This window comes from Phyllobacterium sp. RCAM01083 (genome assembly GCF_055685835.1).
On sequence record NZ_JBVFZN010000004.1, the window covers coordinates 481904 to 538840 of the forward strand.

Here is a 56937-nt window from a genome sequence, read left to right on the forward strand (position 1 = left end):
CGCGGCGAGCCGGTGGGATATGAACTCTGTGAAAAGCCGCACGCGCTTCGTCTTGCGTGTCTCCCCTTGCGTGAGAAGCCAGATCGTCGCAGGTGATTTCAGATCGATGCCCGGAACTCTCGCCAGCAGGCGATCGGCATCTCCGACGAAACAGGGCAGTTTGGTCATGCCGATCCCTTGCCTTGCCGCAGCGATCTGCGCGTCGGCGTCCGGCGTCCTGAACGGAACCCCTGTGGCGCGAAACTCCCCTTTGTCGATCCAGTCCGGAACAGCCTGACCGCCGATGACGATGGGCCGGATAGGAGCCGGCGCACCCGCACGCCACGCGGCCAGTCTATCGCGGGACATATAAACACCCGCGAGCAGATCCGGACCTTTCAGGCCATGAAGATTGAGCGGCAGGGTCTTGCGATCGGAGACCATCCGGATCGCCACATCCGCCTCCCGGTTGGTCAGATTCACGACCGCGCCGGTCGATACAATCTCCATCTCGATGTCCGGATGCAGACGCGTAAAATCTGCGATATCCGGCATGAGCAGGTGTGTCGCAAGGAACGGGGGCAGCGTCACCCGCAGAAGCCCGCGTACGCTCTGATCGCGCCCGAAGACGCGCGTCTCCAATTGGTGCGACGAGGCTTCCATCTGGTTCGCGAACTCGAGTACCTCCTCGCCAGCGGTCGTCAGGCGATAGCCCGAAGGCAGCTTTTCGAACATCTGCGCCCCGAGGTGCTCCTCGAGCTGAGCAATGCGTCGCAGCACGGTCGAGTGATTGACTCCCAGGCTCTTGGCGGCAGCCCGCACCGAGCCGCCACGCGCGGCGGCAAGAAAGTAGCGAACGTCATCCCAGTCAATCATGGTGTAATTCGGCACCGCGCGGTGCGCCTTGCAAGCCCCGTGTCGCCTATACGATACAGCAGTACGGGCAGCGAGTACAGCTATGTCAACGAGCGTAGCTCAATTCCGAACGGCGAGCACCGATCGTCGCGGCCGATGTCAGGCTGGATCGTTTTTACACCACCGATGTGCGCGCTTGCGCACTGATACGCGCCCAACTTTGCACCTACTTCAACGATGCACAGGGTTTCCGTGCAACTTCAACAAAGGATGCACAACATGAATAGATTGAATGGAAAGACCGCCGTGATCACGGGCGGCGCTACTGGTATCGGCCTCGCCGCTGCAAGGCGCTTCATCGAGGAGGGTGCCTTTGTCTTCATCTATGGCCGTCGGCAGCAAGCACTCGATGCGGCTGTGGCCGAGCTTGGACCCAACGCCCGCGCGGTGAAGGGCTCGGTCTCGGATGAGGCCGATCTGGATCGGCTCTACGCGGCGGTGAAAGCCGAGCGCGGAAGCCTCGACATCGTCTTCGCCAATGCCGGGGCCGGAAGTCCGCTTGCTCTCGGCCAGATCACCGCCAAGCACATCGATGACACTTTCGACACCAACGTGAAGGGCACGATCTTCACGGTCCAGAAGGCGCTACCACTGATGGGCCCGGGCGGTTCGATCATCCTGACGGGATCGAGCGCCGGGACCACCGGCGCCCCGGCATTCACTGCCTACAGCGCCAGCAAGGCAGCCGTGCGCAATCTCGCACGGACGTGGGCGGAGGATCTGAAGGGTACCGGTATCCGGGTCAACGTGCTGTCGCCCGGCGCGACGGCGACCGAACTCGCGAAGGAAGCGCTCGGAGAGGAGGGCCAAAAGGCCTACGGCGCGATGACCCCGCTCCAGCGCATGGCCGCTCCGGCGGAGATCGCGGCTGCGGCCGCCTTCCTCGCGTCGGACGACAGCAGCTTCATGACCGCCAGCGAAGTTGCCGTCGACGGCGGCCTTGCTCAACTCTGACCCCGGCGCGGTTCCGTGTCTAACTCACTCACAACGTAGGACAAAAGATTATGAAAGCACTTGAAGGTAAAATCGCAGTCATCACGGGTGGAAGTAGCGGGATCGGCTTGGCCACAGCCAAGCGTTTCGTGGAAGAAGGTGCGAAGGTCGTGATCATTGGGCGACGTGAGAAAGCCTTACAAGAGGCCGCGGCGCTTATCGGGAAAAACGTGACAACAGTCGTGGGTGACGTCTCGCGCTTGGAAGATCTGGATCGGCTCTATGCCACCGTGAAGGAGAAACATGGTCACATCGACATTCTCTTCGCAAACGCGGGCGCAGGTACAGTCGCGCCGCTCACGGCAGCGACTGAGGCCCATTTTGACCAGACCTTCGACGTGAACGTGAAGGGCCTGTTCTTTACCGTGCAGAAGGCCCTTCCCATCTTCAAAGACGGCGGATCGATCATTCTGAACTCTTCGGTCTCGAATGTGATGGGGCTGCCAGCGTTCAGCGCGTACGCAGCAAGCAAGGCGGCTGTTCGCAGCTTCTCGCGGTCTTGGACCCAAGAGCTGAAGGGCCGCAATATCCGTGTCAATACGATGAGCCCCGGCGCAATCGAGACTCCCGCCTTGGCAACAACGACCGGCCTCACCGTTGAGCAGGCCGAGGAGGCGGTCGCCCAGTTTGCTGCGCGGATCCCAATGGGTCGCAGGGGAAAGCCAGAGGAAATCGCGGCTGCGCTCACGTTCCTTGCCTCCGATGAAAGCTCCTACATCACCGGCATAGATCTCGCCGTCGATGGTGGTTGGGCGCAGGTCTGACCCAGCCTTAACAACAGGATCGGAGAAGCATTATGAGCTACTCAATCATCGGCTTCGGCAATATCGGCCGAGCTCTGGCCAAGGCCTTTTCCCGCAAGGGCATTGAAGTATCTGTTGCAACCACGCGGGACCCGGAAAGCTTTGCAGCAGATGCGGCCGCGATCGGGCCCAAGGTCATTGCTAAAACACTGGCGGAAGCCGTCAAGGCGGACATCATCTTCTTGGCATTCCGTTTCGAGTCGCATCCAGATGTCGCGAAGGCGCTCCCCACCTGGCAGGGGAAGACCATCGTCGATGTGACCAATGCCTACGGCGTGCCTCCTGAGCAACTGGGAGGGCAGCCGTCTTCCCAGGCCGTCGCGCAGGCTTTCTCTGACGCAAGGCTGGTCAAGGGCTTCAACCATTTGCTCGCTGCCACCCTTGGCCAAGATCCGGCGGTGCGGGGCGGCAGGAGAGCCGTGTTCCTGGCGAGTGACGATGACGACGCTGCGGCGGAGATTGCTACGCTCGCGGAAAATCTGGGCTTCGCGCCGATCAAGCTTGGCGGGCTGTCGGAAGGCGGGCTGCTGGTCCAGGCGCGCGGAAAGAGCTGGGGTCATCTGATCTTCACGGATCTGGTCAAGTTCGACGGATAAAACGAGGCCTCCACCGACAGGACTACGATGTACGGATCAGATCGAGCGCGATCCGATCACAGCGAAATGGAGATATTCCCATGAGTATTGAAAGAAACATCCAGACCGTGAAGGACTTCTTCGCCGCGATAGGCCGCGGCGACAGACAGGCTCTGTTGGCGCTGGTTGCCGAGGACATCAAGTGGATCATTCCGGGCGAGGACTGGCCGCTGGCCGGCACCTACCGGGGGCACGCGGGACTGGCAGATTTGCTGGATACGGCATCCAGGTCGATGGAAACCTCCACGGAACCCCGGGAATTTGTCGCACAAGGAGACCGGGTTCTCGTCATCGGCTTCGCCAGCGGGAAGGTCAAAGCCACGAACAAGCCGTTCGAGGACGACTGGATCTTCGCCATCACGGTCCGGGACGGCAGACTGACCAGCATCCAGGAATACATCGACACGCAAGCGTTGGCACGCGCCGCGCAGATGGACGCGTCCGGGCCCGTATAGCGCAGGCCTACTGCAACCATCGGCCTTCGCCGAAGGTGAACGAGCGGATCGCCGTCTCGCGTGCCGCGCGCTCGTCGAATACCCAACCGTAGAGGAGATTCCGATGTACGACCAATCCAAACTATCCGAATTGATCCGGTTCGCACGCATTGATGCGGGTGCCACCGTCATCGACGTTTATCCAGGCGCCGGCGACTGGACGCGCCTGTTCTCCGACGTCGTTGGATCCGAAGGTCGAGTCATTAGCTTCGTGCCGGCCGAAGTCGCGCACTTCAAGAACGATCCGGTCGGCCTCATGCGAACTATCGCGCAAGAGCCAGGCCGGGAAAACGTCGAAGCCGTCTCAGCGGACCTCGTGGCAATGCCGGAGATCACGCAGCCAGCGGATGTCCTGTGGCTGCATCTGTTCTACCACGATCTCCACACCGCACTGATGCAGGCCAGAGGCGCGACGGCGGCTAACTTCAATCGAGCTGTCTACGAGCGGCTGAAGCCCGGTGGGTTCTACGTCATTGTCGATCACGCCGCCGCCGCCGGAGCCGGCACAGGTGATGCCCAGTCATTGCATCGCATCGACCCTGCCTCCGTGCGCGAGGAGGTGGAGGCCGCCGGCTTCGTGCTGGATGCGGAAAGTACTCTGCTCGCGAACAGGAACGATCCACACGCGATCAAGGTCTTCGATCCCTTGATCAAGGGCGAGACCGATCGCTTCGCATATCGGTTCGTGAAGCCCTGACAGAGGTCGGCGCCAACCTCAAGTCGAACCTCCCAAGGATGCCAGTATACTGCTCAACTGTGCCAGTCTGCAGCAACTTCAGCTTTCGGAACTCGCTGGAGAGCTGCAAAGGTCAAGCTTGGGGCGCGCGAAGCAACCGTTGTTGTTTGGCTCCGTTCACTCTCGTTTTGCCAGAGAGACAGGATGGTGGCATTACAACCATGAGAAGTGAATGGCCCTGCCAAATGGGCCTTGACATGGATTGTAGACAGTTAAGCTACAATCGAAAGTGTTCGAAAATCGCGTGTTATCGGCATTTCCAAAGGAAGATTTGCGAGTCTTTCGCAATGCGATCAACGGATCGTTTTCCGATCACCAGCGATTTTATGCAGCTGGCTTCCGATCATTGGGCTTCAGACATGACAACGCCCACCGCAAGTTCTGCAATAAAGCTGCTGTGATTGTTGCATCCGTGAATTTACGGGTTGTAAAAACTGGCGCGATTTCATCCGGCTGTCATCCGGGATTTATAAAGGAGGGGGGAAGCTAACCAAGTTGGGGGTATGAAATGCGTAAACTTTTTCTTGCGGCGTCGTCGGTGGCACTCTTGTCCGGAGCGGCCCAAGCGACAACGATCTATCCACTGGACCGGGCCACGGTCCTTGCAGGCTCGCCATTCGATTTCAAGGTTGAATTCAGCAAGGTCGTGAAGCCGGAAGATGTGAAGGTCACGATCAACGGCGAGAGCTACGACGCCGTTTTCGGCAAGGCCGCCCAATTCGTCGCCGAGGAGAAGGGCGCTGAAGACAAGGTGCTCGGATCCGCGCTCATCCTGCGCGACATCAAGCTTGCGAAGCCCGGCCGGTACAAGGTTGAGGTATCGGCTGGCGACGAGAAGAAATCGGTCGGCTGGGATGTATACACAACATCAGACACGCCCAAGGTCAAGAACATCATTTTCCTCTTGGGTGACGGTCTTTCCGTTGCGCACCGCACCGGCGCTCGCCTCATGTCCAAGGGCATGACTGAGGGGAAGGCCAATGGCCGTCTTGCCATGGATGACATTCCGCCCGTCGCCTTCATCGGCACCTCCTCGACCTCGGCGATCGCTACCGACAGCGCCAACACGATGTCGGCCTATATGACCGGCCACAAGTCCGCGGTAAATGCGCTCGGCGTCTATGCTGACCGCACGCCGGCCAGCCAGGACGACCCCAAGGTTGAGACGATCGGTGAGGCCCTGCGCCGCACCGGCAAGAAGTCGCTCGGCATCGTGACGACATCCGAAGTCCAGGACGCGACACCTGCCGCGCTCGTTTCCCATACGCGCAAGCGCGCCGACAAGGCCGACGTCGTCGGCATGATGTACAACGTCAAGCCGGACGTGCTGCTCGGTGGTGGCTCGGCCTACTTCCTGGCCAAGGACGTGCCCGGTTCGAAGCGCAAGGACGACAAGGACTATATCGCGCTCTTCAAGGAGGCCGGTTACGCCCTCGCCACCGACAAGAATGAACTGGCCGCCGCGGCTGGCTCGAACCAGGGCAAGCTGCTCGGCCTCTTCCACACCGGCAACCTCGACGTCACGCTCGATCGCGAATTCCTCAAAAAGGGAACCGTCGACAAGTTTCCCAACCAGCCGGGCCTGGTCGATATGACCAAGGTGGCGCTCGATAGGCTGTCGAAGAATCCGGATGGCTTCTTCCTGATGGTGGAGGCTGCGTCCATCGACAAGATGAGCCATCCGCTCGATTGGGATCGCGCTTTGGTCGACACGATCGAATTCGACAAGGCCATCGCGGCTGCACGCGAATTCCAGGCGAAGAATCCGGATACGCTGATCGTCGTCACCGGTGACCATACGCACGGCGTCTCGATCATCGGCACTGTCGATGACGATAAGCCGGGCACGGAAATGCGCGACAAGGTTGGCACCTATGCCGCCGCAGGCTTCCCGAACTACGAAGACAAGGACGGCGATGGCTATCCGGACCGCGTCGATGTTTCCCGTCGTCTGTTCATCGCAGCCAACAACGGTCCTGACCATTACGAGACCTTCCGTCCGAAGCTCGATGGTCCTTTCGTTCCGGCGATCCAGAACGAGAAGAAGGAATACGTCGCCAACGAAGCTTACAAGGACGTGCCGGGCGCCGTCTTCGTCCAGGGCAACATCCCGCGCGATGAGGATAGCGGCGTTCACGCGGTGGACGATGTCGTGCTGCAGGCCGTTGGCCCGGGTGCGGAAGGCTTCCGTGGTTACATGGAACAGAGCGACGTCTATCGTGTCCTCGCCGACGCTTTCGCACTCGGCGCGTCAAAGATGTAAATCTGTCCGGCTGACGAACAGGACAGGCGGCCGAAAGCCGCCTGTCTTCCCGTTTAAGGAGATTGCGATGACGGAGAAGAAGACCTTTGCTATTGGTCGTCGGGCACTGCTCACGGCGGCTGCGGTCTTGCCTTTCATGGGCATTGCCGCACGCGCAAGCGCTGCCGAAAAACTGGGCTTCGGCGAGCTCTACAAAAGCTTTGGTCCGCTCGGTCTCGAATTTTCCGACAAGGTGAAGCAGTTGAGCGGTCAGGAGATTGCCATCAGCGGCTTCATGGCGCCGCCACTGAAGGCGGAGGCCGCATTTTTCGTCCTGACGGAGATCCCGATGTCGCTCTGCCCGTTCTGTTCCTCAGACGCCGACTGGCCAGACAATATCATGGTCGTCTATCTCTCGGCCAAGCAGACCTTCGTGCAGTTCAATGCGCCGATCGTCGCGCGTGGGGTGCTGGAATTCGGGTCCTGGACCGATCCGGAAACCGGCTTCATCAGCCAGTTGCGCCTCAGGAACGCGGCCTTCAGGACCATCTGACACCATGCTCGCGCTCGACGTTTCCGATCTTCAAATGCATTTTCCGGGGCTGGCTGCGCCGGTCCTCGCCATCGAGCGATTTCATCTGCCGGCCGGCGGCCAGCTGGCGATCACTGGTGCTTCCGGCTCGGGAAAAAGCACATTCGTCAACGCCATTACCGGCCTGGAAAACGTAACGCACGGCAAGATTTCCTGGAACGGCATGGATATCACCCGTCTTTCCTCAGGCCGGCGCGATGCTTTTCGTGCACGCAACATCGGCCTTGTCATGCAGGACTTCCATCTTTTCCCCGGGCTTTCCGCTTTCGACAACGTTGTGCTCCCGGTCAGGCTTGCGCGCCGGCTGACCGTCGAGGAGCGGGAGCGTGCGCTGGCGCTGCTTTCAGCCACCGGGATCAACCGCGTCGGGCAGAAAATCGAGACATTGTCGCGTGGTGAAATGCAGCGTGTCGCCGTCGCCCGCGCGCTGCTGCAGCGTCCCGGCGTCATCGTCGCCGACGAGCCGACAGCCAGTCTTGACCGCCATGCGGGCAACGAGGTTGCCGAGCTTCTGCTGCGGCTTTCCGCAGAGCAGGGCACGACACTGGTGGTGGTCACGCATGATGCCTTCCTGGCGGAGCGTCTTGGCCGCCGCATCTGCCTGGCGAGCGGGCGCGTTGACGAGGATAGTGGAGAGAGTGCCGCGCAATGATGAAGTTCATTTTTGCCGACCTGCGGCGTTTCTGGAGCGGCGCGCTGGCCGTTGTGGTGCTCATTGCATTGTCCGTCGCTTTAAGCGTGACCGTGACGCTGCAGGAGCGGGCCGTCCGGCTCGGCAGCGCGCGTGCGGCCGAGAAATTCGATCTGCTGGTGGGAGCCGCCGGCAGTGAAACCCAGCTTGCGCTTTCGGCCGTTTTCCTGCAGCCGGCGCCGCTGCCGCTGATGGATGGTGCCGTTCTCGACCGCCTTGCCAACGATCCGCGCGTCGAACTGGCGGCGCCGGTCGGCTTTGGCGACTCGGCTGACGGTTTTCCGATCGTCGGCACCACGACAAGCCTGATTTCGGCGTTGTCTCCGAACCTTTCGCAAGGGGCGCATTTCGCGCGCCTCGGCGAGGCGGTGGTTGGCTCCGATGTGGCGCTGTCGCCGGGCGCCCAGATCAAGCCGATGCACGGCACGGCGGAAACGGGCGGTGAAACCCATACGGCCATTGCCTACAAGGTGACTGGCCGCATGGCGCCGACGGGAACCGCTTGGGACCGCGCCATCCTGGTGCCGATCCGGGCCGTATGGCAGCTTCACGGCATGCATGGTGAGGAACATCATGACCATGAAAGCGGGGAAGCCGAGTCGCACGGTGCCGAGCCGAAAGATCACAGCCATGAACACGAGCACGGCTATGTCGATGCGGATGCGCCCCTGGACGAGCATTTCGATGCCCAATCCCCCGGCGTTCCTGCCATTCTCGTCAAGCCGAAGACCGTTGCCGACGCTTACCGCCTGCGGCAGGAATACCGGACAGGCGCAACGCTCGGCGTTTTTCCGGCGGAGGTACTGACGCGGCTCTACGCGACATTGGGGGACGCCCGCAGCCTGCTTCTGGCAATTGCCCTGGGTACGCAGGCGATCGTCATCGCCGCCATCGCGCTGGTGACGGTCATGCATGTCGGATCGAGATGGCGGCAGATCGGCGCCTTGCGCGCGCTCGGCACGCCGGTTCGCTCGATCATCGCGCTCGTGTGGGGAGAGCTTTTCCTGCTGTTCGTCGCCGGGATCGCATTGGGGATTGCCCTCGGCTACGCCGCGGCATCGGCAATTTCCGCGCGGCTGACCGCATCGACGGCCGTCCGGCTACCGGTTGATTTCGCGCCGGACGATCTGTGGCTGGTGATCGGCTTTCTGGCTGTTGCCGCGTTTGTTTCCATTGTTCCCGCGCTTGCCGCTTTGCGTTCCAGCCCGGCTGCCGCTTTGCGTGCGTAGCCGCTACCGGCAATGCTGACGCCATGTTTAGGTGACAAGATCGCTTGGCTTCCTCAAAAGCCGGCTCAGCAACAGCGTGGAAATTGGGAAACGCCCCTTTTTCACTCTTGATCACGACGTCCTGCAAAGATCCAAAGAAAGTGACCTTCAAATCATGCAGCACTGACGGCACGCTGGTAACGCCAAACTTGCGACGGTCATTGAAACCTTTTGAGCTTACAGCTTCCGCAAATGCCTTGCTGACAGGAACTGTCGATCCAGACGCCTGTGTTCAACGCCGCTTCGAGCAAGGTCTCGCCGGCCGCGCATTTGCGATGTTTCCCGACAGTGAGAAATAGACTTCACCGCCGAGACCATCCGTTTCTTCGACAATGATTTTCTCGCCGAAGCTTTCTTTGTACTGAGCCACGATGGCCGTTTCGCTGGCCATGGCTCGGGCGGCCTTCATGAAGCCCTCAGGTCCGCACATGAATATTTCCCGCTCCGCAAGATCGGGCGCAAGCGACCGCTTCTAAGATTGGAATACTACGGCTCTTCTGTTCAGATGGGTCTCACGGGAAAGACCGAAACTGAGATGGCAAAATGATGCCTGTGCCCTAAGGGCTGTCGGTTGCGACTCTGAACGGTTTCGGTTCTCGACACGGTCCGGTCAACCCTTGAGACGCAACTTTCCAGCGGCGCGGCAGAGCAAACGAGTATTAACGCTCATAAATGGACAGATGGAAATCATTCGTGTGGCGAGTCGTGCCGCGCCCGCAACCTTATTCCATTTTGGAATAAGCAGTCTAAAATTGCATTAGCCAACGCTCAAATTTACCGACTATAAAATTTGCGACCGCGGAAAAAACAATAAATCGCGGCAAAGGGACATGATGGTGTTTGAGGGGGACGGATGGATACGGAAATCCTGCCGAACAGGGAATTTCGTCTGGTTGTCAGCGCGACGCATGAACTTTCCGTTTTAGAATATGGTAATCCCGAGGGCATTCCGGCGGTCTTTCTGCATGGGGGCCCAGGCGCTGGTGTGTCTGCAAAGCAGATTGCAAGTTTCGATCTTGATACGTTTCGCGTCGTCACCTTCGATCAGCGTGGCGCGGGGCGTTCGACGCCACTCGCGGAGCTAGTCGAAAATACCACACAACACCTGATTGCCGACATGGAACAGATACGCGAGTTTCTTGGCATCGAGCGCTGGCTGGTTGCCGGCGGTTCCTGGGGATCGTGTCTGGCGCTCGCCTATGGAATCGCTTTTCCACGGCGATGCCTTGGATTTCGGCTGCATGGCATTTTCCTGGCGGACCAGGATGACATCGACTGGTGGTTTCACGGCTGCCGGGCTATTTTTCCCGATCATTGGCAGGAATTCGCTGAATTCATACCTCTCGAGGAACGCGGCAATCTTCTGCAAGCCTATTATGCACGGCTGACCTGTGGTGATCAGGCTGTTGAACTCGCTGCCGCGAAGGCCCTGCGTGGTTTTTCAGCTCGCACGCAAACATTCGAACCAAGCCTTGATCATGTAAGGCAGCTGCTGCATCCGGATGCGGCCTTGGCTGTTTCGCGGATTTTCACCCATTACTGCGTGAATCGGGCGTTTTTACCGGATGGCCATCTGCTGGAAAACATCGATCTCATCCGGCATCTGCCAGCAGAAATCGTGCAAGCGCGGTACGATACCGTAACGCCGATGGTGACGGCGTGGAAGCTCAGGAATGCCTGGCCGGAAGCCGCCTTCACGATTGTCACCCTTTCCAATCATCAATCGACGGTTGGGCCCATGGCGAAAGAACTCGAAGCAGCCTCCTGCCGGTTGGCAACTGCGATCAAGTTTGCCGCACCGGCCGCAGCTGCTGGTTAATCCCATTGACGAAAGACAGATATGACGACGCTCGACGCACTGCAAACTGACCCCGCGCTTTCGATGTCACACTACATTGATATCAGCAAAGCGGTAAAACCCGCCGTTTCGCCCGATGGCGAGCTGCTGGCTTATCTGAGTGACGAAAGCGGTACGCTGCAGGTCTGGGTGCGTCCACTGGCGGGCGGGCCAGCCCGTCAGTTGACCACCCTGTCAGAACCGGTTGGTAATCTTGCCTTCAACCCAAAGAGCCGCGACCTCCTGATCACAACTGATTGGGGAGGAGACGAGCGTCATCAGCTCTGGCTGATCGAAAATGCCAAGGAAGAGCCGCGCCTCCTGACGACCGACACGACCGTTGTTCATGGCTGGGGGTGCTGGTCACCCGATGGCTTGCAGATTGCCTATTCGGCCAATTATCGCGACCGCGCGCATATGGATCTCTACGTGATGACGATCGCAACGGGCCAGGTGAAATGCGTCCATCAAGGCCAGGGTTGGCGCACGCCTTTTGCCTTTTCACCCGATGGGGCGTTCCTGCTCGTCAATGACTGCCAGAGAGCGATGATGGATCAAGATTTCTGCAGACTTGATCTTGCCACCGGCGCCTATGAAAATATCTTGCCCCATGTGGGGCGAGCGCGTTACCTCGCGCCCAAATTCTTCAAGGATAATTCCGGTATCCTGATCATCTCCGATCAGGAGAGAGAATATCTCTCGCTCATGGTGAAGCTGCACGAGGCTGGTACCCTCTTGGAACTTGCAGCCTTTGCAGAGCAGGATATCGAGGCGCTGGCGATAGCGCCCGATCAAGCCAGGATCGCGCTCGTGGTAAATCGCCAGGGTTGGAATGATCTTGTCATCATCGACCGTACCGGAAACATTCTGAAGCAGTTCGCAACACCCATGCCTTGCGTGATTGGCTCCGTTGCTTGGACACCCGATGGCACAGCGCTCGTCATGCCAATCGAGGGTGGGGCCACGTCAGGTGATATATGGCGCTGCGATGCTGAGACGGGCATGTTCACGCGGCTGACGGATGCGTCCACAGCCGCTGCCGGATTGCCGGACTTTATCGAGCCGACCGTGACCAGTGTTGCGGGCTTCGATGGGCTCGACATTCCTTATTTCGTCTATCGGCCGAAAGTCCCGGCAAAATCGGATGGCTATCCGGTCATGATCATCGTTCATGGCGGGCCCGAGGCACAGTGGAAGCCGGATTTTCGCGCCGACATTCAGTATATGCTGGCCAAGGGAATCATGGTGGTGGCGCCGAATGTTCGTGGAAGCACCGGCTATGGCCGTCGCTACCAGCATCTCGATGACCGGGAGCTGCGGATGGACAGCGTTGCGGATCTCAAGGCCGTACGTATCGCCGTGGGTGCAAGGCAGGACGTGGATGAAAGCCGCATCGGGGTATTCGGCCGTTCCTATGGCGGGTTTATGGTGCTGTCGGCCATGACCGAATATCCGGATCTGTGGCGTCTGGGTGTAGAATATTACGGAATCGCTAACTTTTTGACCCTGTTGCAGACCACTGGTCCGTGGCGCAAGCAATTGCGTGCTGCCGAATATGGTGATGTGGAAACCATGCGCGGCGCGCTGGAGCGTTATTCGCCCATCAATCAGATTGATGCCATCGATGCGCCGTTGATGATCGCTCACGGCATGGAAGACCCACGCGTGACGCCATGCGAGAGCGAGATGGTTTACTCCTGCCTGCGCGGCCTGGGCAAACCGGTGGAATATCTGCGCGTTCCACATGAAGGGCATGGCTTTGCCCGTATCGAAAACCGTCGTCGTGTCTTTGGCGCTCTGGCCCGCTTCATCGCCGAAAATCTTTAAATTGAACAATCTGGGAGTAGCACCATGAAAAATGGTGATGTGATATGGGATCTGGTCGACTCCAAGAGGAGCGCTTTTGAGGCTCTGAGTGACCGTGTTTGGGCAATGCCTGAGATAGCCTATACGGAGTACAAGTCCTGCGCCGAACATACATCCATGCTGCGCGCGCAAGGATTCAACGTTACCGAATGCGTTGCCGGTATTCCGACGGCAGTGATGGGCGAAGCGGGCGAGGGCGGGCCGGTCATCGCCATTCTGGGCGAATATGATGCGCTGCCAGGGCTCAGCCAGGAGGCTGGCATTGCCGAGCCGCGCCCGATCCCAGGCACTGGGCATGGTCATGGCTGCGGTCACAATATGCTTGGTTCTGCCGCACTTCTTGCAGCTACTGCCGTCAAGGATTGGCTGGCGACAACAGGTTCACGAGGTCGCGTGCGCTATTATGGCTGTCCAGCGGAGGAAGGGGGCGCCGCCAAGGCGTTCATGGTGCGCGCAGGCGCTTTTGACGACGTGGATATTGCCATTTCGTGGCATCCGGCATCGTTCACCCAAGTGGACGACGCGCAATCGCTTGCCAATACGCGCATGGATTTTGAGTTTACCGGCCGGGCCTCCCACGCCGCCACCGCACCGCATCTGGGGCGTTCCGCCCTCGATGCGGTGGAGCTGATGAATGTCGGTGTCAACTACCTGCGAGAGCATGTGCCCGCCGATTGCCGGATGCACTATGCCTATCTCAATGCCGGTGGCATCGCTCCCAACGTCGTGCAGGCCAAAACCAAGATCCGCTATGCAATTCGTGCCACCGATTTGCCGGGCATGTTCGCGCTCAATGAACGCGTGAAGAAGGTAGCGCAGGGTGCGGCCATGATGACCGAAACCACTGTCGATATTTCGATCATGAGTGCGGTGTCGAATCTGCTGGGCAATACACCGCTTGAAACCATCATGCAGTCCAACATGGACCGGCTGGGCGGTGTGCCGTTCGATGATGCGGACCGGGCGTTCGCTGTAAAAATCCAGACTACGCTGTCGCGGGAAGACATCGAAACAGACTATCAGCGTGTTGGCCAGCCGCTCGCGGACAATGCGCCGCTTTGCGATTATGTGCTGCCGCGCGAACAGAAAGGTGTGCCGATGATCGGCTCGACCGATCTGGGCGATGTCAGCTGGGCAGTGCCAACCGTCCAGGCGCGTGTGGCCACCCATGCCATCGGTTCGCCTGGTCACTCCTGGCAGATCACGGCGCAGGGAAAAATGCCTGCCGCGCATAAGGGGATGGTCTACGCCGCCAAGGTCATGGCTGGAACAGCTTTGGATGTTTTGCGAAACGAAGCCCTGTTGAAAGACGCCAAGGCTGATCATCAGGCACGTATCGCGAAAACACCCTATACCTGTCCAATTCCACCGGAGGTGAACCCGCCACTCCAGCCGCGCCCAGCGGAGTAATCCGGTCTGGCACTGCGTCTGTGCGGATGCGGTGCCCTCCAAGCTACATGAAAATCATAAAAGGGGACGAACATGAGCGATTTGAAAACCAGAACCATTTTGCGCCGCAGCACGGCGCTTATCCTTGTTGCGGGCCTTGCAGGTATCAGTTTTACGGCAGAAGCGGCATCGCCACCCAATACGCTGGCAATGGCCTGGAATATCGATGCCATCAGCACGTTTGATCCGGCGCAAATCGGTGAAGCGGCCACCAACGAGATCATCCAGAATATCTGCGATCCGCTCGTCGATTTCGATCCCGCCGATGAAACGAAGCTTGTGCCCAAGCTGGCAAAGAGCTGGGATGTTTCCCAGGATGGACTGCAGATCACTTTCCACATGCGTGACGATCTGGCGTTTCCGTCCGGCGAAAAGGCAACCGCAGGTGACATGGCGTGGTCGTTGCGCCGTGTTGTGAAACTTGGCTTTGGCAACGCCGCGACGCTGACTGAATATGGTTTCACCAAGGACAATGCAGACCAGAGCATAACTGCCCCGGACGACAATACGCTGGTGTTCAGGCTTGATAAGCCCTATCCGGCAAATCTCATTCTGGCTGCCATTGCCGCCAATCGCGTTGCCGCACTTCTCAATCAGAAAGTGCTCATGGCAAATCAGGTTGATGGCGATATGGGCAATAAATATCTTGCCACACGTTCGGATTGTATCGGACCTTACAAGCTCATGCGCTGGAACCCGGCGGAAGTTGTCATTCTTCAGGCCAACGCCAATTATTGGGGCGAAGCGCCGAAGCTGAAGCAGGTGTTGATCCGCCACGTCTCAGAAGCTGGAACGCAGCGTCTGCTGCTGGAAAAGGGCGATATCGACATTGCCCGCGATCTGACGCCGGAAGATTTGCGCGATCTTGAAACCCAGAACAAGGCAACAGCCTCGCGTGCTTTGAAGCCGTCGCTGTTCTACTGGAATTTCAACAATGCCGATCCGGTTTTCGCCAATGAGAAAGTGCGCCTGGCGATGCGCTATCTCATCGACTATGAAGGTCTTGGCAAAACGGTCATCCATAATGTGGGTGTTCCGCGCGCAAGCTTCGTTCAACTCGGCGCGTTTGGTGCGCTCGATGAAAGAGATGGTCAGCCGTTCAAGCTCGACGTGGAAAAGGCCAGGGAACTTCTGAAAGAAGCTGGCTATCCCAATGGCTTCGAAACAACGATGTTCATCAGCACCGCGCCTTATGCGGCTCCGATTGCACAAAGCATTCAGGATGCTGCTGCCAAGGCGGGCGTGAAGATCAAGATCGAGCGTATGGCGAATGCGCAATTGTTCAGCCGTATCCGCGGCCGTGAATTCCAGACGTCTTTGATGGGCTGGCAGACAACAGTGCCGGATGCGCATGGCAACGCCTCACGTCAGATTTTCAATCCGGACAACCGCGCCGAGGCCAAGCAGACCATGTATCCGAGCTGGCGCGCCAGCTATTTCGACGAGACGGTCAACAAACAGGTGGACGACGCTTTGTTTGAAAAAGATGAATCCACGCGCAGGCAGAAGTATGTCGATCTGCAAAAGCAGATGATGGAGAAAGGTCCGCACGCCTTCATCTTCCAGATCTACAACGTTGCCGGCGTCAGCAAGGCCATGAAGAACTGGAGCTGGAACGGTTTCCGCGTCTATTACGATCTGGCTGCGAAATAACGTTTCAAGCCCCCGTCGGTCCCCTCCCGGACCGGCGGCCCCCATGTCGATCGGGTGATGTCTGCAACTGCCTCAAAGCGGGGGCGCACATTGCCGGATATGGCGGTGGATTTCGCATCCTTATTCATCTTGTTCAGGATCAAAGCCGATGACAACGCACGACATTCTGGAAGACCTGGAAGGCGAGGAGGAGTTCGGTCCTGTGCTTCTCTTTCTCGCTGCTTCCGCGCGCCTGATCTTTTCCGTGGCTGTTACGCTTCTGGGCTTGGTCACGCTGACATTTTTCATCAGCCGTCTTTTGCCGCTTGATCCGGTCGTTGCCATGCTGGGCGATAATATCTCCCAGGAAGCTTACGACATGATGTATCGCAAGCTTGGCCTCGACCAGCCGCTGATTGTTCAATATGGCCTCTATCTCAAGAATGCCATGATGTTCGACTTCGGCAATGCGCTGACGTCGGGACGCCCCGTGCTGGAGGATATTGGCCGCGTCTTTCCGGCGACCATCGAGCTGGCCACGGTCGCCATCATCATCGGGACCGGCTTCGGCATTCCGCTTGGCGTGTTTTCGGCCATGTACCGCAATTCACCGCTGGATCATGCCGTGCGCATGATCAGTCTGCTTGGTTATTCCACTCCGAATTTCTGGCTTGGCCTTATGGCGCTCCTGATCTTCTATTCCACGCTGGGATGGATCGGCGGACCGGGCCGCATCGACTTTCTCTATGAATATACGGTCGAGCCGACGACGGGCTTCCTGCTCATCGACAGCGCAATGCAGGGGCAATGGGATGCTTTTGGCAATGCCGTCAGTCACGTCATCATGCCCGCCCTGATCCTTGCTTTCGGCTCCATGGCCTATATCAGCCGCATGACACGCGGCTTCATGATCGAGCAACTCAATCAGGAATATATTATTACCGCCCGTGTCAAAGGGCTTTCCTGGGCACGCACTGTCTGGGGGCACGCTTTCCGAAATGTCGCTGTGCAGGTGGTTACGGTTGTTGCGCTCTCCTATGCGTTTCTGCTGGAGGGGGCTGTCCTGACGGAAACCGTGTTCGCTTGGCCGGGGTTTGGCCGTTATCTCACCAATGCGCTTCTGGCCGGTGACATGAACGCGGTCGTTGGATGCACATTGATCGTCGGCATCCTGTTCGTCGGCATCAATCTGATCAGCGATCTCCTCTATCGCATTTTCGATCCGCGAACCCGATAGGAGCAATAGATGAGCAATGAACTCACGACAAATCCGGTGCGCTCTTTCAGTTCTCTGCATGACTGGCTGACCGCGCCCGTGCCGACCTCTGCGTTGCAAGCCAACGCACAGCAGCTGCGACGCTCCTGGTTGAAGCTTCTCTCCAATACCTCAGCCGCTTTTGGCCTCTTTGTGATTGTGCTGCTGGTTCTTGTGGCGTTGTTTGCTCCCTATATCGCCACTCATGATATAGGAACCAATGATCTGGCGAACCGGCTGCAAAGGCCGTCATGGGCCCATTATTTCGGGACCGATGAACTGGGGCGCGATATTTTCAGCCGTCTTGTCTTTGGCTCGCGCATCACGCTCTATATTGTAACACTGACAGCGATTATCGCCGCACCGATTGGGTTGATCGTTGGCACCACAGCCGGCTATATCGGCGGCTGGGTCGATACGGCTTTGATGCGTATTGTCGATATTTTCCTCGCCTTTCCCAGTCTCGTTCTCGCCCTGTCTTTTGCCGCTGCGCTTGGGCCCGGCATTGAAAACGCCGTCATCGCGATTTCGCTTGCCGCCTGGCCACCGATCGCCCGTCTTGCCCGTGCGGAAACCCTGACCATCCGCTCGTCCGACTATGTCGCCGCGATCCGCCTGCAGGGCGCATCCACGATGCGTGTGATTGCAAAACACGTCGTGCCGATGTGCATCCCTTCAGTCGTCATTCGCATCACACTCAATATGTCGTCGATCATTCTGACAGCTGCGGGCCTTGGTTTTCTGGGGCTGGGCGCACAGCCGCCAAGCCCTGAATGGGGCGCGATGCTTTCCAGCGGCCGTGAATTCATGATGACCTCGTGGTGGCTCGCCGCGGTGCCGGGCTGCGCAATTCTTCTTGCCAGTCTTGCCTTCAATCTTTTGGGCGATGGTCTGCGCGATATTCTCGATCCACGGAACGGATAAAGATCATGACAAAACCTCTGCTTGAAGTTGATGATCTCTGGGTGTCGTTTCCGGGCGTTAAACACGATATCGACATTGTGCGTGGCATCAGCTTCTCCATCGGACGTGAGAAGGTGGGAATTGTCGGTGAGTCTGGTTCGGGCAAATCGATGACGGGCCGTTCCGTGCTGAAACTGACGCCGAAATCTGCGCAAATTCGCGCGAAGGCGATGCGTTTTGACGGCATCGACCTGCTTTCTGCCAGCGAACGGAAGATGCGCACGATACGGGGCAACCGTATTTCCATGATCCTGCAGGATCCGAAATACTCACTCAATCCCTTGATCCGTATCGGCGATCAGATCATGGAAGCCTATCGTCTCCATCATCGCGCACGGCCCGCAATAGCCAGACAAAAAACGCTGGCGATGCTGGAAGCCGTCCATATTCGCGATCCGGAACGCGTCATGAAACTGTTCCCGCATGAGATATCGGGTGGCATGGGACAGCGCGTGATGATCGCCATGATGCTCATTCCGGAACCGGACATGATTATTGCCGACGAGCCGACATCCGCTCTGGACGTGACGGTGCGCCGGCAGGTGCTGACGGTTCTGGATGAACTCGTCAGCCGTTCCGGCACCGGGCTGATGTTCATCAGCCACGACCTCAATCTGGTCGCCGATTTCTGCGACCGCGTTCTGGTGATGTATGCGGGCCGCATTATGGAGGACCTGCCTGCCAAGGAACTGCATAAGGCCAGGCATCCCTATACGCAGGCGCTTTTGGCCAGTCTTCCGCGGCTCGATCACCCGGTCGACATGCTGAAAGTTCCAGAGCGTGATCCGAGCTGGCTGAGCGGCGCAACTCTGAGCGAGGGACAGGCATGATGAATGACATTGGTCGACCACACGTTGATGTGTCGGATCTGTCGGTTATTTTCGGCAAAGGCCGCAAACGGACCGCCGTGGTCAAGAAAGCTCGCTTTCACATTGCGCGGGGCCAGGCCTATGGCCTGATCGGAGAGTCAGGCTGCGGGAAGTCGACGATTTTGCGCGCGCTTGCAGGATTGATCCCGCATTATCAGGGCAGTTTCATCTTTGATGGTCAGCCGATGACGGGCGCGCGTGACAAGGCATTCTTTCGCCGGGTGCAGATGGTGTTTCAGGACCCCTATGCTTCGCTGCACCCGCGCAAGCAGGTGTACAAGGTACTTGCTGAATCTCTTGCGATCCACGGCATGGACCGCAGGGAAGATCGTATCCGCAATGTGCTGGCAGCCGTCGGGCTTGGGCCGAACTTCATGTATCGCTATCCGCATGAATTGTCGGGCGGCCAGCGCCAGCGCGTGGCGATTGCCCGTGCACTGATCATTGAACCTGAGGTGCTGCTGCTGGATGAGCCGACCTCGGCGCTGGACGTATCGGTTCAGGCGGAAATTCTCAATCTTCTGAAGACGCTGCGCCGCGAGCGAAACCTCACCTATCTCATGGTTTCGCATGATCTGGCCGTGGTCGCGCATATCTGCGAACGCGTCGGCGTCATGCACAAAGGCATTATACTGGAAGAGCTCACCGCAGACGATCTGCGGCAATCGCGGGCCAGGGATTCCTACACGCAGGATTTCCTGCAGGCGAGTGTCGAAGCGGTGGCACACAATCATGACAAGGACGTGCAATAATGAACTATCATTCGGCAGCCAATCCAGCCGGGGAATGGGAGCGGATCAAGGACCCGTCAGCCGCTGGTTGGCTGGATAAGGGGTTGCAAGCGGTTGAGGCCTGCGCGGATGCTCAGGAAACTGATGCTTTGATGATCGTGCAGGGTGGCAAGATTGTTTACACCTATGGCGACATCACCCACAAATATCTTTGCCATTCGATCCGCAAAAGCGTACTGGCGGCCCTGATGGGGCAGGATGTCGAGGACGGAACCATTGATCTGAGCCAGACGCTGGAAGCCCTGGGCATTGATGACAATGATGGACTGAGCGCGGTCGAAAAGCAGGCGACAGTCTACGATCTGCTGACCGCTCGTTCGGGCATTTATCACGCTGCCGGTTATGAAACGCCGTGGATGCGAATGATCAAGGAAAAGCGACACGCCCATGCCCCCGGCACTTTCTGGTGTTACAACAATTGGGACTTCAATGCGCTCGGCACGATCTTCGAACAATTGACGGGCAAGACGGTCCACCAAGCCTTCGACGAGCGCATCGCCAAGCCTTTGCAATTTGAGGATTTCTCGCTTGCCGGTGCAAAGCCTGACGGTTGGCACGACCATTTCACTGAAAGCCGCCATGCAGCCTATCCGTTCCGCTTATCGACGCGGGACCTGGCCCGGTTTGGCCAGCTTTATCTGCGCCATGGTTCTTGGAATGGCGCCCCCATCCTGCCGCAGGGCTGGGCGCAGGAGTGCGTCATGCCTTATTCTCACGCGGGTGCGCGGGGAGCCTATGGCTATATGTGGTGGCTGGAGCGGGACGGCGTATTTTTCCCTGGAGTCGTGGCACCTAAGGGCAGCTATGCCGGCTTTGGCGCGGGCGGCCACTTCTGTATCGTCATGCCGGCGCTGGATATGGTGCTGGTGCACCGGGTCAATACGGATGTGCAGGGGCGGCAGCTTGACCGTCACAAATTCGGACGGCTGCTGAAGCTCGTCCTGGATGCATTTCAGGGGTAGTGCAGCATGCAAGAGCAAGACATGAGTGTGGCCGCTGCCATAGCGGAGGCTAGCACCAGGCCTGTGGCCAGTGCCAACGCACGCCGGCTGGCGCAGAACGCCGTCATCGATACGCTAGCATGCATGGTGGCGGGGCGTACGGACCAAAGCACATGCAGTGTCAGGGACGCCTTTGCCCGACCGGGCGGTGGTGGCGAGGCGCTGCTCGTGACAGGCGGTAAATCCAGCCCCATGCTGGCAGCGCTCATCAACGGCACTGCGGCTCACGCGCTGGATTACGATGACAATTTCCTGCCCGGTATGAGTCACGCATCGGCAGTCCTGGTTCCTGCCATTCTGGCGCTGGCGGACCTGGAAAAGACAAGCGGATCACAATTGATCGATGCCTATCTGGCGGGTCTGCAGGCGCAGGCACATGTCGGAGATGGTGTCGGGCAGGCGCATTATACCGCCGGCTGGCACGGCACCTCGACGATTGGCAGTATCGGTACGGCTGTAGCCACGGCTCACATATTGGGGCTCAACGTTGAGGCGACCGCCCGTGCACTGACCATTGCAGTGAGTTTCGCATCCGGTACGAAGGGTCAGTTCGGTACCCTCATCAAGCCGTTTCACGCCGGAATGGCGGCACGCAATGCCGTCGAAGCCGCTTTGCTTGCGAGGGCGGGAATGCAGGCAAGGCATGACATTCTGGAAGGGGAGCAGGGGTTTCGCGAGCTTTTCGCCGGTGACCCGCAGATCAACTGGCAAACGCAGGATATCCTTGCGCCGGCTGCGCATATCATCGAAACCGCCGGCGTGATGCCCAAGCGCCATCCATGCTGTGGTTCCACGCACATGATCATCGATGCCTTGCTCGATCTGGCGCATGAACACGACTTTGGTGCTGATGATGTGAAGACCGTTGATACGCTTGTCGGGGTCGCCAACTATCGCAATCTGGCCTATCCAGCGCCCGTCGACCAGATGCAGGCGCGCTTTTCCATGCAATATTGCGTGGCCCGTGCCCTGCGGCAAGGCTATCTCGGTCTTTCCGATTTTACCCCCGAAGCAGTGCGGAGCTTCGCGGGCGACCACCTTCTTGGCGCGGTGACCATGCAGAGCTACAGTTTGGACGACGAATGCGCATCGCCGCAAAAGCTGCCGCATGTCGTGACGATAACCCTGCGAAATGGCCAGGTTCTGCAAAGGTCGCGCCGGTTCGCGGTCGGCACCAACCAGCAGCCTTTTTCCGAAGCAGACCGGTCGCGAAAGTTCCGGGATTGCTGCGAAGGTATAGAAAATGCCAGCGAGATTTACGGCAATTTGCAGGACCTTGACACTGCCGGCAACCTGAAAATCTTACGACCCCTGTTCGGGTAAAGGCTCGGCGGCGGGTGCCGGGCCGATTTCTTCCCGATGGCTCATGCTGCCAGTTGCGAGGCCCGCCGCCAAAATCTTTCCGCATGCCGGTTGCGAAACTGCGGTGTGCGGTAAACCCTGATATCGACCACCAGATCGGAGTCCATGTCGCCCGCCCGAACGAGAACGCCCCGTTTCAATTCATCCGCTACAAGGCCCTCCGGGATCCACGCGACGCCATGGCCGGAAACCGTCATTGCCTTCAGCGCAACGGACATCCCGTTTTCGTAGACAGTGTTGAGCTGAAATTTGTGCCTGTCGAAAAGCCAGGGCAGGGCCGAAGAGAAAAATGAGTTGCCGCGATAGCTGAGATAATCGGTCGGCCGAGAGCGATCCTTGAGACTGTGCAACGGGCTGCCCGCCGGGCCACAGGCCGAAACCGGAATGACCCGTTCAACGCCGAGAGGAAGGAACGGAAACCCTTTCAGATCGTCCATCTGCGGGACAGCGTGATGCGCATAGGTGAGAAAGAAGTCGCAGTCGCCATTCACCAGGGTCGAGATGTTGCCGAGGAAGGACGAGTGAGGGTCCGCGAACCGGGCCCGGAAACTGTCGCCGGACGCTTCCAGCTCGGCCATCCAGGCAGGAAAGAATGTCAGGGAAAGCGTGTTCAGCGTGGCGAAGGATAAAATTTCCCACATGGGAGCGTAGCGTTCTGCCAGCGAGCTTCTCACGCCGTACAGCAACTCTACCGCATCCTGTGCCCGGGGCAGAAAACTCTGCCCCGCCGCCGTTAGCCGGATAGGATTGGTTGAGCGGTCGATCAGCGGCATGCCAACCCAATCTTCCAACTGCTTGATTCGTCTGCTTAAGGCAGACTGCGTGATATGGCGGTCATTAGCCGCTCTTGAAAAACTGTAATGCTGGGAGAGGCTCAGGAAATCTTCAAGCCATTTCAATTCCATGTAGATATCCAATAAATACAGTGCCTTGCTTCGGCAAACTGTATTCCAGAAACAAGCGGCGGTTTTTTAAAGTCATGCAAGGTGGACTATATCAATGAATGCCTGTGAGAAATAGGACTGGGCGGACTAATATTGCCGAAAGTGGCGTCCCCTGGGCAACGAGACCCTGCTTCAGTTCAACGATCGGCGGCGCGGTGCCGGGGCAGGGTGGCGCGCCTCAAGCGTTGCCGCGGCGGCCGCGCGGCCGGTGGCGCGCAGTCGCTTCAGATAGGCTGGGAGTTCCCCCTTTGTGTGGAACGGCCCACCTTCGCGCATCACCGTCACCAGCGGATCGACGTCGCTGTCGCCGCTCACGGCCATGGCGGTTCGCCAGTCTTCGAGCAGCTGGCTGGCATGGGCGACGATGTCGGGGCGTGATGCCGCAAGATCGTTCTGTTCGTGCGGATCTTCGCTCAGATTGAAAAGCGCGACCGGTCCGAAATCCTTGTAGCCGTCGTGATAGGTGCGCAGCATGATCCAGTCGGCGGCCTCAAGCCGGAACCGCACGCCGCGCTGCACCGCCCAGGCGCCTTGGCTCAGCACCAGAAAATCGCGGCCGCCATCCTGACCTGATTGCAAGGCCGGCGCGAAGGAACGCCCGTCCCACACTGGCGGCACGGTGCCACCCAGCCGGTCGACCAGCGTCGCGGCCCAGTCGAAATGATAGTGCAGGCCGTGGTTGACGCCGCGTGGTGCGTCAGCGCCCGGCCAGCGGATCACCAGCGGCACGTTGCAGGTGAACTCATCGGCGGTCTGGTGGTCGGCCCAAACATTGAGCTCGCCGAGATTCTCGCCGTGGTCGGCGCCGATGACGATGATCGTCTGGTCGAACAGGCCCTGGCGTTTCAGCTCGTCGATGATCAGCCCGACATGGTGGTCGGCATATAGTATGCCGGTGTCATAGCCATCGAACCATGCCTTGACACGATCCATGTCGCTGATCGGGCTCGGCATGCGCCGGTATTTTGATCCGCCGGGCTCGACATCGAAGCCGGAGGGCTCCTGCGGGCTATGCGGGCCGTATCCGGCATGGCTCTTGGCAAACACTTCCTTCGTCATCCATTCGGGCAGCGGTTCGCTGGCGAAGGGATCGCCAAAGGCGTCCGGCGCGCGGTAGGGGGTATGCGGATCCCAGACATTGACATGCAGGAACCATTTTTTGGCCGAGCCATTGCGCTTCAGCCAGTCAACAGCCAGGCTGGAGACCTCATCGGCGTTTTCCATGCCGGCCTTGCCGGGGTTGATGATCTCATTGAAGCCGGCATACCAGTGCCAGCAGCCGTGCCGCTCGCCGAAACTGCTGATCGTGGTGGCGTGGTAGCCGAGGTCGCGCAGCGCGCGCATCCAGCCTTCCTCGTAGAAGGTTCCGGCCCAGGCGCGTTCGGTGCCCTCGCGGAACGGCTCGCAGGCGGTGCCGCCATGTCCGACCACGCCGGTTTTCATGCCGTGCCGCCCGCTCCACAGCGCCGTGCGCGAGGGATGACAGGGCACGTCGGAGACATAGACATTGTCGAAGCGGATGCCGTCGCGGGCGAGACTGTCGATGACCGGCGAGGTGTTGCGATGATAGCCGTAGCAGCCGAGATGGTCGCGTCTCAGGCTGTCGATGTCGATGTAAAGCACGTTCATTGTATACCCGCTTCTGCGCATTGCCGTTTACTGTGGGTCGGTGCCGGGGCCGGACTTGTCCGGCCCCGCTCAGTGGTGTGTTCGATCGTCGCGATCAGGCCGTGATGTACTGGTCGCCGAGATAATAGTCTTTGGGGTCGAGCGAGGTGTCGAACTTGCCGAAGGTCTTGAACAGGTCGTTCATGGTCTTGAACCAACCGTCGACAGTGCCGTCCTTGGTCAGCTTGACCAGTTCGGTCGAGGTCATGAAACGGCCATAGCCGGCCTCGACCTTGAGCTGATCGGCCGGAATGCCGAGCAGCTTGGCGGTGATCTCGATCGACTTCTCCTGATTGGCGGCGCGAAAATCCTGCGCCTCCTTGATGGCACCGGTCACCCGCTTGACCAGATCGGGATTGCTTTCGACCAGATCGTTGCGGGCGATGAACACGCTGGGGAATGTCGTTGCCGGGTAGAAGTCGTCGTTCTTGGCCAATTGAACCAGGTCCGGCACGTTCTTGCCGATGATGCCGACGAATGGATACCAGATACCGGCAGCATCGACCTGCTTCGATGAGAAGGCGGCGACGATGGTGCTCGGGTCCATCTGCACGATGTTGAGGTCGGTCATCGCCATGCCGGCCTTTTTCAGCGCCAGGCGCAGCAGCATGTCGCCCGACGTTCCCGCAGCGATGGCGACCTTCTTACCCTTGAGATCGGCGATCGACTTGATGCCGGCCTGCGCGATCACGCGATCGGAGAAGCCGACATCGTTCACGGCGATGATCTTGGCCTTGCCGGTCGCCGGCAGCCAAAGCGCGCCAGGCCCGAGATAGCCGAATTCCAGGCTGTTGGCACCGAGCGCCTGGACCTGAATTGGTCCGTTGGTGAACACCTTGGTGTTGGCATCGACGCCATGCTTGGCGAAGAAGCCCTGGTCGCTTGCGACGCTGGCGATGCTCGCGCCCCAGAAATCGCCATTATAGCCAATGCGCGCCGGAAGGCCGGCTGCTCTGGTGCCAGCGCTTCCCGCCGCGAACGCGACGGCAGCAGCCGATGAGGCGATGAAATGCCTTCGTGTCAGTATCATGTCGTTCCTCCTCCTTGTCTGTTGTTACTGGTGATAGACCGCGTGCCAGACGCGGTTGCGGATGGCCGTGAATTCGGTCGAAAGCCGGATTTCCTCGGTTCTGGGATAGGGCAGGTCGACCGTTATGATCTCCTTCAGCCGTCCCGGGCGCGCCGCCATGACGATGACCCGGTTGGCGAGATAGACGGCCTCATCGACGTCATGAGTGATGAACATTACCGTGCGGCGCTCGCGGCTCCACGTTTCCAGCAATTGGTCCTGCATCTGCACGCGCGTCAGCGCGTCGAGCGCGCCGAACGGCTCGTCCATGAGCAGCACCGACGGGTCGACCGCATAGGCACGGGCGATGGCACAGCGCTGCTTCATGCCGCCGGACAAGGTTTTCGGCAGTGCGTCGGCGAAATCGCCGAGGCCGACCAGATCGATGAAATAGCTGGCCTTTTCGCGCCGTCGCGCGGCGGGTTCGCCCTTGACTCGTAGCCCGAATTCGACGTTCTCGCGCACAGTCAGCCAGGGGAAGAGCGCGTATTGTTGGAAGATCATGCCGCGTTCGGGACCGGGCCCTTCGACCGCATGTCCGTCCACCAGCACCTCGCCGTCGCTGGGCGCCAGTAGCCCGGCGGCGATGTTGAGCGCCGTCGACTTGCCGCAGCCGGAAGGACCGACCACGGTGATGAATTCGCCATCGGCGACATCAAGCGAGAAACGGTCCAGCGCGACGAAAGTATTGTCCCTGAGGTCGAAGCGCCGGGTCACATTTTTGAAGACGATCTTCTGCTGCATCATACGCGCTCCTGCCAGACAGTCAGTCGACGTTCGATCGCCAGCAGCAGGCGATCCATGGCAAGGCCGAGGATGCCGATGGTGATCAGGCTGACGAAGATGGTCGAAAGATCGTAATAGAGCTGCGCCTGCTGCATGCGGTAGCCGAGCCCGGTCTGCGCCGCGATCAGCTCTGCCGCCACCAGCGTCGCCCAGGCCGAGCCGAGGCCAATGCGCACGCCGACCAGGATGAATGGGGTGGAGGCCGGAATGACGATGCGCAGGAAGATCGTCAGGTCCTTCGCACCCAGCACGCGCGCGGCGTTGATCATTGTCCTGTCGACGCTGATGACGCCCTGGTAGGTGGCGACGACGCTTGCGAGGAACGATGCCAGGAAAATGACGAAGATTTTTGGTGTCTCGTCGATGCCCATCGTTACGATCGCCAGCGGGATGATGGCGAGCGGCGGTATCATCCTGAAAAACTGCAGGTACGGCTCTATGAGCGAGCGGGCGACCTTGTACCAGCCCATGACGAAACCGACGGGAATGGCAAGGATGACACCGATGAGGAAGCCGCTGAGCACGCGGGCAAGGCTCGAGGCAATGTCGGTGGCAAGCTGGCCGTTGGCGACGAGCTCAACGAATTTGCGCGCGACGTCCGGCGGCGGCGGCAGCCCGACTGCGCCGCTGGCAGTCAGCACCCACCACACGGCGATACCGGCGACGAGCCCGACGAAGTTAAGTCCGAGACCTTGGAAATCGGGGGCGCGGGCCCTCGCCCCGCGGTCATGCTGGCGCGCTGTTTTGGCCGGCGCGCTCATCGCCATACCCCGGAATAGAAAAGCTGATCGAGCGCCGCGGCCGCGCCGCCAATGGCGCCGGCGCCATTGCCGAGGCTCGATCTCTCGAAGCGCAGCGCGTCGCGCATGGGTGGCAGCACGCGCGGTGGAACGCTTTTGCGGATGCTGTCGATGAAGCTCTCGGGCGCCTCGGCCAGATGGCCACCAAAGACGATCAGGTCAGGGTTGAGCAAATTGGTCGCGCTGGCGATTGCTGTCGTCAAGTGCCGCAATGCGGCATTCCAGACATCGGGGTGCCGTTCGACCACCGCAAGCAACTGGCGCGGATGCGGCTTGTCGATGTTGACGGCGCGAGCGAGCACTCCCTCGGAGAGAAATGTCTCCAAGCAGCCGGTGCTGCCGCAGGAGCAGCGTTCGCCATGCTCGACGACCTGGATATGGCCAAGCTCGACGGCGCCATGGCCGCCCGGACGGAACGGCCGGCCGTTGATCACGAGGCCGGCGCCAAGGCCGGTGCGCAGGTAGATGTAAAGCAGGGCAGTGGCGTTGCGCCCGATACCGTAGCGCGATTCAGCCAACGCCATGGCGCTGACATTGTGTTCGACCACTACCGGCATGCTCAGCATGGTTTCCAGCTCGTCGGCGAACGGAACGTCCTTCCAATCATAGTTGATCGACAGGAGGTTGCGGCGGCGTTCCGTATCGACCGGGCCGGGCACGCCGAGCCCAAGGCCGAGAAGCCGCGAGCGATCGACGCCAGACTTCTTGATCAGCCCCTCGACGGTCTTGACGACTTGCCGGATCACTGCCGTCGGCTCGCTGCTCGCCGTGTCGAAGTACAGCGAAGCCTTGACCTTCGGTGTGGCCTTGAGATCGGTGATCGTGGCGTGGATGGTGCCAGCGCCGAGATGCACGCCAACCATCGCATTTGCGTGCGGCACGAGCGCGACATTGACGGCGGGCCGGCCGACAGGCGCACCGCTGGCGACCACCTGGGTGAGTTCCGTGACCATTCCGTCCTTCAGCAGCTGTGCGGTCAGATGGGTTAACGCTGTCGGCGACAGGGCAGTCCGCCGCGCCAGCTCCGCCCTCGACTGAGGGCCGTCATCGCGCAGGATGCGCAGTATGGCGCCATGATGGATGCCCATGCTTCCTCCCTATTATTTTCTAATCTTTATAAATTAATGGCAACTGTCAAGAGCGATGTCACATTGTTCGACTTAAGGCGGGGAAGGGTATCATTGCGGTTCCGAAGAGGTTACGGACTGCGGAAAAGATTGTCGGAAATTGTTATAAGGACCCGATGGACCGAAACGCTTGCTGTGTTCGCTCCCGTTTTCGAAAGGGCAGATGAGAATTCTGCGCACGGTTGTTAAGCTCCTTGTGAGACCGGTGTTTGATATCCAGTATGACCTGGCGCTTTGCGGCTCCATATGAGCGCAGCTTGTCAGCGAAGGGGTGCGTGGGCATTTCTGCAATAATGCCCACTAGGGGAACGGGAAGTTCGTTGGGCTGAAAATATTGTTCCGATCATGCTCTACTGTGTGGGATTGGCATTTTGATACCTTCGCACTGCGGGCTAATACGAATATGTAGCTCGAAGCTACAATTTCGATAGGCTGAAGTGTGTGGGGGCGCCTTGTGGCAAGGGATGGTGGACTGGGGCTGGTGTCGGTATAATTTGGCACGTTTAACTGGAGCTGGCGCGATCCGGCATTGAGGCGGTGATGTGTGCCGAACCGAACGTGGGAAGGCTACCTCAGATGGACGATGAAAGGTAGCGATAGCGCTTTGGGCTTTACATCCACGACGGGATGCATGGGTATAGGTCGCCCTCATCCTTGGCAGCGGCAAGGATGGTCCAGCGACGGCGCACCTGCATCCATCTAAAGACTCCAACACCTTATCCTGTCGAGGTCGCTGCGCATCAATGATCAAGATGCATTCGGCGGGATATTCTGGTTCAGCCGAAACAAATTGGCCGGATCATATTTGGTTTTGATCGCCACCAGGCGGGCATAGTTCTCGCCATAGGCCTGGCGTACGCGGTCGTCGCCCTCATCGCCGAGGTTGTTTGCGTAGACGCCGCCGGTCGCATATGGGCTGATGGCGCTCCACATCGCGCGAGCCCACTGGATGTTTGCTTCGTCATCCGCCGGATCATCCCAGATCGCGATCGGGAAACAGTCATAGAGCGCATCACGATTGGCGTAGGGTGCTGCAGATTTTGGCACGCGGGCGATAGCGCCGCCGACCTGCTGGAAGACCAAGAGCGAGGTGGCAGAGGGAGCGCTCGCATAGGCCTCGAGCAGCGCATCGACAGCGGAATCACTGATTTCGTTGAGGAACTGGGCTTTCCAGTAGTAGCGGCGCCCGCGGGGAAAAATGGCGTCGCCCCTCGACTGGATCTGAAGGTAGGGGATGGCTCCGAGGCTGCTTTCCACGGGCGTGCCGAACTCCATCAGAGGCGCGAGTATGGGCTTGCCGGATTCGGGCGGTCCGATATAGCAGGCCGAAACGCTGAAGAACCGTTCGCCCGATTGCATCGTCACAAGCGCCGCATCGACGCTGAGTTCGTCCGGCGCTTTGCGGGCAAAGTCGTCGTAAAAGCGGATCGCCTTGCGGGCCTGATCGTAACGGTGAAGCACCGAACCGACGAGAAGGGACGGGCCGACAGGGTGAAGCGCGTACTCAAACGCGGTCACGATTCCGAAATTGCCCCCACCGCCCTGCAACCCCCAGAACAGATCGGAATGATCAGCGGCGCTTGCCCTAAGCAGCCTCCCGTCAGCCGTGACGACGTCGGCCGCGATGAGATTGTCACAAGTCAAACCATATTTGCGGCCGAGCTTGCCGAAACCGCCACCCAGTGTGAGCCCTGCGATGCCGGTGTCGCTGTTGACACCCATCGTCGTCGCCAGACCGTAAGCCTGCGTTGCCGTATCGAACTCGCCCAGGCTCAGACCAGCCTCGGCATGGGCGACGCGGCTGACGGGATCGACCGCGATGCGCTTCATGCGCGAGAGATCGATAACCATGCCGGCATCACAGACCGACAGGCCTGCGACGTTGTGGCCGCCACTTCTAACCGCCACAAGACAGTTGTGCGCCCGAGCGAAGGTCACGGCCTGGATCACGTCGTTGGCGGCGACGCAGTAGACAATCAGGGCGGGTCGCCTATCGATTGCCCCGTTCCAGACCCTGCGCGCTTCATCGTAGACGGCGTCTCCTGGCATGATCAGGTCGCCCCGAAGGCCTTGCCGAAGCTTCTCAATGGCTGCAGGGCCGGGCGGATATGTGCCCGTTGGATGGTCAATTGGCCGCTTCAACTCCATCGTTGTACACCTCCCAGCTTTTGGCATGGTCTCATAGGCCCGCAGCCAACTGCAACGTCGAAGATCTCAGGTGCTGGATGAGAGAAATTCATCTACATTGTCCATATGAGAAAGCTTCCACCTCTTCGCTCGTTGCACGCCTTCGAGGCGGCTGCGAGGCATGGGAGCTTCAAGGCGGCGGCAGAGGAGCTCGGCGTTACGCCGACTGCGATCAGCCATCAAATCCGGTTGCTGGAAGGGACGTGCGGTTGCCAACTGTTTCAGAGGCGTCCGCGGCCTCTCGTGTTAACGAGCGCAGGCGCCCGACTGTTTCCCGCTCTGCGCAATGGCTTTGATGCCCTCGCAGGTGCCATCGCTGCCGTTGCCGAGACGGACGTGCAGGCGCCTTTGCGGGTTACCAGCCCGAATGCCTTTGCAAGTCGATGGCTCGTCCCACGCCTGCCAAAGTGGCGGGAAGCAAACCCAACCGTCCCGTTGGAGATCATCGGGACCGATGCGGTGCTGGATCTGCGCGCCGGGGCAGCGGATGTCGCCATCCGCTATGCCCGCAGGCCGCCTTCGGACTTTCCTGCACAGGAGGTCTGCCGCGATACGTTTTTTCCAGTGTGCAGCCCAAATTTGCTCGAGCGCAACGGCCATGCATCTCAGCGCGTCTCGGATCTTCTGCGTTTTCCTTTGATCCATTTTGATTGGTTGAACAAGGATCCCGAGGCCCCGACCTGGCGGCAATGGCTGTCGAAAGCGCGGTCGATCGATCCCAATCTGAAGGTGGACAAGGCGTGGGATCTGAGCTTTCGGGAAGAACTGCACGCGATTGACGCGGTCCTGGCAGGGCAGGGAATCGCGATCTGCAGCGATGTCATCGTCGGTCATGAGTTGGAAACCGGTCTGCTCGTCAAAGCGCATCCGCTGTCGTTGCCGGGCTACGGTTTCTACATCGTCTCGGTGCCTTATAGTTCCCGGGCGGCGGTCATAGAGGCTTTTTCGGTCTGGATTAAAGATGTCCGCTGACGGCTTGCATGGCAAAGGCTGAGTCAGTGTCGGAATTGCAATATGAACTTGGTGTTGCCATCTCGCGCTGATCCACTGACTGCGTTCGACGCTTACATGAATCTTCATTATTGCGGCGTGACATTAGAATTGTTCGAGGAGTGGTTGAGTATACATCTGCAAATACCTAATCATGACGCCTGTCTTGCAAGAGAGTATTACCGTGAATGTTTGTGTTCTGGGAGCGACTGGTTTCATCGGCCAACACCTTGTTGAGCGATTGATCTCGCTTGGCTACGCTGTGTCTGTGTTGAGCCGAAATGAGCCGGATGTCGCGCGCGTTAGGTTTCCAACGAAATCGGTGCGATGGACTGTCGGCGACTGGAATGATCAAAGCAAACTGACAGAAGCAATGGCCGGTGCCGATATCTGCTTCCACCTGATTTGCACAACGCTCCCGCGATCCTCCAACGAAGATCCGATCCATGACGTAACGTCGAACGTGTGCGGTACCATCAGAGTGCTTGAAACCGCGCTCGCATCTGGATGTCGCAAGGTGGTGTTTGCTTCATCGGGCGGGACTATTTATGGAGTACCGCAGAGCATCCCGATTGCCGAATTTCACCCGCTTGAACCTAATAATTCCTATGGAATTAGCAAACTTGCCATTGAAAAATATATGAAGCTCTTTTTCAATCTGCATGGTTTGGAATACGGAATAGCGCGACTGTCTAATCCCTATGGCGAGGCCCAGGCGACGGACCGCGCCCAAGGAGCAGTTTCTGTTTTCTTGCATCGGGCATTAACGTATAAACCAATCGAAATCTGGGGAGACGGTTCGATTGTTAGGGATTATCTCTACATTGCTGACGCAGTGGACGGCTTGATCAGGGTGGCAAACTATGCGGGCATCGAAAGAATATTCAATATTGGCTCAGGACATGGGCTATCCTTGTTGGATATCGTCAATGAAATCGAAACTCTCCTGAACAGAAAAGTCAGTGTACGGCATGCTGCGGGCAACCAGTTCGATGTGCCCATCAATATACTCAGCATAGACCGGGCAACAAACGCCCTCGGCTTTCAACCAAAGGTGCCATTCAAAGCGGGTTTGCAACGCACGGCCCAATGGCATCAGTCTTATGGCAGGCGTGCGATGGAAGCGATTTCTGGAGACTGAATCCTCATATGCGGCGTTCCCTGCGCACTGTTATGGTGTCGGTCGCTTAATTGCGGGTGCATCCGAGGAGTCATCACGCAGCGCATCAAATTTGTTCGATTGGTATTGCACATCTGGTGCGACCACTAAAAGGAGACCCAGAGCGCCATGACAACGACAGATGTACGCGCCGTCATTCTCATACCTGCCTACGGCCAGCCGTGGCTCACAGCCGAGACACTTCATACGGCTGTGGCACAACAAACCGATTTTGATTTTGCTGTTGTGGTCGTCAATGACGGTTGCCCTTCACCGGAAACCCACGAGATTTGTCTCAATTTCTCTGCGACATATGAAGGGAAGGTCTTTTATCTGAAAAAGGCGAATGGGGGCCTCAGCGCCGCCAGAAATTCTGGTATCGAGTTTGCACTGCGCTCTTTCCCCGCGCTGGAGGCGATTTATTTTCTCGATTGCGACAATCACATCGGCTCCCTTCTCTTGCAACGGCTTGTCAATGCATTGAGATCCTCGGACGAAACAGTCGGTTGGGCTTATGCTGATGTCGACAAGTTCGGATTTGCAAGTTTTCATGACACCTCCGGTATCTATTCACCTTTGGAGCACCTTTTTCGCAGCTTCTGCGAAGCGGGTAGCATGGTCTCACGGCGAATGCTCGATACTGGCATCCGCTTCGACACGGCGATGCGCAAAGGCGTCGAAGATTGGGACTTCTGGCTGCAAGGGCTCGACAAAGGTTTTCGCGGTGTTCATGTGGCGGATGCGGGCTTTCACTACCGGCGCCGCGGTGAAAGCATGCTGGTGGAAGCAGAACGGGACTTCGCGCCAATTCTCACCTACATCCGCGAGAAGCATTCCCGGCTCTATAATGTGAAAGCCGTGTTGCGGATGGAGATTGAGGCACGGGCACGGTATGCTGTTTACCATCCGGACACAGGCTTTGTGCGGTGCATGACGGTTCATGGCATTGACGAGCTTGTGAAGCTTGACGACTACCTTGTTCGTCTGTTTCGCGCTGCCGAGCGCCCCGGCTATGGCCTTTGCCCCGGTCATTTGATCCTTATGGATCAAGCACTCCACGATATGCTGGTGACGGAACATCTGCTCCAGGGTGTGCTGTGGACGCTTGAATGCGCTGTGATGCACGCAGCGATAGCAACGTGCTCGCTCACCATTCATTCCTCAAATGAACGGATGCTCCATTGGGATTCACTTTCCGTGAATCGGACGAGTGCACACAACCTTCCGCCAATACCGGAAAAAGCGCAGATCATCGCGATAGAAGCCGGCGAACTGCTTGCACAGCAATTTGCTGAAGGCGGCTTTGCCTACGGCAATCACTGGCACATGGCGAAATCGCTTGGTGGCTGTTTTTTTGATCTTGAAGTAAGCAGCCCCGGTGAAATCAAAGCATTCAAACCGCTTGCTGAAGGCTTTGCGTCCCTACTCCAGGCCGTAGAGCAGTTGGCCCTGCGTGAGCAGCGTGCCCTTTGGCACGCCATCGAACGCGATCGCTATCGTGCTCAGGCCACCCATCCGCGTGATTTCTATCCGGAGCTTTTCAACACGGCATCGGTCTTTCCAACGCCCGTGACAGACCGATGCATAGCAATTGTTGTTGACGATGCCACGACCGCTTCAATCGCGCTTGCCGCGCGGCTGGCCAACACGCTTCGTGAAGCAGGAACTGTTTTGCATCTTGTGACCTTCGCCGGGCACTTGTCAGGCAATACCAATGATCTCGACGCATTTGCGGAAATTGTTTCACTGCCACTGGCCTCCCTTCGCACCACGTCCAAGACCATGCGTCAAGAATATCTTGGAACGAGCCTGCCTCATCTCGATTGGCGCGACAGGCAGGCGGCGGTCGCTACGCTTGCGGGCTATTCACTGGTTGTCTCTGCCGAAAGCACTGTCCTGCATTTGCTTGCCGGCGCGTTGCGGCGACTGAAGGTGGAAACCTGGGCTTTCCTCGCCAAACACGACACACGCTCAGCCGCCGATACAATCACAGCCTGCGCTGCTTTTGAGCAGGCCTATGATGCGATCTTCCCGCAAACACGGGACATGCTGCATCTTTGCCGCGGTCTCGGTATCCCGCCGAGAAAGCTGCGTCCGTGGCACGGCACCGATGCCATGGCCTTCGCCGACGCGACTACACCTGCAATCGAACACAGCCGAGTCTCAGCCTAATGCTACACGTTTCTCCAGATCTGCTTCCCGCACTCTATGACGGTCATCCAAAAGTTTTGATTGTAAAGTCTAGGGCTCAGCCTTGGACGTTCGTTCCTCCGACGAATACGGTGCGTTGGCTCATCGCCGAAAAATCCGATACCGGCGGTTTCATTCTCACCGGTGCCGCTGACACCGCAACCGGAACCGATCATCATTTGCTTGACATGCCACCCACGAATGTCTGGGTCGTCTGGAATCCGCATGATGAAGACCAGGCGGCAGGTTTGGCGCAATGGTGGGCGGGTGCCGGCGGGATTGGAGCGGAACCAAGCTTCATTGACGGTGACGCGGCAAAGCTGAATGCAGCGCTATTTGAGCGCGCGCGCGCTGAAGTCACTCGTCTGACGCAGGCAAATCAACTGCTGATCGAGGACTTGGCAGCGCTGCGTGAAAGCTGGGCCCAGGATGTCAGACTTCCGCCGGAGCTTGAGGATTTATTGGCCAACCTTCGCCTTGCACCGCCGCGCCTCATCTTTGAGACCGCCGCGCCGACGGTTGATGCGAAGACGGTGCAGGCAGCAATGGGGGGTGGGAAGGCACCACATTTGTGTCAACGCTTGCCTATCGGGGCACACGGGCTGCTTGGCATAGATGTGCACGTCGCTGTTCCTGGCTCCGGTAACGGGCATCTTCGTCTCTCTTTATTTGTTCGTGAGACAGAAAACGCGTTGGCGCACTGGGAGATTGCCTATGACGAACTCAAACCAGGTTGGCTACCCCTGCGATTGCCTGCAGCATTGACCCTTCGATCGCATGGACTCGAGCTGCGTGTTCATGCCACGGGCGGCGTGAATGCACCAAAATTCACATGTTCGCCAGTTGGTCTTTTACCCGAATATTCATATACATCGACCGGCAGCGAGACTGCAGGCGACACTATGCTCGCCTTCAAACTCTGGGGTGGTATTCCTGGCACTAAGGCAAACACTGGTTCGAGCATGGCTCCGTTGCCGGCAGATCCCGTGATGGCGATTCCCGAACATACGGTGGCCGCGGCCAAGACGACAAGAGAACTTACCTGGGCTTATCCCTATTTCGGCTATTTAAAAGGAGGACGGGTGTTGTTGCGTCCGTTGCGGGAAAATCCGGCGTCGGCAGCGTCGATCAGCCTGCCCGCCATACCAGGCATTAGCGCTGTGTCTTGTCAGGCTACAATTGACGATGGCTTGTGCAAAACGCGGCTGCTTGTACGCCTTGCGGTAACGCGCCCCGGTCACAATGCTGACGAGGCGGAGCAGGGGATTGGCGTACTCGCCTCAACCGCCTGGATTGAACTTGCGGAACCCCTCAAGCCCTTCCCGTTGACCATTCGCCTCCCCGAGCCGCTATCCAGCCCGATTGACATTCATTTTTTCTCGCGTCTTCCGCGCGGGGGGACGTTGGAACACGGCCGCGTGATTTTCGACGGCTTCGAAGCTGCGCTTTCGGACCGAGCAGCCTGGCAGTGCGCCCCGGTCATGCCGTTGGCCACACCATAACAAATCTGCATCCGATGCCGCTGCACGGTCCGTCAATGTCGTGGATCTCAACAATGACAGGGTAGTGGACTGGTAGCGGCTATCGGTCGCCTGTCCTGCGACGGTGCAGCGACTGAAACCGGCGAAAGCCGTTGTCCTTTACTGACTGGTCCTGTGGATTGCATCGTATCCGACCCATGCGTTGCTATGCGCCCATATGATCGGCCAATATGTTCGTGCGAGTCCGGATCAGGCCATCTTGATGAGCCACGTGATACTTATTACTCTTCGATCGACAAAGCTCTGCCATTCCAGTTGAGAAGAAAGACTTCCCTCCGGGCCTCGCCATCCTTGTCTTCGCCGCCAACGATGAGCATTCCGTTCGGCACGGAGAATGAGGCGCCGTAAGCAAGACCATGCGGCAAATTTCCAGCTTCTTTCCAATCCCTGCCGTCGAACGCGTAGACTTCCTCACGCCAGCTTTTTGCGATGCCATCATGAGTAAACCATTTTCCGGCATCGGCGTTGGATTGTGCACCCTTGAAATTGGCTCCTCCCGCTACCAGAATTGTGCCACTCGAGGAACCAGCAAATGCACCTGCCACACCTTCCTGACGCGCGTCGGCCATGGGCTTGGGGAGGGGAGGAAGGTTCTGCCATGTTGCTGTCTGATCCCGGATCGTCACTGATTTGGCGTCCGGAGTGCGCAATCGTGGTTTGATCTCGCCACCTACCAACGTGAATGCATTGTCACCCTGGCTGATTATCGCAGAGTCACAGTTGGGCAGGTACGGATTATCACCAAACGAGCCCCATTGATTTGTATTGGGATCAAAAGAAAGCACCTTGGCATTCCACCTGTAGCCGGCACCGCCGACGGGACGAGCGCTGCTGCGCTCGCGGCGGTTGCTGTCGCGAAGAGTTTTCTGAGCATGCATATTCTCCTTACGATGTTCGGATCTGGAAAAATGGAATCGGTTTCAATAGTATTCATTGAGCAGGTCGGCGGCTCCGATGACACCTGCTTCAACGCCAAGTTTGGCGGGTAAGAGTATGGGGACCAAGGCCTCGGGAAGGGTTTCGAAAGCACGTTCCAGCCGCGCGATGAAACCATGGGCAAGTCCAACGCCTCCGCCAATGACAATGCAATCTGGATCGACCATGGCTTGTACGCCAACCAAGGCGGCCGCAAGCTCTGAGGCAACACCGGCAAGAATATCGTTCGCCCAGGGCACGTGATCGTTTGCAGCCGCGATCACCGATTTTGCGTCACCCGGATGTCCAGCCACGCGTGCGGCCTCGGCTATGCCAAAGCCAGAGGCAAGTGCTTCAAGACGCAACAGGCCGTCGCCCTTGCCGCGCAGGGTTTGACCAAGGCTTCCGGCAAGCCCCCGAGCACCACGCAACAGGCGTCCGCCGACCACGAGGCCACCGCCAATGCCGCTGGAGACCGTCACGAACACCATGTCGCGGCCCCTTCCGGCACCAAACCGATACTCACCCCAGGCCGCTGCCTGCGCATCGTTGATGACTTGCAGGGGAACGCCCAGTGCAGCACCGAGCTTTTCAGCCAGCGGATAATCATCAGGGATAGAAAGCGTTCCATGGTTGAGCGAGGACCATGAGGTCGTGTTTACAAGCCCGGTAACCGCAGCAACCGCTCCGGAGTACTCGCCGCGCCACGCCGTAGCAAGGTTTGCCAGGTCTTCGATCCAGCCGGGGGCACCGACGTCGCGTCGTGTCGCCATTATTTTGCGGTCAATTATTTCACTGCCGCGCACAAGGGTGGCCAAGCTCTTTGTTCCGCCGACATCAAACGCCAGAATTGGTTTTGAAGCGCGACGCTCGGCCTCAATTGCCGCACGAAACCAGCCGATGACATGTTCGGTGCGGGTGATTGCAGAGCCGACCACCACGGCAGTCGCGCCGGCACGAATGGCAGCGGCGGCCAAAGAGGGAGAATTGTAGCGTCCCTCCGCCAGGACGGGAACACGCAAGGCAGCGCAGTTGCGCACGAGATCAAGATCGGGCGCGACGGGGCTTGGTCCCGGCTCCGTATAGCCCGACATGGTCGTGCCTATGATATCAGCTCCGGCATCAAGAGCTGATCGTGCTTCAGCTTCGGTCGATATGTCCGCCATGGCAATTGCGCCCAGACCTTTGATGGCAGCGATCAAATCCTTGGCCGCAACAGGCCGTAGCCGGTCAGTCGCATCAACTGCCACGATGGCTGCACCGGACCGTATCAATTCTTCCACGTCCTCAATGAACGGTGTGATCCGCACGGCGCTGGTGTCGAGATCTCTTTTGGTGATGCCAATGACCGGGAGCTGGCAGGCTTTGGTTACAGCGGCAACGTTGCTGATGCCTTCGATGCGAAGTGCAACGGCACCTGATACCTGCGCCGCCCGTGCGAAAGATAGTATCGCATCTATCCTGTCGAACGGCCCGCCCGGCACGGGCTGACAGGATACAACGAGGCCGCCGTAGAGACTTTTTATCAGGTTCATATCCAGCTTTCCTCATGGGCTATGTGCCACGGTCAGGGACTTCTGGCTGACAGCAAATATCCCATTGACAGATATCCTACAAGTGGATATTTGATAGATGGTTGAATTTTAGGATTGATGTCAAGTGCGGGAGTGGTGAATGGGCCTCAAATCGATCAAGCCATTGAGCAGGGCTCCACTTTTGCACGTGTCGGTGCAGGAAAGTCTGCGCGCCTATATTGACGACAATAGCCTGCAGGCTGGTGCGCCGCTGCCGCCCGAAGGCGATCTGGCCCTTCAATTGGGCGTCAGTCGCAATTCGGTACGGGAAGGCATCAAGGCGCTGGAGTCTGTGGGTGTTTTGGAATCAAGGCGTGGCGTGGGTGTTTTCGTCAAGGCTTTCTCTTTTGAACCTCTCCTTGAGAATCTCGCCTACGGTCTGGGTGGCGCGCTCAAGCAGATAGAGGAGGTGATCGTCATTCGCCGTACGCTTGAGGTTGGATTGATTGACAAGACGGTGAAGGCGATCGGACCGGAAGATATTCGGGAGCTTCGCGAAGTGCTGGAGAAGATGCGTATCCACGCAGAGCGCAAAGAGGCCTTTGTCGAAGAGGACAAGCTGTTTCACACTCTGTTGTTTCGCTGCCAGAAGAACGAAACGCTGGTGCGGCTCATAGAGGTGTTCTGGATGGCTTTTTACAAAGCCTCCAATTTTGTGAATCTTGAGAACACCGACCCCATGCAAACATGGCGCGATCATAAGGCAATCGTCGATGCGGTTGAGGCTGGAAATCTCGGCGATGCACGGGGTCACCTCGACAGGCATTACGAGGGGATCGCTCGTGTCATTGAGTACAACAAAATCAGTTCAGCCAGTGGGAGGGTGTAATGAGACTGAGAATGGTCGCTTCGGCGATGGCAATATCTGCCGCGTTGATCGGTGGTGCAGGTCTTTCAGTGTGGTCAGCAGGAGCAAGTGCGGCCACCTTGTCAGGCGGCTTCGATGTCGGTCCGGGAGGGTTTCAAGGTAATTTCAATCCTTTGGCAGCAACCGCGGGATTCACGTGGCTTAGCATCTATTTTGAACCGCTCGTGACCTACGACGAAAAGTTGCAGAAAGTCGTCGGCGTCCTTGCGAGCTCGTTTGACGTAAGCCCTGACCAACTGACCTACACGTTCAAGCTGGCTGATGCCAAATGGCACGACGGAAAGCCGTTCACATCGAAAGATGCGAAGTTCACAATGGAACTCGCCAGGGATGCCAAATCAGGGTCAGTGTTGGCTGCCCGGTTGAAGAGCGTCGCGTCTGTCGAAACGCCCGACGAGCATACCTTTGTCATCAAGCTGACGGCTCCGAGCGCCAGCGCATTCGATACCATGACCAAGATGATGATGCTGCCCGAACATGCGCTCGCATCCATCCCTGTCGAGCAGCTTTCCAAGAACAGCTGGTGGTCGACCGCTCCTATTGGTACCGGACCCTTCAAGTTCACCAAATACGTTACCGATCAGTATGTCGAGCTTGCTGCGAACCCCGAATATCGGGGCGGCAAGCCCGCACTTGAGCGCGTCATCAATCGTTATTTTGCCAATCCGGCAGCGGCGATTGCCGCGCTGCGTGCCGGCGAAATCCAGTTCACTTATGTGGATTCAAATGACGTTTCGACCTTTAAGGGCGACGAGGCTTTCAAGGTCATCGAGGGCGATTCATTTGTTGTGAACTATCTGGGTTTCAATCATGAATCGCCGCTCTGGAAAGACCTTCGCGTCCGCAAGGCGGTGATGTATGCCATTAATCGCGATGCGATCATCAAAAGTCTTTATGGCGGCGCGGCGAAGTCTGCCAATTGCGCCTATGTCGCCGATCAGCTGGTGCCGAAAGACGTAGAAACATACGCCTATGATCCAGAAAAGGCCAAAAAGCTCCTGGACGAGGCTGGGTGGGCGCAGATCAACGGTGACAAGCCGATTACGCTTTTGACATATTACACGACGCCTCTGGCAACCAACGTACTGGCGGCCATGCAAGCGATGTTGGCGCAAGTTGGGATCAATGTGATCCCACGTGCCGTCGATACGCCAACCTATAATAGCATCGTCCTGAATCCGAGCCCGGACGTGTCGCAATTTCAGCTGGTCTATGCCGGTCTGCAAAATGGGCCGGATGCCAGCAACATCAATGTTGGCCTCAATGAGAGCCAGATACCGCCCGCAGGACCAAATATCGTACGGGCGCGCATGCCGAATCTCAATGCGGCACTTGACGCTGCATTGAGCGAGCCAGATCCGGCAAAACGCGATGGCCGTTACCAGGGCGTGTGCAAGGTCATGAATGCCGATCTTCCCTGGGCAACGATGTGGGTGGCAAACCGCTATGGTGTGGTCTCGTCAAAACTGAAGGACTTCATATGGACGCCGGCTCCCGGTGGCGGTCCATTCCAGGCTCGTCCGGAAAAATGGTCGATCTCTGAATAATTAGAGCTTTGATTTTGACACGGGATGACCTGATCTCTCTCGCACGATGGAACCGCAATGTTTCAGTATGGACTTCGACGCCTGGTGATAGGTTTCGGCATGCTCATTGCATTGAGCATGCTGGTCTTCCTTCTTCTGCGCCTCACTCCGGGCAATCCAATTGATGCTTACATTGATCCGACCACTCCGACATCTCCGGAGCAGCTTGCCAATCTGCGCGCACAGCTTGGACTCGATAAGTCTTTGCCCGTGCAGTATCTTGCCTGGCTTCAGCAGGCGGTGACGGGGAACCTCGGCTTTTCCATCAAACGCCAGGACCAGCCGGTTTTGGGGCTCGTCATGGGGCGGATCGGACCAACCGTTCTGTTGATGGGTTCGGCATTGTTTATCGCCATTGTCGCCGGCATCGTCACCGGGGTAATCAGCGCCGTGAAGCGCAACTCTCTCACTGACCTGTCATTCTCCGTTTTCGCCCTCGTTGGCATCTCAAGCCCGGCATTTCTGAGCGCGCTCATCGGGCTCTACGTCTTTGCCGTGCGTTTGAAATGGGCACCAGCAGGGGGCATGCTGACGCCAGGCAGTGCATTTTCGCTCGTTGATATAATGAGGCATCTGATCTTGCCCGCAACGCTTCTTTCAATCGCCCAGGCTGCGCTGATCATGCGGTATATGCGCTCGTCAATGCTTGAGGTGCTCAGTCAGGATTATGTTCGCACCGCTCGGGCAAAAGGCGTCAAGGAGTATTGGGTCATCGCCAAACATGCCCTGCGCAATGCGCTCCTGCCAGTCGTGACGGTCATCGGATCCACCATCGGTCTTGCCATCGGCGGCGCGATTTTCATCGAAAGTGTTTTTAACTGGCCGGGCATGGGACTTCTACTGGTCAATGCCGTGGAGACGCGTGACTATCCTGTCATCATGGGTGCAACCCTTGTCATCGGGGTCTGTGTGATCGTCATCAATCTTTTGACCGACATCACCTATGCGTTCATCGATCCACGTATCAAGGTAGGCTGAGATGTTTGCGCGCGCATTGACGTCAAGTCCCGGACCGATCTTGAGAGCTCTGTACCGCTTCGGACATAACAGGGCAGCAATTTTTGGCCTCTGTGTGATCATTCCGCTGCTGATTATGATCCTGTCCTATCCATTGTGGTGGCCGTTCAAACCGAATGACATCGATTTGCTTGCCATGAACAGCGCACCATCCGGTTCGCATTGGTTTGGAACAGATGGCGTTGGGCGTGACGTCTTTTCCCGCGTTCTCGAAGGCGGCCGCATTTCCTTGTTGGTTGCTGTGGCTTCAACCGCAGTTTCTGCGGTTATCGGCTTTCTTGTCGGGGCCATGTCAGCCCTTGGCGGGAGATGGGCCGATGCCACCACCATGCGTTTCGTTGATCTGGTTATGACACTCCCTCCGGTCATTTTCCTTCTGGTGCTTGCATCGATCACCGGGACGGGCATCTGGCCAACCGTGCTTGTCATCTCGCTGCTGTCGTGGCCACTCCTGTCACGTATGATCCGGGCCCGGCTGCTTGAACTGCGGGAACGGGATTTCGTCCTGGCATCGCGCGGCATGGGGGCAGGGCTTGGCCATCTGCTGTTCCGGCACGGACTGCCAAATTCGATCGATATCCTGGTCGTCTATGCGACGCTGCAGATTGCCAATGCAATTCTTCTGGAGGCCGGCTTGTCGTTTCTGGGGCTCGGTATTGCGCCGCCCGCAGCCAGTTGGGGCAATATGCTCAATGCGGCACGCTCGACCGCAGTTCTCGAACAATTCCCCTGGCAATGGCTGTTTCCTGGCGGGGCACTGGTTCTTGCCGTTGTGGCAATCAACTTCATTGGCGACGGGTTGCGAGATGCTTTCGACCCGCGCGCAGATTTAAACTGACAAACGAAAGAATGTGAAAATGACGAAGTTCCACGGCGTGGTTCCACCTGTTGTAACACCACTGAACCCTGATTTTACCGTCGACTATCCATCCTATACGAGGGTGCTCGAACATCTGATACAGGCTGGATGCCACGGCGTATTCGTCTTGGGTTCCACAAGTGAAGTGATCTTCCATGATTGGAAAACACGGCAAGCGATTCTCGAACATTCTGTAGCTGTGGTCAGCGGTCGTGTCCCGGTTATTGCCGGTGTCATTGACGCGACGACCGATGCTGTCATTGCGCATTCCCTGGCAGCAAAAGCTGCTGGTGCGGATGCCGTTGTGGTAACCGCTCCATACTATACGATTACCAACCAGTCCGAGATTATCGATCATTTTCGTTACATTAAAGATGCGGTCGACATCCCCCTTGTGGCCTATGACATCCCCGTTTGCGTTCACACAAAATTGGCGCGCTCGACCGTAACAACGCTTGCGAAGGAAGGAACCATTATCGGTCTCAAGGATTCCAGCGGCGATGACGGCAATTTCCGCTATGCCTTGTTGGATCTGGTGGAGCACGAGGATGTGTTTCTCATGACCGGTTCGGAGACTGTCGTGGATAACGCGCTGCAGATGGGCGCACACGGCGTGGTTCCCGGTCTCGCCAATGTCGATCCTCATGGTTACGTCCGTTTGTGGAATGCGGCTCAGAGGGGTGACTGGGTTGCAGCGCGACAGGAACAGGAACGGCTATGCAAACTGTTCGAAATTGTGTGGGTGGGGCAGAACCGGGTGAGCGGCGGTGCTTCCGGCATCGGGGGGTTCAAGACGGCCATGCGCCGGCTTGGTATCATTGACACCAATGTCATGCCTCGGCCCCGCCAGCCGCTCAATGAGGCGGAGGCGGTCAGGATCGATGCGATTCTTCGCGCAACCGGCTTGCTTGGCTGAGGGGCGGGATGGACAAGCCTTTTGAGCCAATTCTCGATATTCGCGGTCTGAAGACAGTTTTTCGCCTCCGCGGTGGCGACATTACGGCCATCAACGATATCGATCTGACCATCGCCGCCGGCGAAACGGTGGCGCTTGTCGGTGAATCCGGCTCGGGTAAATCAGTCACAAGTCTTTCAGTCATGCGGCTGCTGGCGCGAAATGTCGGGGTGATCGCCGCCGGCAGCATTCGCTTCAGGTCCAAAGACGGCTCGGTTCGTGATCTTGTCACGCTCGATGACGAACAGATGCGGAAAATCCGGGGTAACGACATCGGGATGATCTTCCAGGAGCCGATGTCCAGCCTCAATCCGGTCCTTACGATCGGCGACCAGATCGCGGAACCTATTCGTATTCATCGGGAAGCCGGACGCAAAGCTGCGCTCGATGCCGCCGTGCAGCTGCTGGAACAGGTCGGCATCCCGGATGCAAAACGCAGGGCAGGACAATATCCGCACGAATTATCCGGCGGCATGAGACAGCGTGCGACTATTGCCATGGCACTGGCGTGCAATCCGACATTGCTGATCGCCGATGAACCGACGACCGCACTTGATGTCACCATTCAGGCGCAAATCCTCGACCTTTTGCTCACATTGCAACGCGAACGGGGCATGGGCATCCTCTTCGTCACGCACAATCTTGGTGTGGTCGCCGAGATCGCCCACCGGGTGGCCGTCATGTATGCCGGGCGAATTGTGGAACACGGGCCTGTCAAGGAGGTCTTCCGCAATCCGCGTCACCCCTATACACGCGCGCTCTTGTCGGCGATCCCTTCGCCAGATCCCGATGCCATCCGCGACAGGCATATTCTGCAGGGCGATATCCCGAGCCCGGCCAATCCACCGAGCGGCTGTGTCTTTCGAACGCGTTGTCCGGCAGCATTGGACGCGTGCGCCCAAACGGTGCCGCAACTGCGCGCAGTTGCACCCGGTCAGTTCAAGGCTTGTATCCGTGACGATCTGAATTGAGAACCAGAGCCGGCCGGACTGTGTATGATGCGATGAAGCCGTGCCAAACACCCGGCATCATTTTTGTTTGTTGAATTTTGCATCCAACCGTTGCGACCAGTGTTCAAAACTTGTCGTCAGCAACAGAATGTCGTTTTGCAGTTCCAGCTTCAGCAGTTCCCAGTCAATGCCGTGCGATCCTTCAAGCCTTGCTTTCAGTTTCAATTGTATATCCCTGCGCTTTTGATCAAAGCGGTCGTACCGGGCTGGGACATTCGCCGGAAGCATGCCGAGTGACATATGCGCTTCCCGCTTGGACCTGAATCTCTGTTCAAATCGCGCCAGCTTTCCGATGACGTCACGAACGATATTGTCCTGCATGTCTTCCTCCAGATTTACGACATCACTGTCTTGGAAATGACCGGCGCATCAGATTGCGCTGATCTGAGGTGTCGCCGGTTTTCTGCCGGAGCGAATATAGGCTGACCGATCTTGCTCTGCCGAATGAGCCGAGCGCCGAATCTGCAAAAGATCCTTTCGTGATACCAGGCCCAGAATTTTGCGATTGCTGCGATCAATGACAGGCACACGGCCGAGATCATTCAGCACCATTCTATCCGCGAGACGCGCAACTATTTCATCGGGATAGCCAACGAGAATTGCGCTATCCGATACGAGCTCGAACAGCGTCTGATCCGGGTGCGATCCTTCGCTGCTCCATTTCAGCACGTCGGCACGAGACACGATGCCGACAAGCGAACCGTTCGCGTCGGCGAGCGGATAGGACTTGTGCCGATGGTCGTCGGACTGGAAAAAGCGGACTGCCTCATCGACCGACATGGTTGCCGCCAGCGTATCGGCAGGCGCAACCATCACATCAGACACCCGGAGCAGTTCAAATGGATCGACGCTATATTCCCGCGTGACGTGCTGGCCGCGCCGCGCGATCTTCTCTGTCAGGATTGATCGCTTGAGCAGAAGCACCGTTACCGTGTATGCGGAGCCGGTGGCGATCAGCAGCGGTACAAGCATTTCGACATTACCGGTCAGTTCTACGGCAAAGAGAATGCCCGTCAGCGGGGAACGCATGGTTCCGCCCATCATGGCAGCCATTCCCAGCAGGGCCCAGCAACCTCCGACGCCAGGAAGATAATGCCCTTCCAATGAGCCTATCGCGCCGCCCATGATCAGAAGTGGTGCAAGAACGCCGCCGGATGTTCCTGATGCCAGCGCGATGATCCAAATTGCAGCTTTCACGGCAAGCAGAACCCAGACGGTGTGAGCATTCGTGTCGGTTACGAGCAAGTCGCGGATCACATCGTAGCCAACGCCCATGGCGCGCGGCTCGATGAGTCCGCCGAGCCCGATGGCCAGGCCACCCAACGCCGGCCACCACATCCAATGAACGGGAAGCTTCGCGAAGACGTCTTCCACCCTGTAGAGCAGCGAGGTTAAAAGCCCAGAGGCAAGCCCGACCGATATCCCGACACCAACGCAGGCAATGAGCACTGTTGGTGAAAGCACCAGGCTTGAAAGCAGCGGGAAGAGCGGGCCGTTGCCGAACAGAAGCGGCCGCCATGCGATTGCGACTACCGACGCTACAATGACAGGGATCAGGCTTCGCGGTTTCCATTCGAACAAGAGCAGTTCCACAGCAAGGAGAACGGCCGCAACCGGAGTACCGAAGATCGCCGTCATTCCGGCGGCAGCGCCGCAAACGAGGAGTGTTTTCCGTTCCGCCGCACTAAAGTGGAAACATTGCGCAATAAGAGACCCTATCGCGCCGCCCGTCATTATGATGGGGCCTTCCGCGCCGAATGGGCCGCCAGAACCAATGGATATGGCCGATGACAGCGGTTTGAGGATGGCAACTTTGAGCTGAAGCCTGCTTCCACCGATGAGGATAGCTTCGATGGCTTCCGGAATGCCGTGACCGCGGATTTTCTCCGAGCCAAACCGCGCCATCAGCCCAACAAGCAATCCGCCCGCGATCGGGATGACGATGGTTGATATGCCTGGGTGGGTCCATGCGAGTGATACGTCGTCAACGCTGATCCGGTGAAACCAAAGCAGATTTGTGGCGAGGGCAATGAGGCGGATCAACAACCATGCGGCTCCAACGCTGCACGTACCGACAATCAAAGCCATGCCAATGAGTATGAGTACACGGCAATCCGCGTTGCCCTTCCGCATTCGATAAATGCCGCGAGGGCGATATTCCGTCATTTATCAATTCGTCCGGTGAGCATTTTCATCGCGCCCGTTGCCATTTGTTAGAGCAAGGCTAATCCCATGAGTCAAAACCCGTTTATGGTCGGAACACTCGAACAGCCCACAATTGTTGTGCGCACAGGGTATGACCCGCAAACCCCGCATATTGGTCTGCTGACCATCGGTGACTGGACCGTCAAATGCGCCATTGGCCGCAACGGGCTGGTGGATCCACAGTTGAAACGCGAAGGCGACGGTAAAACGCCGCGTGGCCGTCATCCGTTGCGTTACGGTTTTTATGATCCAACGGTTTTCGGCGAAGAGCCTCGTGGCTTCGATTTTCCGTTTTTGCCCAAGCCCGAAAATTACCGCTGGATAGAAGATGCCGACAGCCCCTTCTATAATCAGCTGGTTTTCGAAACGGATGAAACACAAGCTTCACGCCGTGGCGAAAGGTTGTTTGATCTGATCATACCTGTCGGCTGGAACGATGCACTGCCTGACGCTCGCGGGGGTTCAGCCATTTTCATGCACACGGCGCGGCCAGACTACAGCGGCACATCCGGCTGCGTGGTCGTGGCGCATGAGCATTTGATGGAACTGGCACGGCGCCTGCGCCCCGGCATGGTCGTCGATATCACTTCAATTGATGATCCGGTGACGCCGCTCGTCCCCTTTGTCAGCGCGCCGCCAAAATCCATTGAGAGCGTTACGTTTCACGGCATGAAACCCGGGCCTCGTCTGATTGTTACGGGGTCCGTCCACGGCAACGAGCCAGCCGGGCCTTATGCGATCAGCCGTTTGATCAGTGAGTTTCGTACAGGCCAAAGAGAACTGGAATGCGGCAAGGTTACTTTTGTGCCGGTGGTCAACGGGCTTGCCTTCCGCAAGAATACCCGTATCGGAGACCGCAATTTTAATCGCAATCTTGCGGAAAGTGCCATGCCGCAGGACAATGAAGATCGCGTGGCCAACATCATGTGCCCGCTGCTCCGTGCCCATGATGTGTTGATTGATTTGCATTCTTTCAGCTCGGAAGGCGAAGCTTTCGCACTGATAGGCCCACGGGATAATAACGGATCGCTTGAGCCTTTTGCCCATGAAGCGGCAGAGAATACACTGGCGAAAGCACTTGATCTTCCGCTGGTTGTGCATGGCTGGCTGCCTGCGCATGAAAAAGCACTTAAGCAAAAACGCGATGCAGGCGTAATCGAAGGCCTGTCGTCACTGCATGGTATAGGCACAACTGAATTTATGCGCTTTGCCGGCGGCTATGGGGTTACCGTTGAATGCGGACAGCATCTAGACCCGAAGGGACCACAGGTTGGTTATGACTGCGTCGTCAATGGCATGGCATCTCTCGGTATGATTACGGATGCGCGGCCACAAGCCCAAACACCACGTGTGCTGGAAATTTGCGATGCCATTCTCGCCGATCACGATGAGGATCATCTGGTAAAACAATTTGCCGCTGGCGAACCAGTGAGCAAAGGGGAACTTATCGGAAGACGTGCCGATGGCAGCGAGATTTTGATGCCCTATGATGGAGCGATCATTTTCGCCGGGCTAACGGCGCCATTGCATAGCGAGCTTTGCTTCCTTTGCAAACCGAGCGAGCGCCTGCAAAACTAGCGGGATTATGCGACCATTCGTAAGTTACAGTCCCTTGGGCAGACCGGTCTAACCGGGACAAACTGTTGAGGCTCTCCATTTAACGCCGTGGACATTGACGTTTTAGCCCAGCCGCCAGAGCCGCGTCGCAGCAGCTTTTCCTGCACGGCCCGCACGAGCGACGCAGGGTCAAAGAGGTCGCCCTCCACGGCGGTCACTCCGGCAAGAAGATTTTTGCCGCTGCGGACGAGCGCGCGACAATCCACGCCTGCCTTCACGAGGCGCGGTAGAAGCCGCTATCGAGCCGCTCGAAGCTTTCGCATGGTTGAAGAAATGCTCGTGGCCTGCCCCTTTGATGATCCAGGTTTGATGTCAGTGCAGGCTTGGCTTGGATGTTAAGTGTCGGCTGACAGGGAGGGCCGGCCAGCCGGCCACTCGTCAAGCGTGGGCATTCCCGGCGGCGAGATGTGCATTGTTCCTTCAACCGGACTGTTCCGGATCGACAAGGCATGAACTCGGTATAGGGGATTGCTTATGGGTAAACGATCAGGCCTATCAAAAGGCGCCAAACCTCCCTCAAAGGCCGAGTCATGATCCCAGTTGGAAAACGGTTGTTGTTGTAATCGGCGATGAACTGGCTGACGCCTATGATCAATGTCACCGCCCCGCTAAAACAAAAACAATGGGATAACACCGGTCAGGTGCTGTCAGGTCGTTTGCACAAAAATGGGGCTGCGGCATTGATACCGGGGGCTCTTGGCTTGAAGTTCGGATGAAAAATCCCCACGTGATTCATAAGTGAAATCAGCGCTTGCTGGTTCCACGGACAGGAACCGAAACGCAGAAAGGAGCGAGACGGTGCGTAAGAAGCGACGGGCTGTCATCCTTCCGGTATACTGAGCGCAACAACGCGCCTGTTTGCCGGATCGGATTCGGCCAAGGAGGTGCGTTATGAAGCGCATTTACATCCACAGAACGATGATATCCATGCTTGCGGCAGCATTGGTTGCCGCGAGTGGAACTGCTGCCAACACGCAGGAAATCGTCTGCGCAAAGCATGCTCTGATTGCCGAATATTTGAAGAATGAGTTCCAGGAACTTCAAGGGGCTTTCGGCCTGATTGGGGATAAGGCGATCCTTGAGCTGTTTCTTTCTCCCCATGGAGCTACGTGGACCATCGTCATCACCGATGTCTCAGGCAAGAGCTGCATTCTTGCAGCTGGGAGTTCCTGGGAGCAAAAGCCTGGGATTTCCGGGTTGGAGACGTAAGGGTTGCCGCCAAATCCAATGGCAAGTTGGTCAGAGAGGCAGATGATTGATCTGTTTCAAAAACAGGTCCCATCAGGCCATTTGAATGCATTTTTGATCGATATAGCGATCGCTGACAGCAACGACCTCGTCCATTGTCACTATACTTTGCCTAACCTCTCCTGTCCTTGGTAGCCTGATCGTGAAGGCGGCGCCTTCATCGTTTGCAGCCGTGAGTACTCCGCTGGCACGTTGTATGATCCTTTGGCACAGGGAAAGGCCCAATCCCATGCCATCGCTCTTGGTGGTGAAGAAGGGTTGAAACAGTTGCGAAAGGGTATCATCACTCAAACCGGGTCCGTTGTCCGATACGCGAATGATGGATTCGTTTGGCTCAGCGCGCGTTTCAATCGTGATACGCTTGTTCATCTGCTCGGACAGGTTCAGCGCATCAAGAGCATTGCGAAGGAGGTTGTGGATCACCTGCTCAAGTTCTGTTTTGTTGATGTTGGCAACAGGTGATGGCTCTGCAAGGTGCAGGGCGAGAGAGACACCGTGCCGTTCGATATCCAGGCTGAGGATTTCGACGATCTCCCGAATTGCAATGTTCAGATTTGTGATCTCGGGTACGATGGTTGTTTGGACAATATAGTCACGGATCTTTCCCAGTATGCTGCTGGCCCTTTTTGCGTCCCTGATATTGGCAACCATAGCGCGTTGCACGAGGTCGATTTGAGTTTCTTTCTGCCCGAGCATTATGAGACTTGCTTGGCTTTGACTGAGCAAGGAGGTGAGGGGCTGGGCAAGTTCATGGATGATACCGGCAGCAAGCTCCCCGACAGCGTTGACACGCGCGGCGTGCTCAAGACGGTTCTCCTTTTCCAATCTTGCAGCCCGTCCCAGTGCCTCTTCCTCGGATTGTTGCAGGCGTTTGGAAAGTTGGCGTTGATGCAAGGCGGAATATCCGGCCACGACAGCAACCGTCGAGAGGCCGCAATAAACAAGGAAATCCAATGCATCAAACAGTGCGCCGAGATTGACGGTCTCGCTTATACGAAACGCGGTTCCGTCAGGAAACCAGGTAAAATCTTGCGGCGCGAGCGTGTTCGGGCCCGCGATGATGGTTTTCTCCAACGTAAGCAGACGGCTGAGGCCGGAGGGCTGCTGTCCCGATGGAATGGCCGGTACATCACCAATGACCCACTCAATTTTGGCGGAGGCTTCCGACAAGAGGGGCCCAAGCATTTCCTTCACGTCCACGAGCATGACAATCGTATAATGAAAATTATTGCGTTCGGAGTGAACAGCCGTGAAAAATCGTCCGGGAAAACGCGGGTCGGCAAAACCACGGATCGTGTCGAGAGGCTGTTTCATCACATCGGATACGATTGAGCGCACGGCCTCATCATTTCCGCCGGACGGGTAATTTGCAACGAGCGTGGCGGACAAAGGATTGTCGTCATTGCCATGCTGATACAGATTTCTTAGAGCGTCCCACCTGACAAAGTCAGCTTACCGCAGGCGCTAGTCATGGCTAAAATGTGAAAGAGGATAAAATGAAGAGACTAGCTTCCGGTGCCAATTATGTTCGATACGGTCTCGGCAAGATCGCAGTGATCGCGCTGCGGGATGGCTATATCGATATGCCCACCAGACGCTTGCGCCAAACGGGAAACCAACCGTTCAAAGACCTTCCCGACCAAGTGGAATTGGTCGGTGGAAAGCTTCGACTGTCCGTTAACGCATTTCTGATTGTTGACGGCGACGAGCATATTCTGATCGATACGGGAGCGTCGAACTCTTTGGGCCCGACGATGGGCGAACTTCTTCGCGCACTCGGGGACGCCGGTGTCAAACGTGAAAAAATCGGCACGATCGCATTGACGCACACTCACGAAGATCACGCCCATGGTTTGGTGGCTGCGGATGGTTCGGATGCGTTCCCAAATCTCCAGCGGCTTTTCGTTCCAAGAGCCGAAATCCCGCTATTCGACAAGATCGGGAGGGTTGCCCGGTTCCGCGAGCTTCGCGCACCGATCGACGATGGTTTCAAGCTAAGCCCGAGCGTCACGGCCGTAGGCGCCCCCGGCCACGAGGTCGGCCACACCACATACGAAATATCGAGCGCCGGCGAAACGCTGATCATCTGGGGAGACATTGTCCACGTACAGTCGATCCAGTTCGACAGGCCGGAACTGACATGGGAGTATGATGCCGACCAGGATATGGCCCGTTCCAGCCGTTTATCGATGCTACGCCTTGCCACACGTCCGAACGTATATGTGGCTGGAGCACATCTTGACTCTCCGGGTGTTGGCAAAGTGAGCGAGAACGGCTCGACATTCAGCTACGTTCCACTATAGAATCGCTGAGACCCACCCGAGCGTGGTAGGCTCAATTCTACTTTAGAAGACACCAATCGCGACGCCTGGTGACCGCAGTGCGCCGTCGCCATCCTTGCCGGAATCCGAGCCTTGATTTCGAACCGGGTGGATCGTCTTCGAATAGGTCTTGGGTTGCCATCGATCAACCCCGGGGTAACAGCCGCTAGCTTCGAAAAATTCCGGTGAAGAGTGCGGCGCAATCATTCCGGTTCACCAGTTTTTGCCGACAATATTACTGTTCGGGGGCGATTGACGACCTGTACAACCTCGGCAGTTGTTAGGACACGATCAATTTGGCGTGTCGTTTCAAGTACGGCGCATCTTCCATCAACAGTCGCAGGGCGGGTAAATGAGCTCGAGAACAGACCCTTGTAATATCCATACATCACACGTAGGATGTGGTGTATTGTAAAAATTTCTCTCCATTTTTTTCCGTTTATGAAAGTTAAACTCCTTGCGGGATCATCTCGACCAAACCGATCGTCGTCTCGTCAAACTGCTTTCACAGGATGCGCAGCTCGGCATTACGCGGCTCGCTGAGATGATGGAGATATCGGTGCCGACAGTACGGACGCGGCTGCGCAATCTGCTTGACCGGAACCTTCTCAAGATCACAGGACTGCTGAACCTGACCGAGCGTCCGGAACTGATTTCAGCCATTGTCGGCGTCAATGCACAAGGGCGTGGCCGGGCGCGGGAGATCGCGCGGCGCATTGCAGAACTACCCTTTGTCAATTCTGCATCCGTCGTGACAGGACGGTTCGATATTATTGTCGACGTTGTCGTTGCCGGGGATGTCGCTGACCTTTATCGGGTCACCAGCGAATTGATCCCTGCTGTTGGTGATCTGGGAGAGATCGTCCGTACGGAAACCTTCGTGGTGATGGCGTCGTGCAACAAATGGGTCAATCTGCCGGAAGGATGCTGGTCCAAAAGCACAGAGGTACCGGTAAGCGAATAGAGGATCTGAAAGATCCTGTCCGAGAAGATAGGACCCATACCAAGAACGTCTAAAAATGGACGGACATATAACAAGGAGGAACCAGGAATGAAGATTGCCAAGTTGTTTGTCGCAGGTCTTGCGATGCTCACCGCTGCCGGCGCCGCGAGTGCCGGAACGCTCGACGATATCGTCAAGCGTGGAGAATTGCGTGTCGCAGTACAGACACAAGGTCCACCCTTTTCCATGGTTGACCAAGCCGGCAAACGCACAGGAAGTTCCGTGGAGCTTGCTGAGCTGATGGCAAAGGAAATGGGCGTGAAAATCAGTTTTCTCGACTTTGACTGGGATGGGCTTATTCCGGCGCTCCTTTCCGGCAAGGCCGATCTGCTGGTGGCGGACATGACCCCGACCCTGCCGCGCGCCATGAAAGTCGCCTTCACCAAACCTTTCATGTTTACGGGCAGTACCGTTTTTGCGAAAGCAGGCAGTAAGTTCACCACGATCGACTCCTGCAAGGCAGCAGGCACCAAAATCGCGGTATTGCTGGGTGCTACCGGAGAAAAGGTCGCCAAGGCTACATTCCCCGATGCTGACATCAAGAGTTACAAGGGTGGCGGCCCTCTCCTCCTCGATGCCGTCAACAACGGTCAGGCCGATTGCGGCGTCAACGATGTCTCCGCTGTAAAGGGCCAATCGGCCGCATATCCGGCCGGGACCTTCACAGTCATGCCGGAAATGCTGTCGAAAGAGCCTTTGGCCTTTGCCACGCGTTACGACGAGCAGGACCTCCTCATCTGGATGAATCTGTTTCTTGATCAGGTCGCCATTGACGGTCGCCTCCAGAAAAATCTGGATTACTGGGTTAACTCGGACGCCTGGAAGAAGGATCACTAGGCAGGGATAGATTTGGGTGGCCGTGAGCCGGTTCTTTAACCTGTTCGGGGCCACCCGTCTGCCGGATCATCATTTGCACAGTCGCCTGAGGGATCATCCCGGACATGCTTGAAAATTTCAGCTTCCGTACCATTGCCGAGTACCTGCCGCTGTTCGCACACGGCTTCCTTGCCACGCTTTGGTTGTCCGTCGTTTCCTTTGCCGGCGCACTTGCGGTTGGGATTGTGCTTTGCGCAATGAATTTGCAACGCTCGCGCTTGTCGAAAGTTCCGGCAAAGATCTATATCGATGCTATCCGTGCAACCCCGCTGCTGGCGCAGCTTTATTTCCTTTATTTTGGTTTGCCGCGACTGGGTATCGTACTGCCGGAACTCGTTGTCGGCATTCTTGCTCTGTCGTTGAACAGCGGAGCTTACATCGCCGAGATCATCCGGGCGGGCATCCTTTCGATCTCTCGCGGGCAGGTAGAAGCAGGTATTGCATCCGGTATGACTTACACGCAGCGCATGCGCCTCGTGGTCCTGCCCCAGGCTTTTCGCGTGACCATCCCTCCTCTCCTTGGCCAAGCCATTGTGCTGGTGAAGGATTCCGCGCTGCTGTCCCTGATTTCCGTTTCCGAACTGACCCGTGCCGGGCAGCTTCTTGCTTCTGACCGCTTCATGCCGGCGGAGGGCTTTATAACAACCGCAGCGTGTTATCTCATCCTCTATTATGGATTGAAGGGTCTGGCGGCCCTGTCAGGGCGTTGGCTTGGTTCGCAGCCGATGAGGAGCCGAACATGATCTGGCAACAATTCCAAAGTCTCATCGGGAGCTATCCGCTGGCTTTGCGGGGCCTTGGCATGACTGTGGCGCTGTCATTGATCAGTCTTGTTCTGGGCACGTTCATCGGCTTTGCCCTCGGTATAGTGCGGACAGGGGGCAATCAGTTGATCAGTCGGATGATTGGCGCTTGGGTCGATCTGATACGTGGAACTCCATTCCTCGTGCAGATTTTTCTGATTTTCTTCATCCTACCGGAACTGGGCATTGAGCTTGATGCTTTCACAGCTGGTATCATTGCACTGTCCAACCTTGCGGCCTGCTTCATTTGCGAAATCGTTGCCGCCGGTATCCGCGCCGTTCCAACCGGCCAGGTCGAGGCATCCCTTGCCTCGGGCCTGTCGCGCTGGCAACGCATGCGGCAAGTCGTGTTACCGCAAGCAATGCGAATGTCTTTGCCACCACTGGTGGGGCAATATGTTCTTCTTATCAAGGATTCCTCTGTCGTCTCCGCAATCGGCTTGACCGACCTCACCCGAGTTGGCTGGCTGGTGGTACAACGGGTACCCAATGGGCTGCTCGTGTTCGCCATTGTCGGCGTTGGCTATTTCATCGTTTGCTATCCGCTCATCTTGCTTGCCCGCAAACTTGAACGTCGCATGGGAACGGCTCATGGCGAGGTACAATTGTGAATTCTGGCAGATACACCATCAAAGAAAGTACCAGGCATGATTGAGTTTCGCGGTGTCAACAAATGGTTTGGAGCACTGCATGTGCTCAAAGATATCACCCTCAGCATTGAACCGCGCGAGGTTGTGGTGGTATGCGGACCAAGCGGTTCTGGCAAAAGCACCTTGATCCGCTGCGTCAACGGTCTTGAGACCACAAAGGACGGTGATCTCATCGTCGACGGTCAACGCGTCGGCGATCCGACAACGAACATGACCGATCTGCGTGCCGAAATTGGCTTTGTGTTCCAATCCTTCAATCTCTATCCGCACAAAACTGCATTGGAGAATGTTACACTCGCGCCGATTCACGTGCGGAAAATCGCTCGTTCGACCGCCGAAGCGGCTGGGCGTGAGTTACTCGCAAGAGTTGGGCTCGCCGACAAGTTCAACGCTTACCCATCTGAACTCTCCGGCGGACAACAACAGCGGGTCGCTATTGCCCGTTGCCTTTGCATGCGACCCAAGATCATGCTGTTTGATGAACCGACATCAGCCCTCGACCCCGAGATGATCAGCGAAGTGCTCGACGTCATGGTCAGCGTAGCCGAAGAAGGAATGACCATGATGGTTGTCACCCACGAAATGGGTTTCGCGCG

The 56937-nt window shown here is 57.6% G+C and carries 52 protein-coding genes and 2 pseudogenes (2 of these 54 only partly in view); 37 read left to right on the forward strand and 17 right to left on the reverse strand.

Translation table 11 applies throughout. From position 1 onward, the window contains the following. Positions 1-855, reverse strand: the 5' portion of a protein-coding gene (locus tag ACZ25R_RS06375) for a LysR family transcriptional regulator (RefSeq protein ID WP_472460461.1). 42 nt of this gene lie to the left of the window's left edge; the window shows 855 of its 897 coding nt (coding positions 1-855); its start codon is at positions 853-855; its stop codon lies beyond the left edge, outside the window. Positions 856-1113: 258 nt separating this feature from the next. On the opposite strand from ACZ25R_RS06375, the gene ACZ25R_RS06380 reads away from it, so the two are divergent. From ACZ25R_RS06380 to ACZ25R_RS06420, 9 genes are all read left to right on the forward strand, one after another. Beyond that, positions 1114-1848: an SDR family NAD(P)-dependent oxidoreductase gene (locus ACZ25R_RS06380; RefSeq protein ID WP_472460462.1), complete on the forward strand. Its 735-nt coding sequence runs from the start codon at positions 1114-1116 to the stop codon at positions 1846-1848. Positions 1849-1898: 50 nt separating this feature from the next. Beyond that, positions 1899-2651: an SDR family NAD(P)-dependent oxidoreductase gene (locus tag ACZ25R_RS06385; RefSeq protein WP_472460463.1), complete on the forward strand. Its 753-nt coding sequence runs from the start codon at positions 1899-1901 to the stop codon at positions 2649-2651. Between the two features lie 32 nt (positions 2652-2683). After that, a complete protein-coding gene (locus ACZ25R_RS06390) occupies positions 2684-3286 on the forward strand; it encodes an NADPH-dependent F420 reductase (protein WP_472460464.1) in 603 nt (200 codons plus the stop codon). 80 nt (positions 3287-3366) lie between these two features. After that, complete coding sequence (locus tag ACZ25R_RS06395; RefSeq protein WP_472460465.1) at positions 3367-3780, forward strand: nuclear transport factor 2 family protein; 414 nt, start codon at positions 3367-3369, stop codon at positions 3778-3780. 103 nt (positions 3781-3883) lie between these two features. Continuing rightward, positions 3884-4516, forward strand: coding sequence for a class I SAM-dependent methyltransferase (locus tag ACZ25R_RS06400; RefSeq protein ID WP_472460466.1), 633 nt, complete (start codon positions 3884-3886; stop codon positions 4514-4516). A 547-nt stretch (positions 4517-5063) separates the two neighbouring features. After that, a complete protein-coding gene (locus ACZ25R_RS06405) occupies positions 5064-6818 on the forward strand; it encodes an alkaline phosphatase (RefSeq protein WP_472460467.1) in 1755 nt (584 codons plus the stop codon). Positions 6819-6885: 67 nt separating this feature from the next. Continuing rightward, a complete protein-coding gene (locus tag ACZ25R_RS06410) occupies positions 6886-7350 on the forward strand; it encodes a hypothetical protein (RefSeq protein WP_472460468.1) in 465 nt (154 codons plus the stop codon). 4 nt (positions 7351-7354) lie between these two features. Then, positions 7355-8041 carry an ABC transporter ATP-binding protein gene (locus ACZ25R_RS06415; protein WP_403183467.1) on the forward strand — a complete coding sequence of 229 codons (687 nt, stop codon included), beginning with the start codon at positions 7355-7357 and terminating at the stop codon, positions 8039-8041. Then, positions 8038-9309, forward strand: coding sequence for an ABC transporter permease (locus ACZ25R_RS06420; protein WP_472460469.1), 1272 nt, complete (start codon positions 8038-8040; stop codon positions 9307-9309). The genes ACZ25R_RS06415 and ACZ25R_RS06420 overlap by 4 nt, the downstream gene beginning before the upstream one ends. Positions 9310-9506: 197 nt before the next feature. Here the strand turns inward: ACZ25R_RS06420 and ACZ25R_RS06425 are convergent, their stop codons facing one another. Continuing rightward, entirely contained in the window at positions 9507-9599 is a 93-nt protein-coding gene (locus ACZ25R_RS06425) for a 2Fe-2S iron-sulfur cluster-binding protein (RefSeq protein ID WP_472460470.1), read from the reverse strand. Beyond that, positions 9581-9778, reverse strand: coding sequence for a hypothetical protein (locus ACZ25R_RS06430; RefSeq protein WP_472460471.1), 198 nt, complete (start codon positions 9776-9778; stop codon positions 9581-9583). Before ACZ25R_RS06430 ends, ACZ25R_RS06425 begins: the two co-directional genes overlap by 19 nt. Before the next feature lie 423 nt (positions 9779-10201). Here ACZ25R_RS06430 and pip point away from each other — a divergent pair, with 423 nt between their 5' ends. The 10 genes from pip to ACZ25R_RS06480 all read left to right on the forward strand — a co-directional run bounded on the left by pip (position 10202) and on the right by ACZ25R_RS06480 (position 22334). Continuing rightward, positions 10202-11167: a prolyl aminopeptidase gene (gene pip, locus ACZ25R_RS06435; protein WP_472460472.1), complete on the forward strand. Its 966-nt coding sequence runs from the start codon at positions 10202-10204 to the stop codon at positions 11165-11167. A gap of 21 nt (positions 11168-11188) precedes the next feature. After that, the gene (locus ACZ25R_RS06440) at positions 11189-13012 is read left to right on the forward strand and encodes a S9 family peptidase (protein WP_472460473.1); all 1824 of its coding nucleotides are present in this window, start codon (positions 11189-11191) and stop codon (positions 13010-13012) included. A 24-nt stretch (positions 13013-13036) separates the two neighbouring features. Further along, complete coding sequence (locus ACZ25R_RS06445; RefSeq protein ID WP_472460474.1) at positions 13037-14461, forward strand: M20 family metallopeptidase; 1425 nt, start codon at positions 13037-13039, stop codon at positions 14459-14461. Between the two features lie 72 nt (positions 14462-14533). Beyond that, positions 14534-16153 carry an ABC transporter substrate-binding protein gene (locus tag ACZ25R_RS06450; RefSeq protein WP_472460475.1) on the forward strand — a complete coding sequence of 540 codons (1620 nt, stop codon included), beginning with the start codon at positions 14534-14536 and terminating at the stop codon, positions 16151-16153. Positions 16154-16301: 148 nt separating this feature from the next. Further along, entirely contained in the window at positions 16302-17369 is a 1068-nt protein-coding gene (locus ACZ25R_RS06455) for an ABC transporter permease (protein WP_472460476.1), read from the forward strand. Positions 17370-17378: 9 nt separating this feature from the next. Then, complete coding sequence (locus ACZ25R_RS06460; RefSeq protein WP_472460477.1) at positions 17379-18311, forward strand: ABC transporter permease; 933 nt, start codon at positions 17379-17381, stop codon at positions 18309-18311. 5 nt (positions 18312-18316) lie between these two features. Continuing rightward, the gene (locus ACZ25R_RS06465) at positions 18317-19180 is read left to right on the forward strand and encodes an ABC transporter ATP-binding protein (protein ID WP_472460478.1); all 864 of its coding nucleotides are present in this window, start codon (positions 18317-18319) and stop codon (positions 19178-19180) included. Continuing rightward, positions 19180-19971, forward strand: a complete 792-nt coding sequence (locus ACZ25R_RS06470) for an ABC transporter ATP-binding protein (protein ID WP_472460479.1) — start codon at positions 19180-19182, stop codon at positions 19969-19971. The genes ACZ25R_RS06465 and ACZ25R_RS06470 overlap by 1 nt, the downstream gene beginning before the upstream one ends. Then, the gene (locus ACZ25R_RS06475) at positions 19971-20972 is read left to right on the forward strand and encodes a serine hydrolase domain-containing protein (RefSeq protein ID WP_472460480.1); all 1002 of its coding nucleotides are present in this window, start codon (positions 19971-19973) and stop codon (positions 20970-20972) included. The genes ACZ25R_RS06470 and ACZ25R_RS06475 overlap by 1 nt, the downstream gene beginning before the upstream one ends. Positions 20973-20993: 21 nt before the next feature. Then, on the forward strand, positions 20994-22334 hold the full coding sequence (locus ACZ25R_RS06480; RefSeq protein ID WP_472460481.1) for an MmgE/PrpD family protein: 1341 nt from the start codon (positions 20994-20996) through the stop codon (positions 22332-22334). 41 nt (positions 22335-22375) lie between these two features. Here the strand turns inward: ACZ25R_RS06480 and ACZ25R_RS06485 are convergent, their stop codons facing one another. The 8 genes and pseudogenes from ACZ25R_RS06485 to ACZ25R_RS06520 form a co-directional block, all read right to left on the reverse strand. Further along, complete coding sequence (locus ACZ25R_RS06485) at positions 22376-23290, reverse strand: LysR family transcriptional regulator (RefSeq protein ID WP_472460482.1); 915 nt, start codon at positions 23288-23290, stop codon at positions 22376-22378. Between the two features lie 159 nt (positions 23291-23449). After that, positions 23450-24946, reverse strand: a complete 1497-nt coding sequence (locus ACZ25R_RS06490) for a sulfatase family protein (protein WP_472460483.1) — start codon at positions 24944-24946, stop codon at positions 23450-23452. 94 nt (positions 24947-25040) lie between these two features. Next, on the reverse strand, positions 25041-26015 hold the full coding sequence (locus tag ACZ25R_RS06495; protein WP_472460484.1) for an aliphatic sulfonate ABC transporter substrate-binding protein: 975 nt from the start codon (positions 26013-26015) through the stop codon (positions 25041-25043). 24 nt (positions 26016-26039) lie between these two features. Continuing rightward, the gene (locus ACZ25R_RS06500) at positions 26040-26798 is read right to left on the reverse strand and encodes an ABC transporter ATP-binding protein (RefSeq protein ID WP_472460534.1); all 759 of its coding nucleotides are present in this window, start codon (positions 26796-26798) and stop codon (positions 26040-26042) included. After that, entirely contained in the window at positions 26798-27607 is an 810-nt protein-coding gene (locus ACZ25R_RS06505; RefSeq protein ID WP_472460485.1) for an ABC transporter permease, read from the reverse strand. Before ACZ25R_RS06505 ends, ACZ25R_RS06500 begins: the two co-directional genes overlap by 1 nt. Beyond that, on the reverse strand, positions 27598-28728 hold the full coding sequence (locus ACZ25R_RS06510; protein ID WP_472460486.1) for an ROK family transcriptional regulator: 1131 nt from the start codon (positions 28726-28728) through the stop codon (positions 27598-27600). Before ACZ25R_RS06510 ends, ACZ25R_RS06505 begins: the two co-directional genes overlap by 10 nt. A 145-nt stretch (positions 28729-28873) precedes the next feature. Beyond that, positions 28874-29032 (reverse strand): annotated as a pseudogene (locus ACZ25R_RS06515) (IS6 family transposase); the annotation flags it as partial. A gap of 482 nt (positions 29033-29514) precedes the next feature. Further along, on the reverse strand, positions 29515-30915 hold the full coding sequence (locus tag ACZ25R_RS06520; protein ID WP_472460487.1) for an FAD-binding oxidoreductase: 1401 nt from the start codon (positions 30913-30915) through the stop codon (positions 29515-29517). A 105-nt stretch (positions 30916-31020) separates the two neighbouring features. Here ACZ25R_RS06520 and ACZ25R_RS06525 point away from each other — a divergent pair, with 105 nt between their 5' ends. The 4 genes from ACZ25R_RS06525 (at position 31021) to ACZ25R_RS06540 (ending at position 36795) form a co-directional block, all read left to right on the forward strand. Beyond that, positions 31021-31926, forward strand: coding sequence for a LysR substrate-binding domain-containing protein (locus ACZ25R_RS06525; RefSeq protein ID WP_472460488.1), 906 nt, complete (start codon positions 31021-31023; stop codon positions 31924-31926). A 172-nt stretch (positions 31927-32098) separates the two neighbouring features. Beyond that, positions 32099-33085: an NAD-dependent epimerase/dehydratase family protein gene (locus tag ACZ25R_RS06530; protein WP_472460489.1), complete on the forward strand. Its 987-nt coding sequence runs from the start codon at positions 32099-32101 to the stop codon at positions 33083-33085. A gap of 147 nt (positions 33086-33232) precedes the next feature. Further along, on the forward strand, positions 33233-35275 hold the full coding sequence (locus tag ACZ25R_RS06535; protein WP_472460490.1) for a glycosyltransferase family 2 protein: 2043 nt from the start codon (positions 33233-33235) through the stop codon (positions 35273-35275). Between the two features lie 110 nt (positions 35276-35385). Next, a complete protein-coding gene (locus ACZ25R_RS06540) occupies positions 35386-36795 on the forward strand; it encodes a DUF6212 domain-containing protein (RefSeq protein WP_472460491.1) in 1410 nt (469 codons plus the stop codon). Positions 36796-37055: 260 nt separating this feature from the next. Here ACZ25R_RS06540 and ACZ25R_RS06545 read toward each other — a convergent pair whose 3' ends face one another. Both ACZ25R_RS06545 and ACZ25R_RS06550 read right to left on the reverse strand, forming a co-directional pair. Further along, positions 37056-37712, reverse strand: a complete 657-nt coding sequence (locus ACZ25R_RS06545) for a hypothetical protein (RefSeq protein ID WP_472460492.1) — start codon at positions 37710-37712, stop codon at positions 37056-37058. Positions 37713-37754: 42 nt separating this feature from the next. Continuing rightward, positions 37755-39284 (reverse strand): putative N-acetylmannosamine-6-phosphate 2-epimerase, encoded by a 1530-nt coding sequence (locus ACZ25R_RS06550; RefSeq protein WP_472460493.1) that lies wholly within the window; start codon positions 39282-39284, stop codon positions 37755-37757. A gap of 139 nt (positions 39285-39423) precedes the next feature. On the opposite strand from ACZ25R_RS06550, the gene ACZ25R_RS06555 reads away from it, so the two are divergent. The 6 genes from ACZ25R_RS06555 to ACZ25R_RS06580 are packed head-to-tail and all read left to right on the forward strand — an operon-like array spanning position 39424 to position 45579. Next, positions 39424-40152 carry a FadR/GntR family transcriptional regulator gene (locus ACZ25R_RS06555; RefSeq protein ID WP_472460494.1) on the forward strand — a complete coding sequence of 243 codons (729 nt, stop codon included), beginning with the start codon at positions 39424-39426 and terminating at the stop codon, positions 40150-40152. A gap of 26 nt (positions 40153-40178) precedes the next feature. After that, a complete protein-coding gene (locus ACZ25R_RS06560) occupies positions 40179-41738 on the forward strand; it encodes an ABC transporter substrate-binding protein (protein ID WP_472460535.1) in 1560 nt (519 codons plus the stop codon). 57 nt (positions 41739-41795) lie between these two features. After that, on the forward strand, positions 41796-42755 hold the full coding sequence (locus ACZ25R_RS06565; RefSeq protein ID WP_472460495.1) for an ABC transporter permease: 960 nt from the start codon (positions 41796-41798) through the stop codon (positions 42753-42755). A 1-nt stretch (position 42756) separates the two neighbouring features. Further along, positions 42757-43632, forward strand: coding sequence for an ABC transporter permease (locus tag ACZ25R_RS06570; protein ID WP_472460496.1), 876 nt, complete (start codon positions 42757-42759; stop codon positions 43630-43632). 19 nt (positions 43633-43651) lie between these two features. Then, positions 43652-44569, forward strand: coding sequence for a dihydrodipicolinate synthase family protein (locus ACZ25R_RS06575; protein WP_472460497.1), 918 nt, complete (start codon positions 43652-43654; stop codon positions 44567-44569). Positions 44570-44577: 8 nt separating this feature from the next. Beyond that, entirely contained in the window at positions 44578-45579 is a 1002-nt protein-coding gene (locus tag ACZ25R_RS06580) for an ABC transporter ATP-binding protein (RefSeq protein WP_472460498.1), read from the forward strand. A 57-nt stretch (positions 45580-45636) separates the two neighbouring features. On the opposite strand, the gene ACZ25R_RS06585 is transcribed toward ACZ25R_RS06580, so the two are convergent. Both ACZ25R_RS06585 and ACZ25R_RS06590 read right to left on the reverse strand, forming a co-directional pair. Beyond that, positions 45637-45939 carry a hypothetical protein gene (locus ACZ25R_RS06585; RefSeq protein WP_472460499.1) on the reverse strand — a complete coding sequence of 101 codons (303 nt, stop codon included), beginning with the start codon at positions 45937-45939 and terminating at the stop codon, positions 45637-45639. 48 nt (positions 45940-45987) lie between these two features. Continuing rightward, entirely contained in the window at positions 45988-47784 is a 1797-nt protein-coding gene (locus ACZ25R_RS06590) for a chloride channel protein (protein ID WP_472460500.1), read from the reverse strand. Between the two features lie 66 nt (positions 47785-47850). Between ACZ25R_RS06590 and ACZ25R_RS06595 the strand changes: the two genes are divergently transcribed. Continuing rightward, the gene (locus tag ACZ25R_RS06595; RefSeq protein WP_472460501.1) at positions 47851-49401 is read left to right on the forward strand and encodes a L,D-transpeptidase family protein; all 1551 of its coding nucleotides are present in this window, start codon (positions 47851-47853) and stop codon (positions 49399-49401) included. 143 nt (positions 49402-49544) lie between these two features. On the opposite strand, the pseudogene ACZ25R_RS06600 reads toward ACZ25R_RS06595, so the two are convergent. Further along, positions 49545-49658, reverse strand: a pseudogene (locus tag ACZ25R_RS06600) (NAD-dependent epimerase/dehydratase family protein); the annotation flags it as partial. A 673-nt stretch (positions 49659-50331) separates the two neighbouring features. On the opposite strand from ACZ25R_RS06600, the gene ACZ25R_RS06605 reads away from it, so the two are divergent. After that, positions 50332-50649 (forward strand): hypothetical protein, encoded by a 318-nt coding sequence (locus ACZ25R_RS06605; RefSeq protein ID WP_472460502.1) that lies wholly within the window; start codon positions 50332-50334, stop codon positions 50647-50649. 72 nt (positions 50650-50721) lie between these two features. On the opposite strand, the gene ACZ25R_RS06610 is transcribed toward ACZ25R_RS06605, so the two are convergent. Continuing rightward, complete coding sequence (locus ACZ25R_RS06610) at positions 50722-52077, reverse strand: sensor histidine kinase (protein WP_472460503.1); 1356 nt, start codon at positions 52075-52077, stop codon at positions 50722-50724. 107 nt (positions 52078-52184) lie between these two features. On the opposite strand from ACZ25R_RS06610, the gene ACZ25R_RS06615 reads away from it, so the two are divergent. From ACZ25R_RS06615 to ACZ25R_RS06640, 6 genes are all read left to right on the forward strand, one after another. Continuing rightward, positions 52185-52991 (forward strand): MBL fold metallo-hydrolase, encoded by an 807-nt coding sequence (locus tag ACZ25R_RS06615; protein WP_472460504.1) that lies wholly within the window; start codon positions 52185-52187, stop codon positions 52989-52991. 475 nt (positions 52992-53466) lie between these two features. Then, a complete protein-coding gene (locus ACZ25R_RS06620; RefSeq protein ID WP_472460505.1) occupies positions 53467-53973 on the forward strand; it encodes an AsnC family transcriptional regulator in 507 nt (168 codons plus the stop codon). An 87-nt stretch (positions 53974-54060) separates the two neighbouring features. Beyond that, a complete protein-coding gene (locus ACZ25R_RS06625; RefSeq protein ID WP_464665073.1) occupies positions 54061-54849 on the forward strand; it encodes an ABC transporter substrate-binding protein in 789 nt (262 codons plus the stop codon). A 104-nt stretch (positions 54850-54953) separates the two neighbouring features. Then, the gene (locus ACZ25R_RS06630; protein WP_464665071.1) at positions 54954-55631 is read left to right on the forward strand and encodes an amino acid ABC transporter permease; all 678 of its coding nucleotides are present in this window, start codon (positions 54954-54956) and stop codon (positions 55629-55631) included. Next, positions 55628-56302 carry an amino acid ABC transporter permease gene (locus ACZ25R_RS06635; RefSeq protein WP_472460506.1) on the forward strand — a complete coding sequence of 225 codons (675 nt, stop codon included), beginning with the start codon at positions 55628-55630 and terminating at the stop codon, positions 56300-56302. The genes ACZ25R_RS06630 and ACZ25R_RS06635 overlap by 4 nt, the downstream gene beginning before the upstream one ends. Positions 56303-56338: 36 nt before the next feature. Then, positions 56339-56937, forward strand: partial view of an amino acid ABC transporter ATP-binding protein gene (locus tag ACZ25R_RS06640; RefSeq protein ID WP_472460507.1) — the 5' portion only. It continues 130 nt past the right edge of the window; 599 of the gene's 729 nt are visible here — the first part of the coding sequence; its start codon is at positions 56339-56341; the stop codon falls past the right edge of the window.

Excerpts from the sequence above, each read along its gene's own strand:
- ACZ25R_RS06380 (WP_472460462.1), top strand. The coding sequence starts at position 1,114 with ATGAATAGATTGAATGGAAAGACCGCCGTGATCACGGGCGGCGCTACT.
- ACZ25R_RS06385 (WP_472460463.1), top strand. The coding sequence starts at position 1,899 with ATGAAAGCACTTGAAGGTAAAATCGCAGTCATCACGGGTGGAAGTAGC.
- ACZ25R_RS06390 (WP_472460464.1), top strand. The coding sequence starts at position 2,684 with ATGAGCTACTCAATCATCGGCTTCGGCAATATCGGCCGAGCTCTGGCC.
- ACZ25R_RS06395 (WP_472460465.1), top strand. The coding sequence starts at position 3,367 with ATGAGTATTGAAAGAAACATCCAGACCGTGAAGGACTTCTTCGCCGCG.
- ACZ25R_RS06400 (WP_472460466.1), top strand. The coding sequence starts at position 3,884 with ATGTACGACCAATCCAAACTATCCGAATTGATCCGGTTCGCACGCATT.
- ACZ25R_RS06405 (WP_472460467.1), top strand. The coding sequence starts at position 5,064 with ATGCGTAAACTTTTTCTTGCGGCGTCGTCGGTGGCACTCTTGTCCGGA.
- ACZ25R_RS06410 (WP_472460468.1), top strand. The coding sequence starts at position 6,886 with ATGACGGAGAAGAAGACCTTTGCTATTGGTCGTCGGGCACTGCTCACG.
- ACZ25R_RS06415 (WP_403183467.1), top strand. The coding sequence starts at position 7,355 with ATGCTCGCGCTCGACGTTTCCGATCTTCAAATGCATTTTCCGGGGCTG.
- ACZ25R_RS06420 (WP_472460469.1), top strand. The coding sequence starts at position 8,038 with ATGATGAAGTTCATTTTTGCCGACCTGCGGCGTTTCTGGAGCGGCGCG.
- ACZ25R_RS06430 (WP_472460471.1), bottom strand. The coding sequence starts at position 9,778 with ATGTGCGGACCTGAGGGCTTCATGAAGGCCGCCCGAGCCATGGCCAGC.
- pip (WP_472460472.1), top strand. The coding sequence starts at position 10,202 with ATGGATACGGAAATCCTGCCGAACAGGGAATTTCGTCTGGTTGTCAGC.
- ACZ25R_RS06440 (WP_472460473.1), top strand. The coding sequence starts at position 11,189 with ATGACGACGCTCGACGCACTGCAAACTGACCCCGCGCTTTCGATGTCA.
- ACZ25R_RS06445 (WP_472460474.1), top strand. The coding sequence starts at position 13,037 with ATGAAAAATGGTGATGTGATATGGGATCTGGTCGACTCCAAGAGGAGC.
- ACZ25R_RS06450 (WP_472460475.1), top strand. The coding sequence starts at position 14,534 with ATGAGCGATTTGAAAACCAGAACCATTTTGCGCCGCAGCACGGCGCTT.
- ACZ25R_RS06455 (WP_472460476.1), top strand. The coding sequence starts at position 16,302 with ATGACAACGCACGACATTCTGGAAGACCTGGAAGGCGAGGAGGAGTTC.
- ACZ25R_RS06460 (WP_472460477.1), top strand. The coding sequence starts at position 17,379 with ATGAGCAATGAACTCACGACAAATCCGGTGCGCTCTTTCAGTTCTCTG.
- ACZ25R_RS06465 (WP_472460478.1), top strand. The coding sequence starts at position 18,317 with ATGACAAAACCTCTGCTTGAAGTTGATGATCTCTGGGTGTCGTTTCCG.
- ACZ25R_RS06470 (WP_472460479.1), top strand. The coding sequence starts at position 19,180 with ATGAATGACATTGGTCGACCACACGTTGATGTGTCGGATCTGTCGGTT.
- ACZ25R_RS06475 (WP_472460480.1), top strand. The coding sequence starts at position 19,971 with ATGAACTATCATTCGGCAGCCAATCCAGCCGGGGAATGGGAGCGGATC.
- ACZ25R_RS06480 (WP_472460481.1), top strand. The coding sequence starts at position 20,994 with ATGAGTGTGGCCGCTGCCATAGCGGAGGCTAGCACCAGGCCTGTGGCC.
- ACZ25R_RS06490 (WP_472460483.1), bottom strand. The coding sequence starts at position 24,946 with ATGAACGTGCTTTACATCGACATCGACAGCCTGAGACGCGACCATCTC.
- ACZ25R_RS06495 (WP_472460484.1), bottom strand. The coding sequence starts at position 26,015 with ATGATACTGACACGAAGGCATTTCATCGCCTCATCGGCTGCTGCCGTC.
- ACZ25R_RS06500 (WP_472460534.1), bottom strand. The coding sequence starts at position 26,798 with ATGCAGCAGAAGATCGTCTTCAAAAATGTGACCCGGCGCTTCGACCTC.
- ACZ25R_RS06505 (WP_472460485.1), bottom strand. The coding sequence starts at position 27,607 with ATGGCGATGAGCGCGCCGGCCAAAACAGCGCGCCAGCATGACCGCGGG.
- ACZ25R_RS06510 (WP_472460486.1), bottom strand. The coding sequence starts at position 28,728 with ATGGGCATCCATCATGGCGCCATACTGCGCATCCTGCGCGATGACGGC.
- ACZ25R_RS06520 (WP_472460487.1), bottom strand. The coding sequence starts at position 30,915 with ATGGAGTTGAAGCGGCCAATTGACCATCCAACGGGCACATATCCGCCC.
- ACZ25R_RS06525 (WP_472460488.1), top strand. The coding sequence starts at position 31,021 with ATGAGAAAGCTTCCACCTCTTCGCTCGTTGCACGCCTTCGAGGCGGCT.
- ACZ25R_RS06530 (WP_472460489.1), top strand. The coding sequence starts at position 32,099 with ATGACGCCTGTCTTGCAAGAGAGTATTACCGTGAATGTTTGTGTTCTG.
- ACZ25R_RS06535 (WP_472460490.1), top strand. The coding sequence starts at position 33,233 with ATGACAACGACAGATGTACGCGCCGTCATTCTCATACCTGCCTACGGC.
- ACZ25R_RS06545 (WP_472460492.1), bottom strand. The coding sequence starts at position 37,712 with ATGCATGCTCAGAAAACTCTTCGCGACAGCAACCGCCGCGAGCGCAGC.
- ACZ25R_RS06550 (WP_472460493.1), bottom strand. The coding sequence starts at position 39,284 with ATGAACCTGATAAAAAGTCTCTACGGCGGCCTCGTTGTATCCTGTCAG.
- ACZ25R_RS06555 (WP_472460494.1), top strand. The coding sequence starts at position 39,424 with ATGGGCCTCAAATCGATCAAGCCATTGAGCAGGGCTCCACTTTTGCAC.
- ACZ25R_RS06560 (WP_472460535.1), top strand. The coding sequence starts at position 40,179 with ATGGCAATATCTGCCGCGTTGATCGGTGGTGCAGGTCTTTCAGTGTGG.
- ACZ25R_RS06565 (WP_472460495.1), top strand. The coding sequence starts at position 41,796 with ATGTTTCAGTATGGACTTCGACGCCTGGTGATAGGTTTCGGCATGCTC.
- ACZ25R_RS06570 (WP_472460496.1), top strand. The coding sequence starts at position 42,757 with ATGTTTGCGCGCGCATTGACGTCAAGTCCCGGACCGATCTTGAGAGCT.
- ACZ25R_RS06575 (WP_472460497.1), top strand. The coding sequence starts at position 43,652 with ATGACGAAGTTCCACGGCGTGGTTCCACCTGTTGTAACACCACTGAAC.
- ACZ25R_RS06580 (WP_472460498.1), top strand. The coding sequence starts at position 44,578 with ATGGACAAGCCTTTTGAGCCAATTCTCGATATTCGCGGTCTGAAGACA.
- ACZ25R_RS06585 (WP_472460499.1), bottom strand. The coding sequence starts at position 45,939 with ATGCAGGACAATATCGTTCGTGACGTCATCGGAAAGCTGGCGCGATTT.
- ACZ25R_RS06590 (WP_472460500.1), bottom strand. The coding sequence starts at position 47,784 with ATGACGGAATATCGCCCTCGCGGCATTTATCGAATGCGGAAGGGCAAC.
- ACZ25R_RS06595 (WP_472460501.1), top strand. The coding sequence starts at position 47,851 with ATGAGTCAAAACCCGTTTATGGTCGGAACACTCGAACAGCCCACAATT.
- ACZ25R_RS06605 (WP_472460502.1), top strand. The coding sequence starts at position 50,332 with ATGAAGCGCATTTACATCCACAGAACGATGATATCCATGCTTGCGGCA.
- ACZ25R_RS06615 (WP_472460504.1), top strand. The coding sequence starts at position 52,185 with ATGAAGAGACTAGCTTCCGGTGCCAATTATGTTCGATACGGTCTCGGC.
- ACZ25R_RS06625 (WP_464665073.1), top strand. The coding sequence starts at position 54,061 with ATGAAGATTGCCAAGTTGTTTGTCGCAGGTCTTGCGATGCTCACCGCT.
- ACZ25R_RS06630 (WP_464665071.1), top strand. The coding sequence starts at position 54,954 with ATGCTTGAAAATTTCAGCTTCCGTACCATTGCCGAGTACCTGCCGCTG.
- ACZ25R_RS06635 (WP_472460506.1), top strand. The coding sequence starts at position 55,628 with ATGATCTGGCAACAATTCCAAAGTCTCATCGGGAGCTATCCGCTGGCT.